The 52,752-nt window shown below is 33.5% G+C and carries 50 protein-coding genes; 25 read left to right on the top strand and 25 right to left on the bottom strand.

Annotated features, from left to right (window positions below; translation table 11 throughout):
- The 5 genes from Z054_RS31920 to Z054_RS0125205 form a co-directional block, all read left to right on the top strand.
- On the top strand, positions 1-527 hold a 527-nt coding region (locus Z054_RS31920; RefSeq protein ID WP_035093551.1), incomplete at its 5' end, for a hypothetical protein.
- Between the two features lie 82 nt (positions 528-609).
- Positions 610-1,263, top strand: a complete 654-nt coding sequence (locus Z054_RS0125190) for a hypothetical protein (protein WP_241461456.1) — start codon at positions 610-612, stop codon at positions 1,261-1,263.
- Between the two features lie 21 nt (positions 1,264-1,284).
- Positions 1,285-4,917, top strand: coding sequence for a beta strand repeat-containing protein (locus Z054_RS0125195; RefSeq protein ID WP_035093553.1), 3,633 nt, complete (start codon positions 1,285-1,287; stop codon positions 4,915-4,917).
- 523 nt (positions 4,918-5,440) lie between these two features.
- Positions 5,441-6,586, top strand: coding sequence for a gliding motility-associated C-terminal domain-containing protein (locus tag Z054_RS0125200; protein ID WP_024772777.1), 1,146 nt, complete (start codon positions 5,441-5,443; stop codon positions 6,584-6,586).
- Between the two features lie 180 nt (positions 6,587-6,766).
- Entirely contained in the window at positions 6,767-8,212 is a 1,446-nt protein-coding gene (locus Z054_RS0125205; RefSeq protein WP_024772778.1) for a hypothetical protein, read from the top strand.
- 6 nt (positions 8,213-8,218) lie between these two features.
- Here the strand turns inward: Z054_RS0125205 and Z054_RS0125210 are convergent, their stop codons facing one another.
- On the bottom strand, positions 8,219-8,644 hold the full coding sequence (locus tag Z054_RS0125210) for a GNAT family N-acetyltransferase (RefSeq protein ID WP_024772779.1): 426 nt from the start codon (positions 8,642-8,644) through the stop codon (positions 8,219-8,221).
- A 154-nt stretch (positions 8,645-8,798) separates the two neighbouring features.
- Here Z054_RS0125210 and Z054_RS0125215 point away from each other — a divergent pair, with 154 nt between their 5' ends.
- The 4 genes from Z054_RS0125215 to Z054_RS0125230 all read left to right on the top strand — a co-directional run bounded on the left by Z054_RS0125215 (position 8,799) and on the right by Z054_RS0125230 (position 11,718).
- On the top strand, positions 8,799-9,347 hold the full coding sequence (locus Z054_RS0125215; RefSeq protein ID WP_024772780.1) for a ClpP family protease: 549 nt from the start codon (positions 8,799-8,801) through the stop codon (positions 9,345-9,347).
- Positions 9,331-10,113: a M15 family metallopeptidase gene (locus Z054_RS0125220; RefSeq protein ID WP_316929951.1), complete on the top strand. Its 783-nt coding sequence runs from the start codon at positions 9,331-9,333 to the stop codon at positions 10,111-10,113. The genes Z054_RS0125215 and Z054_RS0125220 overlap by 17 nt, the downstream gene beginning before the upstream one ends.
- A gap of 199 nt (positions 10,114-10,312) precedes the next feature.
- Positions 10,313-10,786, top strand: coding sequence for a CAP domain-containing protein (locus Z054_RS0125225; protein WP_024772782.1), 474 nt, complete (start codon positions 10,313-10,315; stop codon positions 10,784-10,786).
- A gap of 161 nt (positions 10,787-10,947) precedes the next feature.
- Positions 10,948-11,718, top strand: a complete 771-nt coding sequence (locus Z054_RS0125230) for a M48 family metalloprotease (protein WP_024772783.1) — start codon at positions 10,948-10,950, stop codon at positions 11,716-11,718.
- Positions 11,719-11,761: 43 nt separating this feature from the next.
- Here the strand turns inward: Z054_RS0125230 and Z054_RS0125235 are convergent, their stop codons facing one another.
- Positions 11,762-12,142, bottom strand: coding sequence for an ankyrin repeat domain-containing protein (locus Z054_RS0125235; RefSeq protein WP_024772784.1), 381 nt, complete (start codon positions 12,140-12,142; stop codon positions 11,762-11,764).
- A gap of 213 nt (positions 12,143-12,355) precedes the next feature.
- Entirely contained in the window at positions 12,356-12,739 is a 384-nt protein-coding gene (locus tag Z054_RS0125240; RefSeq protein ID WP_024772785.1) for an ankyrin repeat domain-containing protein, read from the bottom strand.
- Positions 12,740-13,051: 312 nt separating this feature from the next.
- Here Z054_RS0125240 and gpmI point away from each other — a divergent pair, with 312 nt between their 5' ends.
- The 3 genes from gpmI to Z054_RS0125255 all read left to right on the top strand — a co-directional run bounded on the left by gpmI (position 13,052) and on the right by Z054_RS0125255 (position 16,490).
- Positions 13,052-14,569 carry a 2,3-bisphosphoglycerate-independent phosphoglycerate mutase gene (gene gpmI / locus Z054_RS0125245; protein ID WP_024772786.1) on the top strand — a complete coding sequence of 506 codons (1,518 nt, stop codon included), beginning with the start codon at positions 13,052-13,054 and terminating at the stop codon, positions 14,567-14,569.
- Between the two features lie 234 nt (positions 14,570-14,803).
- Complete coding sequence (locus tag Z054_RS0125250) at positions 14,804-15,370, top strand: RNA polymerase sigma factor (protein ID WP_024772787.1); 567 nt, start codon at positions 14,804-14,806, stop codon at positions 15,368-15,370.
- A gap of 25 nt (positions 15,371-15,395) precedes the next feature.
- Complete coding sequence (locus tag Z054_RS0125255) at positions 15,396-16,490, top strand: FecR family protein (protein ID WP_024772788.1); 1,095 nt, start codon at positions 15,396-15,398, stop codon at positions 16,488-16,490.
- Positions 16,491-16,837: 347 nt separating this feature from the next.
- Here the strand turns inward: Z054_RS0125255 and Z054_RS0125260 are convergent, their stop codons facing one another.
- Positions 16,838-17,689, bottom strand: a complete 852-nt coding sequence (locus tag Z054_RS0125260) for a hypothetical protein (RefSeq protein WP_152538675.1) — start codon at positions 17,687-17,689, stop codon at positions 16,838-16,840.
- A gap of 304 nt (positions 17,690-17,993) precedes the next feature.
- Here Z054_RS0125260 and Z054_RS0125270 point away from each other — a divergent pair, with 304 nt between their 5' ends.
- The 3 genes from Z054_RS0125270 (at position 17,994) to Z054_RS0125280 (ending at position 20,204) form a co-directional block, all read left to right on the top strand.
- Positions 17,994-18,455: a RidA family protein gene (locus tag Z054_RS0125270; RefSeq protein WP_024772790.1), complete on the top strand. Its 462-nt coding sequence runs from the start codon at positions 17,994-17,996 to the stop codon at positions 18,453-18,455.
- Between the two features lie 115 nt (positions 18,456-18,570).
- Positions 18,571-19,389: a type I methionyl aminopeptidase gene (gene map / locus Z054_RS0125275; RefSeq protein ID WP_024772791.1), complete on the top strand. Its 819-nt coding sequence runs from the start codon at positions 18,571-18,573 to the stop codon at positions 19,387-19,389.
- A gap of 47 nt (positions 19,390-19,436) precedes the next feature.
- Positions 19,437-20,204, top strand: a complete 768-nt coding sequence (locus Z054_RS0125280) for a class I SAM-dependent methyltransferase (protein ID WP_024772792.1) — start codon at positions 19,437-19,439, stop codon at positions 20,202-20,204.
- 3 nt (positions 20,205-20,207) lie between these two features.
- On the opposite strand, the gene Z054_RS0125285 is transcribed toward Z054_RS0125280, so the two are convergent.
- Positions 20,208-21,203 (bottom strand): FAD:protein FMN transferase, encoded by a 996-nt coding sequence (locus Z054_RS0125285; RefSeq protein ID WP_024772793.1) that lies wholly within the window; start codon positions 21,201-21,203, stop codon positions 20,208-20,210.
- Between the two features lie 4 nt (positions 21,204-21,207).
- A complete protein-coding gene (locus Z054_RS0125290; RefSeq protein ID WP_024772794.1) occupies positions 21,208-21,585 on the bottom strand; it encodes a hypothetical protein in 378 nt (125 codons plus the stop codon).
- A 230-nt stretch (positions 21,586-21,815) separates the two neighbouring features.
- On the opposite strand from Z054_RS0125290, the gene Z054_RS0125295 reads away from it, so the two are divergent.
- From Z054_RS0125295 to Z054_RS0125305, 3 genes are all read left to right on the top strand, one after another.
- Positions 21,816-22,310, top strand: a complete 495-nt coding sequence (locus tag Z054_RS0125295) for a hypothetical protein (protein WP_024772795.1) — start codon at positions 21,816-21,818, stop codon at positions 22,308-22,310.
- A 1-nt stretch (position 22,311) separates the two neighbouring features.
- Complete coding sequence (locus Z054_RS0125300) at positions 22,312-24,039, top strand: tetratricopeptide repeat-containing sensor histidine kinase (RefSeq protein ID WP_084050594.1); 1,728 nt, start codon at positions 22,312-22,314, stop codon at positions 24,037-24,039.
- A 70-nt stretch (positions 24,040-24,109) separates the two neighbouring features.
- A complete protein-coding gene (locus Z054_RS0125305; protein WP_024772797.1) occupies positions 24,110-24,853 on the top strand; it encodes a LytR/AlgR family response regulator transcription factor in 744 nt (247 codons plus the stop codon).
- A 556-nt stretch (positions 24,854-25,409) separates the two neighbouring features.
- On the opposite strand, the gene Z054_RS0125320 is transcribed toward Z054_RS0125305, so the two are convergent.
- From Z054_RS0125320 to Z054_RS0125365, 10 genes are all read right to left on the bottom strand, one after another.
- A complete protein-coding gene (locus Z054_RS0125320; RefSeq protein ID WP_024772799.1) occupies positions 25,410-26,255 on the bottom strand; it encodes a DUF2135 domain-containing protein in 846 nt (281 codons plus the stop codon).
- A 146-nt stretch (positions 26,256-26,401) separates the two neighbouring features.
- On the bottom strand, positions 26,402-28,849 hold the full coding sequence (locus Z054_RS29275) for a VIT and vWA domain-containing protein (protein WP_024772800.1): 2,448 nt from the start codon (positions 28,847-28,849) through the stop codon (positions 26,402-26,404).
- 111 nt (positions 28,850-28,960) lie between these two features.
- Positions 28,961-29,839, bottom strand: a complete 879-nt coding sequence (locus Z054_RS0125330) for a DUF4846 domain-containing protein (protein ID WP_024772801.1) — start codon at positions 29,837-29,839, stop codon at positions 28,961-28,963.
- Positions 29,840-29,855: 16 nt separating this feature from the next.
- The gene (locus Z054_RS0125335; RefSeq protein WP_024772802.1) at positions 29,856-30,566 is read right to left on the bottom strand and encodes an NADase-type glycan-binding domain-containing protein; all 711 of its coding nucleotides are present in this window, start codon (positions 30,564-30,566) and stop codon (positions 29,856-29,858) included.
- Positions 30,567-30,694: 128 nt separating this feature from the next.
- Entirely contained in the window at positions 30,695-32,002 is a 1,308-nt protein-coding gene (gene nqrF, locus Z054_RS0125340; protein ID WP_024772803.1) for an NADH:ubiquinone reductase (Na(+)-transporting) subunit F, read from the bottom strand.
- 1 nt (position 32,003) lies between these two features.
- Positions 32,004-32,717 carry an NADH:ubiquinone reductase (Na(+)-transporting) subunit E gene (nqrE, locus tag Z054_RS0125345; RefSeq protein WP_024772804.1) on the bottom strand — a complete coding sequence of 238 codons (714 nt, stop codon included), beginning with the start codon at positions 32,715-32,717 and terminating at the stop codon, positions 32,004-32,006.
- A gap of 11 nt (positions 32,718-32,728) precedes the next feature.
- Positions 32,729-33,421, bottom strand: coding sequence for an NADH:ubiquinone reductase (Na(+)-transporting) subunit D (locus Z054_RS0125350; protein WP_051473916.1), 693 nt, complete (start codon positions 33,419-33,421; stop codon positions 32,729-32,731).
- Between the two features lie 3 nt (positions 33,422-33,424).
- Positions 33,425-34,180, bottom strand: a complete 756-nt coding sequence (locus tag Z054_RS0125355; protein WP_024772806.1) for a Na(+)-translocating NADH-quinone reductase subunit C — start codon at positions 34,178-34,180, stop codon at positions 33,425-33,427.
- 2 nt (positions 34,181-34,182) lie between these two features.
- Positions 34,183-35,409 carry an NADH:ubiquinone reductase (Na(+)-transporting) subunit B gene (locus tag Z054_RS0125360; protein ID WP_024772807.1) on the bottom strand — a complete coding sequence of 409 codons (1,227 nt, stop codon included), beginning with the start codon at positions 35,407-35,409 and terminating at the stop codon, positions 34,183-34,185.
- Positions 35,410-35,413: 4 nt separating this feature from the next.
- The gene (locus Z054_RS0125365) at positions 35,414-36,769 is read right to left on the bottom strand and encodes a Na(+)-translocating NADH-quinone reductase subunit A (protein ID WP_024772808.1); all 1,356 of its coding nucleotides are present in this window, start codon (positions 36,767-36,769) and stop codon (positions 35,414-35,416) included.
- Between the two features lie 187 nt (positions 36,770-36,956).
- Here Z054_RS0125365 and Z054_RS0125370 point away from each other — a divergent pair, with 187 nt between their 5' ends.
- The 4 genes from Z054_RS0125370 (at position 36,957) to apaG (ending at position 44,201) form a co-directional block, all read left to right on the top strand.
- Complete coding sequence (locus Z054_RS0125370) at positions 36,957-38,228, top strand: type IX secretion system plug protein (RefSeq protein WP_241461457.1); 1,272 nt, start codon at positions 36,957-36,959, stop codon at positions 38,226-38,228.
- Between the two features lie 353 nt (positions 38,229-38,581).
- Positions 38,582-42,469, top strand: a complete 3,888-nt coding sequence (locus Z054_RS30610) for a PQQ-dependent sugar dehydrogenase (RefSeq protein ID WP_024772810.1) — start codon at positions 38,582-38,584, stop codon at positions 42,467-42,469.
- Between the two features lie 189 nt (positions 42,470-42,658).
- On the top strand, positions 42,659-43,813 hold the full coding sequence (locus tag Z054_RS0125385; protein WP_024772811.1) for a DUF3667 domain-containing protein: 1,155 nt from the start codon (positions 42,659-42,661) through the stop codon (positions 43,811-43,813).
- A 1-nt stretch (position 43,814) separates the two neighbouring features.
- Complete coding sequence (gene apaG / locus Z054_RS0125390; protein WP_024772812.1) at positions 43,815-44,201, top strand: Co2+/Mg2+ efflux protein ApaG; 387 nt, start codon at positions 43,815-43,817, stop codon at positions 44,199-44,201.
- On the opposite strand, the gene Z054_RS0125395 is transcribed toward apaG, so the two are convergent.
- Together Z054_RS0125395 and Z054_RS0125400 are read right to left on the bottom strand one after the other, a co-directional pair.
- Positions 44,194-45,186 carry a DUF6695 family protein gene (locus tag Z054_RS0125395; RefSeq protein WP_024772813.1) on the bottom strand — a complete coding sequence of 331 codons (993 nt, stop codon included), beginning with the start codon at positions 45,184-45,186 and terminating at the stop codon, positions 44,194-44,196. The two genes, apaG and Z054_RS0125395, sit on opposite strands and share 8 nt — an antisense overlap.
- A gap of 25 nt (positions 45,187-45,211) precedes the next feature.
- Positions 45,212-45,928 (bottom strand): NRDE family protein, encoded by a 717-nt coding sequence (locus Z054_RS0125400; RefSeq protein WP_024772814.1) that lies wholly within the window; start codon positions 45,926-45,928, stop codon positions 45,212-45,214.
- 312 nt (positions 45,929-46,240) lie between these two features.
- Here Z054_RS0125400 and pruA point away from each other — a divergent pair, with 312 nt between their 5' ends.
- The 3 genes from pruA (at position 46,241) to Z054_RS0125415 (ending at position 49,613) form a co-directional block, all read left to right on the top strand.
- Positions 46,241-47,869: an L-glutamate gamma-semialdehyde dehydrogenase gene (gene pruA, locus Z054_RS0125405; protein WP_024772815.1), complete on the top strand. Its 1,629-nt coding sequence runs from the start codon at positions 46,241-46,243 to the stop codon at positions 47,867-47,869.
- A gap of 104 nt (positions 47,870-47,973) precedes the next feature.
- The gene (locus Z054_RS0125410; protein WP_024772816.1) at positions 47,974-49,083 is read left to right on the top strand and encodes an FAD-dependent monooxygenase; all 1,110 of its coding nucleotides are present in this window, start codon (positions 47,974-47,976) and stop codon (positions 49,081-49,083) included.
- Positions 49,084-49,145: 62 nt separating this feature from the next.
- Complete coding sequence (locus Z054_RS0125415) at positions 49,146-49,613, top strand: GNAT family N-acetyltransferase (protein WP_035093560.1); 468 nt, start codon at positions 49,146-49,148, stop codon at positions 49,611-49,613.
- A 129-nt stretch (positions 49,614-49,742) separates the two neighbouring features.
- Here the strand turns inward: Z054_RS0125415 and Z054_RS31925 are convergent, their stop codons facing one another.
- The 7 genes from Z054_RS31925 to Z054_RS31930 all read right to left on the bottom strand — a co-directional run.
- Positions 49,743-49,889: a hypothetical protein gene (locus Z054_RS31925; protein ID WP_161635341.1), complete on the bottom strand. Its 147-nt coding sequence runs from the start codon at positions 49,887-49,889 to the stop codon at positions 49,743-49,745.
- A 65-nt stretch (positions 49,890-49,954) separates the two neighbouring features.
- Entirely contained in the window at positions 49,955-50,368 is a 414-nt protein-coding gene (locus tag Z054_RS0125425; protein ID WP_024772819.1) for a DUF7878 domain-containing protein, read from the bottom strand.
- Positions 50,369-50,379: 11 nt separating this feature from the next.
- Complete coding sequence (locus tag Z054_RS0125430; protein ID WP_024772820.1) at positions 50,380-50,751, bottom strand: hypothetical protein; 372 nt, start codon at positions 50,749-50,751, stop codon at positions 50,380-50,382.
- 125 nt (positions 50,752-50,876) lie between these two features.
- Positions 50,877-51,146 (bottom strand): CPCC family cysteine-rich protein, encoded by a 270-nt coding sequence (locus tag Z054_RS0125435; RefSeq protein WP_024772821.1) that lies wholly within the window; start codon positions 51,144-51,146, stop codon positions 50,877-50,879.
- Entirely contained in the window at positions 51,136-51,495 is a 360-nt protein-coding gene (locus tag Z054_RS29285) for a hypothetical protein (protein WP_024772822.1), read from the bottom strand. Before Z054_RS29285 ends, Z054_RS0125435 begins: the two co-directional genes overlap by 11 nt.
- Before the next feature lie 236 nt (positions 51,496-51,731).
- Positions 51,732-52,265, bottom strand: a complete 534-nt coding sequence (locus tag Z054_RS0125445) for a hypothetical protein (protein ID WP_024772823.1) — start codon at positions 52,263-52,265, stop codon at positions 51,732-51,734.
- Positions 52,266-52,267: 2 nt separating this feature from the next.
- A partial coding sequence (locus tag Z054_RS31930) for a hypothetical protein (RefSeq protein WP_035093563.1) occupies positions 52,268-52,752 on the bottom strand: 485 nt, incomplete at its 5' end.

The raw sequence follows: 52,752 nt of genomic DNA on the forward strand, positions 1-52,752 counted from the left end.
CAGGTGCTACTGGAGCAACTGGTGCACAAGGGCCTACTGGAGCACAAGGTGATCCTGCAACAGATGATCAAACACTTTCTACCGATGGAACCCCAGGTAATATCTCTATAAGCGGTGGAAATACAATTAATCTAAGTGTAGTAAGTACAGATGCTAATAATGAAATCACAGCAGGAACTGATGGTGGCGCATTCTTTATCAGCCCAGTAAAAGCGATGGGGAAAGTCGCAGGTAATGGTACCGCTGCTAAAATATTGAATGCAACTGTTTCTAGGATAAATGAAGGTGATTATCAAATAACATTTACAAGTCCAATGCCAGATGATGACTATATCATTCAATTAGCAATTGTGGATTGTGGAGGTGATTGCCCAGGTAATACCGGAGCAAACTATGATGATCCTGGTATCACATATTATAGTCAAACTACAGCTGGATTTAGAGTTAATATTGGAGACAGCGATAATGGAACTAATCAAAAAGATGATATAGATTTAGAATTCATGTTTACTGTACTTGATTTTTAACTTAATTACTTTACTCATCTTTTAAGGAACTAGATTAGATATCTAAAAAATTAAGGTAAGGAAAAGCGTAATACTATTAAAAATGAAAAAAACACTACCCCTCATATCTTTATCATTTATCCTATCTGTTGGCATGTATGCTCAGATTGGCACAGGTGACGCAAATGCATTAATGGGATTACCTGCCGCTACTGATTTAGCTGAAATAAATGCTATTATTGGTCCTACAATTGGTTCTATAGTTTTTAATTTAGATGATCAGGAAATTTATCGATTTACTAGCACAGGGTGGCAAAGAAGTACCGATGATCAATTAGATTCTGAAGTAAACCTAGCAACTCCTATTGATGTTGATGAAAGTGGTGAAACTACTCCAACTCTTGAAACTAATGTACAACAAGTAATACAAGCTATTGCCCCCATTACATCAGGAGCTGCAAGAGTATTTTACCCACCATCAATTGAAGTTCCTGTAGCAACGAATGGTACATTTACATTAAATCTTTATACCCAATATACTGCTCAGTTTTCTTCTCCTACTGCAACTAGTCCTTCAGCACCAGATATACCTGTATATGCTGCAAACGAATTACATTACTATGTAACTTTTGCTGACCCAACAGTTTTTAACACTGGTACTATGAGTATAGATGCAAATGGAGTTTTAACTTATACTGTTATTGGTCAGCCGGCAGATTATAATTCATTGATCAATGTAGTATTTGTTGTTAAATAAATCAACATAATCAAAGCCTTAATGAAAAAACATCTACATATCAGATTACTTATCATACTTTGTATGTTAGTATTTGGTAATTTTATTTCTTACTCTCAAGCACTGATAGAAATTGAAGTTAATTGGGTAGCATGGTCATCTGAAAACAGAGTTACTTTTAGAGACCCTTCAAATACTACAATAGCTCCTACAATCTGTAATCCTGGTGATTGTTTTACAGGTTTTTCAAATACCGCTTATAACAATATTGGTACTCCGCAAGCTTATGCCAGTGTTCCATATGGAACTGGGTATACATTACTATTAGAAGATACTTTTGGTGATGGTTGGAATGGATTTGGTAGTTATGTACGAGTCTATCAAGATGGAGTTTTAATTCTAGAGTCGTTTCCAAATTTTTTCACAAATACAACGCTTACATTTAATGTCGTTCAACCACCAGCAGAACTAAGTATTACTGATATTTTTGTTAATGAAAATGCAGGAACAGCAACTTTTCAAGTTACGCAAATCGGGGCAACTACTGGTCCTTTTTCTGTAGATTATACTACCACTGATAATACTGCAATTGCAGGGTTGGATTATACCACTACTTCATCTACCCTTAATTTCTCTGGTACTACAGGAGAAATTATTAATGTGGTTGTTCCTATTATAGATAATTCTTACGCTGAAGTTAACGAAACTTTTAATTTGATACTCTCTAACCCCAGTGACCCAACTGTTATTTTAGATAATGCCATAGCAACTATCATTGACGATCCTGGTGATACTCCCATACAGGCAAATGTACCACTAACACTTTTTGATGAGTTTAATGGGTATTATGATTATGCCGTTACCGGAGATTCGTTTAGAAACAGTACTGTTAATGAATGTAGTATTATTGGTGCTACCACCGGAACAACATTAACTACTACTATACCGGTTGGTGCTACAATTGAAAAAGCATATCTTTTCTGGGCACATTCTTCGGCTTCGCCAGATGAATCGGTAACTTTTGAAGGACAAACTGTGAATGCAGATATTATTAGAAGTTCCACTTTTGGAGGTGCAAGTCTATATGGAATGACTAGTGATGTCACCACATTAATACAAGGTATACCTAATCTTTCTACAAATACATTTGATTTTTCTAATCTTACTATTGATAATGGTGAACCTTATTGTTCTAGTACAGTTGTGCTAGGAGGTTGGAGTTTAATGATATTTTATACTGCTCCTGCCCTACCCGCCGTAAGTATTAATCTATATAATGGTTTTGATGGTCAGCAAAATAATAGTAACAGTTATAATCTAACTGGTTTTTTTGCCATAGGAGCGTCGGGTTCTAAAACTACTATACTTTCCTGGGAAGGTGATCAGGGATTAGCAAATAATGAATCTCTTACTGTAACTACAGGTTCAGGAACATTTAATCTGTCTGGGGATGGAGGGCAAACAGGAGGAAACCCATTTAACTCTACAGTATATGACAACACTGTTGGCCCGGTTGTTAATAGAACTACTCTAGGTCTAGATTTAGATACCTATGATATTTCTGCTTTTATAGGTCCTGGTGAATCTACTGTAACTACAAATGTAGGTGTGGGTCAGGATTTTGTGATCTCTAATGCAGTATTACTTAAAGTCCCAAGTAATCTTATTATAGGTACTGTTTTTGAAGATGTAAATTATGGTGGTGGAAACGGTAGGAATCAGGCAACTTCATCAGGAGTGCCAATAGTGGGAGCTACTGTAGAGCTCTATGATAACACTGGAACATTTATTGAATCTACCACTACTGATACCAATGGACAATATTCTATTGGAGGTATGCAAAATGGCACGTATAGTGTGAGAGTGGTTAACAGTACTGTTAGATCTACCAGAGGTGGTGGAGCTGCTTGTACTACATGTTATCCTATCCAAACATACAGAAGAAATTATGCAGCAACTGTCTTTACAGATGTTACTACAGAAATAGGAGGCGCCTTGCCATCACAACAGGATGTGGCTGCAAGTACTTTTACTGGTGCCCAAAGTATATCTTCAATAACCATACTAAGTGAAGGAGTTGTTGGTATGGATTTTGGTTTTAACTTTAATACAATAGTAAATACTAATGAAAGTGGTCAAGGGTCATTGGAACAGTTTATTGTAAATTCTAATAATTTGGATGAAACAGGATTAGACATTGAAGCTAATAGTATATTTAATCCAGCTTCTGGAGAAGATACTTCAGTTTTTATGATTCCTCCTACTGGTGACTCTTTAGGTCGGACTGCTGATGCAAATTTTGCTAATGGGTATTTCGATATTACCATTAGCAATGGCAGTAACCTTACAACCATTACAGATACCAATACAAATATAGACGGTAGAACGCAAACGGCATATTCTAATACCAATACCGGTACTATTGGAAGTGGAGGAAGTACCGTAGGAGTATCAGGAAATACATTACCTAATTATGATCTTCCTGAAATTCAAGTACACAGAAACAATGGAGATGTGCTTCGTGTACAAGGAAATAATACAGTTATAAGAGGTCTTTCAATTTATGCGGGAAGTAATTCTGGAATTATATTAGAATCAGGCTCTTCTATAATAGATGGAAATCTTATTGGAGTAAATGCAGACGGTCTATCGTCTGGAAACATTGATTATGGAATTGAAATAACAGGAGGAATTTCAACTATCTCCAATAACTATATTGCTTCAAATACAGATACAGGACTTTTTGTTAACGGAGGAACTTCAACCACAATACAATACAATGATATTGAAGCTAATGGTACTAATGGATGTGCTGATGGTATTGCTCTGGTAAGTGGTTCTGGAGTTACAATTCAATATAACTTGATCAATAATACCGCTGCAATTGGAATAGAAGGATGGAATTACCCTGGTGGTGTACTAATAAATGAAAATACAATCACTAACTCAGGTCAAAATGGAGGAATATGCTCGGGATCTACAGAAAACAGTGGTGTACGCTTGTATGGAAATAACTCTTCAATTACATCAAATATTATTGCAAATAATGGAGGTGCGGGTATAGTAATTACAGGAGGTAATACTTCTGGAAATTTAATTTCTCAAAACTCTATATACAATAATGGTACGTCTAGCCCTGCTTTGGGTATTGACATAGATCAAGCAACTACTGGTAACCCTGTAGGTGATGGTATAACCATAAATGACACTAATGATAGTGATACCGGACCTAATGGGAGTCTTAATTTCCCTACATTTGAATCTATCGTAATTACAGGAAATAGACTAAGAGTAAGTGGTTGGAGCAGACCAGGTGCTACATTAGAGTTTTTTGTTACTGATATTTCTCAGGGAACAGCAACTACTGGTGATAATCAATTAGGACTAACCCAAGATTATGGTGAGGGTCAAATATATTTAGGTTCTGCGATAGAAGGGAGTGGTTCGGATCAGGCTTCTGGGACTTCATCATACTCGGATCCTGATGGAAATGCAGACACTACGAATCGTTTCTCTTTTCAACTTGTATTAGCAACAACTTATCCCGCTGGAACATTAATAACAGCTACAGCAACATTATCTAATAGTACATCTGAGTTTTCTAATACCTTCCCCATAGGAGCCAAGACTGTGATAACCAATAGGAGAATTACATATAGAGTAAAACCAAATTAGTAATTTATAAAAAAATAAAATATTTAAAATTAGGTTAGGTGTATTTACCCCTGTATTTGATTTACTTTAATACTTAATCCTAATGATTGTTAAACACATATTTATCAAATCTTTATGAACCAAACACCACTTTTACTTTTTAATGATCAAATACTGATCTTTAAAGTAATACCTTAAGTACCCCAAGAAAAAAATCAAACTTATTATCAACCATTTAAGCAAAATATCAAAGAATTATAATAAATAATACATAATTCAAATTGAATCATTGATTTTTACAATAATTCAGTAAAATTTCTATATCAATCTATTTATTTTCTTATGTTTGCTTTGTCAAAATGTTTATTTTTTACGAATATGTAACTTTTCAACAAAACCATACCTTTAATCGAACTAAAAATGCATTTCACCGATAAATAATTGCATTTTATCGTGAAAAAGTGGTGTACTTTGCTAAAAAAGAATATATTTGCCATAACATATTTACTGTTAAACCGTAAAACAGTGTTACCCCAATATAACTATGGATAGAATAATTTTTATTGTCGTATGCTTTCTGGCCCAAGTTACTATAGCTCAACAAGCTTTTCATAACTATGGGAATATTCAAATTCACGATCAAGGTGAAGTTGGTTTCCACACTGATTTAATTAATGATGGTACATTCGACCAAAATTTAGGTCTTGCAGGGTTTTATAATCCTACAGGTAGCCTTAATGTAACAGGTGATAATCGTCCCGTATTTCATAATATGGAAATTGATGTTGTAGACGATTTGCTGCTGGATGTTGCTGTTGGTGTAACAAACTTTCAGGAATTTATAACCGGACGAGTACAAACTCCCAGAGATAGACGTAATGTTTCTTTAGATTATATAAATGATGCTCCATATCTGGGTGCAAATGATGATCGATATGTAGATGGATATTCTTCTATTACCGGAGTATTAGATTTTACTTTCCCTATTGGAGATGATTTTAGATTACGCCCTATGCGTATCGACACTCAGGCAGCTGTAAATACAGCGAGAGGCGCATATTTCTTTGAAGACCCAAATACTCCTAATTTTTTCTCTACCAGTTTTAATACTGATAATTTTAGTAATGTATTATTTGGTGTGAGTTCTTTTGAATTTTGGGACCTTGATGGAGATGTAGAAACTAGAGTAACTCTTACCTGGGATGACAATAGTAATATACCAACTCTTGTTGATGAGTTAGAAGATCTTAGAGTTGTAGGATGGGATAGAAATTTACAACAATGGGTAAGTTTAGGAAACTTTGTCGCTTCTGGGGATTTAAATAGTGGAGAAATCACTTCAGAACTAATGATTCCTGATAATTACGTTATTCTTACATTTGGTTCTTCAGATATCATATTAGACGGTGATCTGGAAATATTTACAGCAGTTTCTCCGAATGGTGATGGAGTTAATGATACTTTTATCATTCAGGGTATTGAGCAATTTTCAAACAACGAACTAACAATTTTTAATAGATGGGGAGTTGAAGTATACCGTAAAAAAGGATATGACAATTCATGGGGAGGTTACTCTGAAGGTAGAGCTACAATTGCTAAAGATGAACAATTACCAGTTGGTACATATTATTATATATTAAAAATTGAAGGTCAAAAAGATCGTTCAGGGTATCTGTATATTAATGTGTAAGATTACATTTCGCCCAAAAACTATAATTTTGACTCACTAATACAGTATTATTTCCATCAAATAAAAAAGTCATATTCCAAAAAAATATAAATTCACGATACTTATAAAATAATAAATAGTTAACTTCAGATTACGCAAAGTCATTTTTTAGGGACATTACTAATTTTAAATTAGTATTAAATGAAGAAAACATTACTTATTATCCTGCTAATTCTACCTGGAATTATTTTTTCTCAGATCGATGAGTTTTCTGTTATGGGACTTCCGACCGCTACTACAAATGTAGAGATGAATGGCGTAACTGCTGCCGCTACAGGATCAATTCTATACAATCTGGAAGAAAGTAAAATATTTGTTTTTGATGGCACAAATTGGGTAGCTACTACTAATGATAATTGGTTGATAGATGGCAATACAGGCTTGCCCACCACATCCTTTTTAGGTCACATCGATGATGTGAAAATGGAAATTCGATCCAACAACTTACCATTATTACAATTTGGAAGAAGACAAACCTTAGGACTAACACAAGCCTTTCCTGATTACACAGATAATGATCAACCCATGGTACATATTAATGGAGACGGTACTACATCTGCGCTTCAGTTTGCGGCTGCAGGTGCGTCTTTTTATAAACCAATGTTCTTTACAACAACAAATGGAAGTTTTCGCCTAAAAGGAAGTACTGGAGGAACAGATCTGTTTGAAATCGGTTCTGCCGGGCCTGCAAATGATGGGAAATTAGAATTTATCATTGGTGATGATGGTAATGAATCTATTGTATTTAAACGATACGATTATAGACGTGGTCAGTTTCATCGAGAGTTTTTTAGAGTACAAGGAAGTAACAATACTGCTGATGCCGCCACTAGATTTGGTATTAACCTAAACCCACAAGAAGTTGCTGTAGACACTGGCTATGATGATCCGTCCACCGGATTTAATGTTGCAAACTCTACTTTACAGCTCGAAGGATCCTTTTCTACTTCGATAACCAGTACTATCGGAAATCTAACATTAACCGAAAATCATCATACTATTCATATCACGGGAGCACATAACATAACGCTACCTAATGCCAATACTTGTGAGGGTAGGATTTACATTCTGAAAAATAGTACCAATGCAAACAGAACTATTAGCACGTATCGTGATCTTACCAATTCAAACCAGACTACTATCGGAAGTGAATCTGTATTATGGATAAAAAGTGATGGCACCAATTGGCAACAAATAAATAATTTTACAGGACCCAGTGCAGGAGTAATTGTAAGCACAGACACTAATAATGATATTACAGCAGGTACTGATAGCGGAGCTTTTTTCGATAGTCCTGTAAAGGCAATGGGTAAAGTAGCAGGAAATGGAACAGCCTTAAGAATACAAGGAGCTACAGTAGTGAGAAACGGTATTGGTAACTATACGGTGACACTTAGTAGTGCAAGGAGTAGTGATGACTATATTATTCAATTAACGGTAAACGATCCAAGTAATTATCAATCTTCTATTCAGGTTACTGCTCAAACGACATCAACATTTACTGTACAAATTTATGTTAGACTTAATTTCGATACCACTCTTTATATAGACGATGCAGATTGGTATTTTACAATAAATGATTTTTAAAAAAATCTATAATTTCTTCACAAAATGATGTGCCCATATTTCATATCCTTCATTAAGGTAGAATTTATGTGAAAGATAATTCACTACATAACTATTTAGTTCTGAGGCTTCACATCCCCTACTCTTTGCATATTCATAAATCCAATTAAATACTTTCTTCCCTATTCCTTTACTTCTGTTCTGCTCATCAATATATACATGATCGGGCTCACATGACCTTCCAACATAATGACGTGTCATAAACCATAACCCAAAAAAGCCAATTAATTTTTTATCTGAATACACTCCCCAGCATTCATAATTCTGTTCAAACATCTCACTAAACCTTTGCGTTAAAACAACATCAGAAAATTGATTATTCATCAATTTCTGAAGTAATGGTAAAACGATATCAAAGTCCTCCTTTAAAATTTTGTGAAATGCTAAATCCATATGATGCTTTTCTGCAAAAATAATTATACATTTATCTCAAAGATGTAAAGAATTCTTAAAAAATAAAGAATCTGCCAATTATATTGTTTTGTTGGCTATTTATAGCTTCTTTTTAAGTGTTGCAAACGAGTTTAAAAGAACAAAAAACATAAAGATGAAAGAAAAATCAGGAAAAACACAAGATCTGATCGATAAAAAATTTCTAGAGGAACGTAGTGTATTTCTTTGGGGACAGGTAGATGACAAGTCGGCTAAACATGTAATCGACAGACTTATGTATCTGGATATGGTAAGTAACAAAGAAATCAAACTATATATTAATAGTCCTGGAGGATATGTTACTTCAGGATTTGCAATGTATGATACGATTAAAAGTTTAAAAAGTCCGGTTTCTACTATTTGCACTGGATTAGCTGCTTCTATGGGGTCAATTCTTCTAAGTGTAGGCGAAAAAGGCCGAAGATTTATCCAGCCTCATGCAAAAGTGATGATTCATCAACCAAGTGGTGGTGCCAGAGGACAAGCTTCTAACATAGAAATTCAGGCAGCAGAAATTCTTAAGACCAAAGAACTAAGTGCTCAAATACTTGCTGATAACTGCGGGCAAGATGTTGAGAAAGTATTGAAGGACTTTAATCGTGATTATTGGATGGATGCTGAAGAATCATTAGAATACGGAATTATAGATGGAATTCTGGAATAATACATCCAGAAATGATATAAATTGTAATCCGATTATACCTATGGTAAGAAGAGATTTTATTGGTATTAGTGCCCTGGGGATGATCGGAGTTTCATTATCATCATTTTCTATGCTTCAGTCAGAATTCTCTAAAGATGATCTTATGGGAAAAAGCAATCCATTACTTTTTGGTGATGGATATAAGCTTCGAAAAGATGCTTATGAAGCTTTTCTTAAAATGAAGACTGAAGCACTAAAAAGTGGATTCAAAATAAAAGTTGTTTCCAGTTATAGAAACTATGCGCACCAGAATCGAATCTGGGAACGTAAATACAAAAAGTTTACAACCGAAGGGTTATCCCCTATTAAAGCAATACAAAAGATTATAGAATATTCTACCATTCCTGGTACATCAAGACATCACTGGGGTACAGATTTAGATATTGTAGATGGTAATGCTCCACAACCCAAAGGATTGCTTCTTGCCGAGAATTTTGAGGGTGATGGCCCATTTTGTAAGTTTAAAGAGTGGATAGATAAACATGCTAACTCTTTTGGTTTCTATCTTGTATATACAGATAAAGAAAATAGAAAAGGTTTTAAATATGAACCTTGGCACTATTCGTATGCTCCACTTTCTATTCCAATGTTAAAAGCATATCAGAAACTAGATATTGCCACAGAGTTAAAAAAAGCAAATTTACTTGGCAGTAACTTTTTCTCAGAAGACTTCATTAAACAATATATTACAGAGAACATATCTGATATTAACCCAGAATTATTATAGTAATATAAAATTCTTATTATTTTTATAATTCTCCAGAAAAATGTTCCTTTTAACTCAAAATCACCTTTTTACTATTTCGTCGCATCCTATGCTATGTGTAAAATTCTTCTTTTTCGGTTAAATCAAAAAAGTCAAGATCAATTCTATATACTAAAATTATACTATTTTAGTTATTTATTAAAATAAAGACCCCATACTAATGAAAACTTCTTTAATTAAATATTTTTGCGCTTTTATTCTTTTATGTACTGCCTTTTCTTGTTCTAAAGATGATGACAATACCATTACAGAAACTCCAAGTGAAATTTCGATTACAGACGAAATACTAAAATTGGTAAATGAATATCGACAAGGTAAAGGACTAGAGGCTTTGGCAAAAAATACAACTGCCGAACAACTAGCTGCGGATCATACACGATATATGATTTCTAAAGGTAATATCAACCATGATAATTTTGATGCTAAATTCAAAACTCTACGAGAAAAGGAAAATGCTACAGGAATGGCAGAAAATGTAGCTAGTTTTTATCCCGATGCCCAAAGTGTTGTAGCTGGATGGATTGACAGTGAAGGACATAGAAAAAATATTGAGGGTAACTACACCCACACTGGTATTGCTGCTATAAAAGATGAAAGTGGCAGATACTACTATACACAAATTTTTTACCGCTAAACTCTGCAAACTCAACTATGCAAGGTTAGCACTAATCTTGTTCTCTAACTAAGAACGGTACCTCTAGTGGTTGCTTACTAAAAAGTGTTTTTTGCATTTTATTAGTAAGCAACTTTTATATTCATTAACTTTAAGCTTTTCGATATCAAAATTAATTTATAATGAGACGTGGCGGCTTAAAAATTAGAATATTAATAGGTTTAGCAATTATAGCATTTGCATTTTTTAAAAAATGTAATAATAAAACACTAAATCCCTATACAGATAGAGTACAAAATATTAATATGACAAGTGATCAGGAAATAGCTATAGGATTACAAAGTGCTCCCGAAATGGCCCAACAACACGGAGGGTTATACCCTGATCAAAAATTACAAAGCTATATTGATATGATCGGAAACAAATTGGTCAATTCGAGTATGGCAAAACAAACTCCGTATAAATATGAGTTTCATTTATTAGCCGATCCAAATACTATTAATGCTTTTGCATTACCAGGAGGGCAAATATTTATAACCTATGCTTTGTTATCCAAATTAGAAAATGAAGATCAGGTTGCTGGTGTGTTAGGCCATGAAATCGGCCATGTATTAGGGCGACATTCTGCAGAAAGAATAGCAGAACACGAATTCTGGAAAACTATATCTACCGGGGCATCAGTTGGTGCAGATGCCGGAGGAATTGTAAATGGTATCGGACAAAATGTTTTATTAAAAAATGGGCGTGGTGATGAATTAGAAAGTGATAAACTAGGTATTTTATTTATGATCAATTCGGGCTACAATCCTGAAGAAATGATTGGTGTGATGAAAATTCTAAAAGCTGCTGCCGGACCTAACCGTACTCCTGAGTTTCAAAGCTCCCACCCTGACCCCGAAAATCGTATAGAAAAAATCAAAGAGGCAATACGAGAATATAGTAATGTGCAATAAAAAACCATTGCCTGTTTATATCAACAAGCAATGGCTTTAAAACTTATGACAGTTTCTCTAGAAGAGCTACTGCATCCTTGGCATTAGATAACTTTGCAAATTTCATTGCTGTATAGCCTTTACTATCTTTAGTTTTGATATTTGCTCCATTTTTCACAAGCACTTTAATAATATCTGTACGGTTATATCGCGCAGCATACATAAGTGGTGTCATCCCGTCGGATTTTTGATTAACATCGCTTCCGAGTTCAATCAGTTTTTTTACGGTTTCTAAATCTCCTTTTACAATTGCCATACAAAACGGACTTGTCTTATATGCTGTAAGATCATAATTATGACTGGCAGTAGTCACATTTGTTTCTGCAGCTATACTTACAGAGGTAATACACATAACCAATAAGGTTGCTAAAACTGTTTTTTTCATGATGAAATTGATTTTAAGTTATTTGATTGACTTATATACAGTACGACCTTAGAATCGGTATCATGTTACACCTACTTTTGCCAAATAACAGGATTTTAACTTTCTCATAACAAAATATTCTGATAAAGCTGATACATTTTTATGCAATAAACCCGCCTACCATTATAAAATGATAGACGGGTTTATACAGGTTTTAAAACTAATTCTGAGTAATTACTTTTTCTTAAGCTCTGAGATCAAAGTCATAGCTTCTTTGGCTCCTGAAATTTCTGCATATTTCATTGCAGTATAGCCTTTCGTATTTTTAAGATTGATTTTTGCACCGTTAGCAACCAAAAGTTTAATGATTTCTAATCTATTATAACGAGCTGCATACATAAGAGGTGTCATACCCTCTGAAAATTTATTTACTTCACTTCCTAGTTCAACCATTTTTTTCACCATTTCATAGTCGCCTTTAGCGATTGAAATACAAAAAGGAGAAACATTAATAATTTCTGTTTTTACAACCTTGTATGATTTAAGGTTTTTCACGGGATCGTTTGCTAAAACTAGACCAACCGTCATACACATTACTAAAATTGATAGCTTTTTCATTTTTTATTTTTATAGGTTCATTATTGATTTGTGCTATGTCAAAAATTTGACGCCGCAAATGAATTACATTATTCTTATAAAAAATAGTGTAATTTTAAGAATAACTTACTTTTAACCTTCCCTACACAAATTCGTTAATAATTTCACAAAAACGACACGTCAGATAATATTACAAAAAGGTATAAATCACATAGGAATAACATAAGCTTTTTGTATGCTTGTAAGTGAAGTTGTAACTTTGTTTCTTATTTCATTTTTTTGAGATTTAAGTTCAAAAAATAACCAACCAAAAACCTTAATTAAGAATACATTATGAACAAAAAAGTAATCCTGATGATCCTGGATGGATGGGGAACATCACCTGACCCTAAAGTATCCGCCATCGATCATGCAAACACTTCGTATATCGATAGTTTATACACTCACTACCCTAATGCTTCTTTACGTACAGATGGACTTCATGTAGGTTTACCAGATGGACAAATGGGAAATAGTGAGGTTGGTCATATGAACCTTGGGGCTGGCAGAATTGTATATCAGGATTTGGCCAAAATCAATATGGCAGTCAAAAACAACACTTTAAAAGACGAATCTGTTCTTCTAGATGCTTTTCGTTATGCCAAAGAAAAAAACAAAAATGTTCATTTACTTGGTCTGGTAAGCGACGGTGGGGTTCACTCTCATATCAATCATATTAAAGGATTACTTGATGCAGCTCATTCTTACGAATTAAAAAATGTTTTCCTTCATGCATTTACCGATGGTCGTGATGTAGATCCTAAATCTGGCAAAACTCACATTAAAAACATCCAGGATTACATGTCCAAAACCACAGGCAAATTAGCTTCTATCATAGGGAGGTACTATGCCATGGATAGAGACAAAAGATGGGAACGTGTTAAATTAGCATATGACCTATTGGTTAATGGAGTTGGAGAAACCAGCACTGATGCCTTAAATAGCATTCAAAATAGTTATGATAATGACATTACAGATGAATTTATCAAACCAATTATACTTCAAGAAAATGGAGCTTCGGTAGCCACAATAAATAATGACGATGTTGTGATTTTCTTTAATTTCAGAACAGACCGAGGCAGAGAGTTAACCGAAATGCTTTCTCAAAAAGATATGCACGAGTATAATACACATAAGCTTTCTTTACATTATGTTACAATGACAAATTATGATGAAAACTTTAAAGGCATTAATGTTATTTATAATAAAGATAATATTACCGAAACTCTTGGCGAAATCATTTCTAAAGCTGGTAAAACTCAAATTCGAATTGCAGAAACAGAAAAATATCCACACGTCACCTTCTTTTTTTCTGGAGGACAAGAACAACCTTTTGATGGAGAATCCAGAATATTAAGAAATTCTCCAAAGGTAGCAACTTATGATCTTAAACCCGAAATGAGTGCTTATGAGTTAAGAGATGCCCTTGTACCAGAACTACAAAAAGGGGATGTTGATTTTGTATGTTTAAACTTTGCAAATGGTGATATGGTAGGACATACAGGAGTGATGGAAGCTGCTATTAAAGCTTGTGAAGCCGTGGACCAATGTGTAAAAGATGTAGTAATCGCCGGACTAGAAAACCAATATTCTATTATTATGATTGCAGATCATGGTAATTGCGAAACTATGATCAATCCAGATGGCACACCACATACAGCTCATACGACTAATCCTGTTCCTTTTATTTTAATAGATAATGATCAGATAAAAGTAAAAGATGGAGTTTTGGGAGATATTGCTCCTACAATTCTTGAGCTTATGGGGATAGAAAAACCTAAAGCTATGACACAAGATTCATTACTAAAATAACTATAATTAAGATACTTTCTATATTATCTTAAAGCTATTCTTAATAAGAATATAGTAAACAAAAAACACTCTTTATCATAGTTGTATAAAGAGTGTTTTTATTTTTCAAAATTCTTTTGTTACCTTAACCTAGATTATACTCCTTTATGTAAGTAAAAAAAAGTATAATTAATACGCAGCGAAACCCGATATTCTTGGTTATACATTATATGAGTTAAGCACTAACCCTTATTCATGAATATAAAAGAACAAGACAGACTAGTAAAAGCCTGCAAAAAGGGTAATCGGGATGCCATGGAAAAAATATACAACATTTTTGCACCGCGAATGATAGCGGTGGGTCTTCGCTATTGTACAAATCAATCTGATGCAGAAGACATTGTACAAGATGCTTTTATTAAAGTATTTAAAGCCATTCAAAAATATCGTCATAAAGGAACATTGGGGAGTTGGATTGAAAGAATTGTTGTGAATTGTGCCATTGATCATTGGCATAAAATGAAAAAAACGATTCATGTCGATCATGAAGATTTCATTAATAAAAATGAGATACAGGAACTAGAAGAGCCCGAAAAAGAGTATCTATCTAAAGAAATATCAATAGAGAAACTAAGAATCTTGATTAGTGATTTACCAGAACAGTATCGCTATGTTCTGAATCTTTATGCCATAGAAGGATATTCTCATAAAGAAATAGGAGAAATGCTTAACATTAAAGAGAGCACATCAAGATCTAACTATACCAGAGCAAGAAAGAAGCTATTAGAGAGTATGAGAAATAATGGAGTTGTAAAGTTTTAACGTTTAAAACCTAAATGAGTAACAAATGAAAGATGACAAAGACCTTTTAAAACCGCTTTTACGAGCAAAGTTTAAAAGTGATTCGGTTATACCATCGAAGGACAGGTTTGATGACATATACAATGCAGTACAGAAGCAAAAGGTTAAACGCAATTATATACCTTGGCATGAAATTACTGTAATTGCGATATTGCTTTGCGCTGTATTCATCTTGTATTATGTAATGAATGATACGACTTCAGAAAAAACAGACATCACTCCGTCACATAAAGAAAATATTAACTCTATCGAACCAAAAAATGAGCAAACTACAATCCAAACAGAAGAGCAACCAAAAATTATTGAAGTCAAGCCTATAGAATCCAATACAGATTCTAAATCTGTAAAAACAGCCAAAACAGAAACTTTTTCTATCGACTCTACTATTTTAGAACCAGACGAAGAAAGTAAAGAAAAAGGTTTTATTGGAGTATCCTATATCGCTTCAGAAAAATATGCTTCAACAAAAAACACTAAGTATATTAAACTTCCTGATTCGAGTATGATGGTAATGAGGAAAAATAGTAAAGTTAACTTTAATACTTCGATACAAAGTTATCGAAGAGTTGATCTTGTTGGCACTATATTCTTTTCAATACAGAAAAATGAATCAAAACCATTCGTTATACACGGAAAATATTGTAATGTTCAAGTTAGTGGTAATTCTTTTGCAATATCTACAGAAAAAGATGCTGATTATATCACACTTATTAAAGGTTCTGCAGAAATAATTAATCGTAAAACTGGTAAAAAACAAAAAGTAGTTTCGGGACAAAGTTTTAGTATCAATAATCAGGAAATTATTCTCCTTAAAAGAGCTCCTAATCAATTTGCCTGGAAAACTGGTGTTCTACATTATAAAAATGTTAGTGTGAGTCAAATTATCCATGATTTAGGAGAAAACTTTGATGCCAAAATTAGACTAAAACGAAGTCCTTTACTTGATTGCAAATACACTGGATCTTTTAGCAATGCAACTACCGAAGAAGTCCTTGGTGAATTGGCTAAGAAGTTGAATATAAAAATAGAAAAGGAAGGCGAGATTTTTATAATTATTGGAGAAGGTAATTGCGCAGATTAAAAATACCTTCTTTGTAAACTCTAAAAAGATATTTAAACACATTTGATTCTTTTAATACTTCTTACTATAAATACAACTCGTTGTGCATTTAGAAATTAATAGTATAAAAAAGCGTCAATTCGAGTGGTTTTTCGAAATAGAATGAAGAAAAATTGTATTGAGAATAGCTTTTTTAATTCAAAATTCTATTCTCGATACACTTCTTCTTTTGGTCGAAGCACTCGAATTGACGAATTTTGAATTAAAAAACCTTAAATGCACAACGGGTTATAAATGCATTATTTATATATTAAAAAACCGATCTATAAAGTGTTTTATAGACCGGTTTTTTAATTTGATATATTGTTCTATAAATCAAAAGTTATCGTTCCCTCTATTGAAGTAAGTACAACCTCACGATCACAGGTTCCATCACCAAAATCAATATTAAAATTAACTCCAAAATTACTAGAATAATCTTGCGCTCCTTGCACAGGGTATTTAAGAAAACTTAACCCTTCAAAACATGCTGCCTTATATACTATTGGAGATCCATCAACAGATTTTGATTTTATAAAGAAAGGTTCTTTTAAATTTTCTAATGAAGAAGATTCTTTCAAGGTAATAACCTCCTGCTCTGTAAAACGGTTTTCAAAAGAAAAATTTCTATTCGTAGTATAATGATATGTTTTTCCATCGGGAGCTGTAATAACTCCATCTATTTCTACATCAAATACAGGAACATCATTGGTGCTTTGTTCTTCATTTTTTTGAGCTACTTTATACCCGTCAAAAATATACCCTCGATCATATTGTACATTTTTAAACACTGCAGAATCCTTAAATTTAGATGGTAAATCTTCGGCTACATAGTATTCTAGGCTACCTGTCCAATCATCAAATTGACATTGATCTCCTGCATCATTCAAAATCATTTTACTATAATGATCATATCCAGAAAAACCCGGGATAGGTTTTTCCTGATAAGGGATTAATAATTCAATAGAGAAACAAGTCCCTTTGCTGTTTTTGGATGATTTTTTAAGATCTAAAGAAGCTTGTTCTGAGATTTTTCCAAAATCATCCATAGCGAAGTTTACCGTTTTACTCAATTCAAATGTTTCTTTATTATTTTGTTCAGAAACATTATCATCAACATCATTTTTAGTACAACTCACTACTAGGCCAAAAATCAGGGCACAAATCAATAGTTTTTTCATGGTTTTCTTTTTTTAAGTGAATATTATCTTTGTTTTCTATTTATTAAACCTTAAAAAAATAAAAACGCTGCGTCGATACTTCATTTTTTGTTAAACTAGCGTCAAATCATTGGATCAGACATTAGATTTTGTATATATTGGCAAGGGAAACAATTTTGGATCAAAATGAGAAAAACATTTTTTTAGCTATTCCCAGTTTTCTTTTTTCATGCAGAAAGTTTGCAAAAGAAACTCTCGAAAAAGATATGTTAGCCATTGTTTCTGAGTAACCCTACAAACATTCTTACAAAGATTGAATACTTCGATGACACCAAAAGAAAAATTAAACGCACTCGGACTCCAATTACCAGAAATATCAACTCCAGGAGGATCTTACGTATCTGTAAATACAAGAGGAAATATAGTCTATATAGCTATTCAATTTCCTATTCGCAATGGAGAGTATTTATATCAAGGTAGATTGGGAGACACTATAACTACAGATCAAGGATATGAAGCAATGAAATTATGTGCTCTTAATGTTCTTGCCCAAATAGATGAGAAAATTGGCTTTGATGCTATTGAAGGGCTTAATCATATTGATGCTTATTTCCAGTCAAGTATTAGTTGGGATGATTCTCCTATTGTCGTAAATGGTGCTTCAGACTTATTTATTGAAGTACTAGAACAAAAAGGCACACACACCAGGGCAATTTTTGGAGTGGATAAACTTCCTCGAAATTTTAGTGTGGGTCTAACTACATCATTTACACTAAAAACTACTTAAAAATACGCTAATCATTATCGTAAAAAAGTGAAATCTTAAAATAGAGGGAACTGTTAGGTAGAACAAGCATTATTCTTTGTAAATTTGCCTTCTTTTACCAAGGAATTGTTTACATATGATTATTACCAAAACACGTGAAGAAATAGAATTAATGCGCGAAAGTGCACTAATCGTATCAAAGACATTAGGGATGTTAGCCCCCGAAGTTAAACCTGGGGTAACTACGCTACATTTGGATAAACTTGCAGAAGAGTTTATTAGAGATCACGGTGCAATTCCCGGTTTTTTGGGATTGTATGATTTTCCAAACACTTTATGTATGAGTCCTAATGCTCAAGTAGTTCATGGGATTCCGAATAATACTCCGTTAGAAGAAGGTGATATTATATCTATTGATTGTGGTGCTATTAAAAACGATTTCTATGGAGATCATGCGTATACATTTCCTGTAGGCGAAGTATCAGAAGAAGTAGAACGTTTACTTCGCGTTACTAAAGAGTCTTTATACGTTGGGATTGCAGAGCTTAAAGTTGGAAAACGAGTAGGTGATGTTGGGTATGCGATCCAAAAATTTACTGAAGAAGCCGGTTATGGTGTAGTTAGAGAATTAGTAGGTCATGGTTTGGGTCGAAAAATGCATGAAGATCCCGAAATGCCTAATTACGGTCGCCGTGGTAAAGGGAAAAAATTTATCGAAGGTATGGTCGTTGCCATTGAACCTATGACAAACATGGGAACACATCGCATCAAACAATTACAAGATGGATGGACTATTCTAACTGCAGATGGAAAACCAAGTGCTCATTTTGAGCATGATGTAGCTATAATTGATGGAAAACCAGAAATCCTATCAACTTTTAAATATATCTATCAGGCATTAGGTATTGAATCTAATGAAGAAGATGCCTTTAGGCAAGAAGTACTGACTGTATAATATATATTCTTTAGTGCTCAAAAGCCTTCTTTATGTAGCTTTTCAAAATGAAAAAACTATTTAAATTTATACTTAATACTATCCCCAGGCCGCTATTGATTCGATTGAGTTATATAGCACGCCCAATATTATCATTATTTTTACGAGGAAACACATATACGGATCCAATTGATGGTAAAAGTTTTTCTCGTTTTTTGCCTTATGGATATGGTAAACAAAGAGACAATGTACTTTCTCCTTCCACTTTATCATTAGAACGACATCGGTTACTCTGGTTATTTCTAACTAATGAAACCGAGTTTTTTACTACGCCCACCAAAGTATTACATTTTGCTCCTGAACAAGCATTTTATAAAAGGTTTAGAAATTTAAAACACCTTGATTATACTACTACTGATCTTAATTCCCCGTTGGCAGATGTAAAAGCAGATATCTGCAATTTACCTTTTGCTGATAGCGAATATGATGTTATCTTTTGTAATCATGTTTTAGAACACATCCCAGATGACACTACAGCTATGCAAGAAATTTTCAGGGTGTTAAAACCGGGTGGGATGGCAATTCTACAAATTCCTCAGGATCTAAATAGAGATGTAACCTTTGAAGATAACAGCATCACAGATCCACAAGAACGAGCCAGAATATTTGGTCAATACGATCATGTAAGGGTCTATGGCCGGGATTATTTCGAAAAATTAAGATCTATTGGTTTTAAGGTCGATGAAGTAGACTACACCAATATTTTATCAAAAGAATGTGTAACAAAATACTGTCTTGCCCCTGGTGAGATCCTTCCTGTTTGTTATAAGCATTAATACTTACTTTTCAGGAAAACCATTTACAGATAGTGTTTTTAATTCCTTATTCTGATCTTCATAAATAAAGTATGCTTTGAGTTCTTTATGTGTTTCTAAGAATTTTTTTGAACCTTCTAATCCCATCGACATCAATGCAGTGGCATATGCATCTGCTTCCATACAGGTATTGGCAATAATAGAAACCGCCAGAAGGTTTGATTTTAGAGGATATCCTGTTTTGGTATTCAAAATATGAATATATCGCTCTCCGTTTTCATCAATTTTATACTTTCTATATCCGCCAGAAGTGGCCATAGCCTCATTATGCAATGAAATTACTTTACTATAGGATTGCGTATCATCAAAATTAGGGTCTTCTACTCCAATTCTCCATGGTTTCTGTTTAATTACATTACTTCCTTTACCTCTAATCTCTCCTCCTATTTCAACCAGGTAATTTTTGAATCCTTTACTTTCAAAAAAATCGAAAAAAACATCTACCCCATACCCTTTTGCCAATGCATTAAAATCGATATATGTTTTAGGGTCGTCTTTTACAATTTTATTTCCTTTCAATGCTACTTTCTGCAAACCAACCGACAACAACAAGCTATCTATTTTAAGGCTATCTAAAGAGATAATTTTTCCCTCTGGCCCAAAATCCCATGCATTTACCAAAATCCCAATAGTAGGATCAAAAGCACCATTGGTTTCTTTATATATTTTCTTAGAAGTAGTAAATACTTTTACAAAATGGTCATCTATCGTTACTGTAGTATCACCAGAGTTAATTCTGGATATATCAGAATCCTTGATATAAGTAGACATTGATCTATTAATAACATTAATCAAACTGTCATATGATGTTGAAAAATCATACTCTTTATCATCTATAAACTGAACAGAAAAAGTGGTTCCAAAAGCTTTTCCATTAGTGTAGTTAAGGTGTAATTTAGCCTCCTTTTTACATGAGACAAACAATCCTATTAATATAACTATACCTATTTTTCGAATCATAATTTTAGTTCAAATGAGTTTCTATTGTTTGTAATCCTGCATATTCTAAAACATATTCTTCGTTTAAAAGCACTGGCTTATTTGGGTTTTCAGAATTTTGTAAACCAACACCGGCATAGAATACTTTTGCTTCTTGTTCTATCGCATGCTTTTTAAACGACTCCATCCAAATGACATCATAATTATGAGGATTATCTGGATACGAAACTACTTTAACAAGTACGAAATACCTTTGATTAGATGTATCAACACACACAAACTGCGGATGTTTTCCCAGAGTGCTATTAATTGCAATAAATTCGAAGCCTTTTTTTTCTAATTCTTCACCTACAATATTCATTGCAAGGTTATGTAATTCTTGTCTGGTAAGTATTCTGGTCATAGGGAGGCAAAGATATTATTTTGAAAGCATAATTCAGAATTATACTGAACTCATCTTTATTTTTTGTCTTGCATCAAAAAGTCCAACCATTTCATAAATAATAGTATAAAATATAGCCATTATTTTACGCATTCAGAGAAATTATTGTATGTTTAGTGTGATAATTTAATAAGCTTTTTCATGACTGTTAAACTATCTTTTTTAATGTGATAACCTTATAAACATACCCTATGGAAAATAAAATTACTTTGGCCGGATTAGATTTCGTAATTAATTTTTGTAACAAAATAAATACTCAACCTATTCCTTTGGCAGAAATCCCACAACAATCTTTAGCTAATATATACGCCAATCCCAAAGGAGAAAGACACTATATCGTTAATATTATTTCGTTTTTACCTCTTAAACTAGATCCTGTAAAAACCGCCAGTAGTGGTTTGTTTTTAAATGAAGAAAAAACCATATTCTTTAATTATAATGGAGTTACTGACATAAAGACCAGTATACAAACTGAAAATGACATGGTCGTTTCAAGGGATTTCAATATTGTATATGATTCTACTGATCCTATCCCCTCAGAATTTGATATGTACCATATTCAGATAGATTATAAAATTGCATCCCTAAGAACACAGAGTGTAGAAGCTATTGTAGTACATGATAAAAATCTAGATCCTGAGACCGATAGAGGTACAGTGACTACTCCAGTAACGAGTGGACAATAAAATGCATAAAACGATTATCATATGGTGTGTACTTCTTGGCTATACGTTTATGCATGGTCAATCTCAAAAAAACAGTCAGCTCAACTCATTTTACAACCATTTGGATGGTTATTGTAAAGAGAAGGTTTTGGTTATTGATTTTTGTAATGCTGTAGAGTTTTATCGTAATCACAAGTTGGATTCTTGTTACATTTATGCTGGTAAAGCATTAGAAATCACTAAACATCAAGAACAGCGGGATATCTTATATTATATCCAGGGCGTAAGTGCAATTGGCAAAAATTTGTACACCAAATCCCTCCAAAACATGGACAGTATTTCTGAAGATTTTAAATTTTCAGGGCTTAAAAATCATAAACTTGGAAGAATCTATTTGGGTTTGGAGAACTATGATCAATCTATACAGTATTATAAAAAATGGTTAAATCAAGATGAAGAGACCAAAGATGAACTTTTACTAAAAACTGCTTACCATAATCTGGGTGTTTCTTACCTGCATAAAAAAGATTATACTAAGACAAAGCATTATTTTTCTAAAGAATTAGCCTTAATCAAAGAAAAGGATACTTTTTTTGTGATTGTCACCAAAATGGAGCTTGCTAACGCCTATTATAGTCAATATAAAGATGAGGAAGCTATCGCTTTGTTTAAAGAGTGCTATCAATTGGCTAAATCATTTCATGACATCGAGCTAAAACAAAATACAGCCAAAAATATGGCGGTAGTAGAAAAAAACAGAAAACGATACCAAGAAAGTGTTGCCTATTACGTAGAATACGGAAAATGGAAAGATTCTATCTGGAACAGAGATAGAGTCTGGGAGCTTACAGAAAAAGACAAACAACTTGCTATTGCACAAAAGGAGCAAGAAATATTGTTGCAAGATGAAAAAATAAAACAACAAAAAACGCAACGTAATGGTCTAATTATAGGCAGTTCACTCCTACTATTGTTTATTGGTATTCTGGGATATTTTTATAAATTGTTAATTGGTAAAAAGAAATTGATTACAGAACAGAAAGAACAACTGGATATCGCAAACACAACCAAAGATTATCTGTTTTCTGTAGTCTCACATGATTTACGATCTCCTGTTAATGCATTGAAACGACAGCATGAAAAATTGCTGGATCACATAGCTGAAAAAGATTTCTCAGGAATCAAAAAAACTACAGATACTGCAATTACCTTAACAGAATCTACCAGTCACCTATTAAACAATGTACTGCACTGGTCGTTAGAGCAAAGTGAGCAATTATTTTTTGAACAGGAAACATACCCTTTAAAACCCATTCTTGAACATGTTATAAATGATTATGAATATTTGGCAACAACCAAAGAAATTGTACTCAAAACCTTATTAGATGCATCTATTTTGGTTACAGTTGATAAAGAATCCTTAAAAATTGTTCTTCGTAATATCCTTGATAATGCTATTAAATACACCAAAAATGAAGGGAAGATTACTATATCATCTGGTAATTACGCTGCGAACGAATGTTTTATTGAGATTAAAGATACAGGTGCAGGTATTCCACCCGAAATTTTAGCAAAAATTAACTCATTACATGACATTACCACAGATAAAATTGATCGGTCTAAAGGAGTAGGTCTTGGGTTATTATTATGTCATACACTCGTTAAAAAAAATAATGGACAATTAATTTTTGATAGCGAGCCTGGTAAAGGAACAAGGATCAAAATTGTATTACCAAAAGGAATTGATTAACTATAAAAGCCTATAATAGGTACTTAATACACCAAAACCATTATCGATATGGTTTATGAAATGTATATAGATGAAAACATTAAGATTATTAGTATTAGAAGACGAAGATGAAGAAGCTAAAGAGATTTCAGAATTTTTGAGCGATAATAATTTTGAAGTGACGAGAGCCTCAACCATACAGGATGCTGAAAGAAAAATACAGGATCATTTTTTTGATATGATCATTTTGGATATTATGATAGACGGGAAACCAGATGGTATTGTTTTAGCACAGCAGATTAATGAGCAACAACTTAACATTCCTTTTTTATTTTTGACCAGTACACAGAGTAAACATTTTTTTGATCTGGCTAAACTCACACAACCTGCTACTTATTTACTTAAACCTTATAACACATTAGAGCTTTTATTTTCTATAGAGCTAGCTATCGAAAAGCACTATAAGCAATCTAATACTCTAAGTTTTAACTCAGAAAATGCGGTATTGAGTCCTACTTATATTTTTGTAAAAAAGAATAAAAGTGTTATGAAATTAGCCATAGAATGTATTCATTATATTGAGGTAAAAGAAAAATATTGTAATCTGATAAGTGAAGAAGGTAATTTTTTGATTAAGCTATCCTTAATAAAAGTAAAAGAGTTATTATCGAATCCAAACTTTACGCAAGTGCATCGTAATTTTTTGGTCAATATTAAAAAAATTAAAGAAATTTACTTTGAAGACAATCTTATCATATTGATGGACGATGCCAAAATTCCATTTAGCGAACGTTATAAGGCCTTATTTATAAAGGATAACGATATATTAAACTAACCGAATAATATTATAGGGATATGTAATAGTAGGACGCATCAATAGCCTAAAAAGAAATCACTTGTATTTTTCTTAAATATGGCTGCTCCTGCTATAACGGTAAACCCCCATTCCACCATCAGCAGAAGCAGCATATTTTCTATAAAAACTAAATGTATGAACGTTTTAATTTTATTTAACTAAATACAAATGCTATTAATTGCAAAAAACCAATCTTCATAATTCATTTTCAAACCACTATCTCCTTCTTTGTGCTCTTTTAATTGGTTCTCTAACCTCGTTTCATTATCATTTCCACTATAAAATTAATTAGAAATACGCTATCTCATGAAAGCAATGTCATAAGCGTTAAAAACTAAAGCATAAGTGTATCTAAATTGGGTATAATACCAAAAACTGAATTTACCGTAACAAATTCGAAGCTTTTTTTCTAATTCTTCACCTACAATATTCATTGCAAGATTATATAGTTCTAGTTCATGTTTACTAAGTATTCTAGTCATAGCCTTACAGAGGCAATACTCTAAATTATTTTATCTATTAAAAAAGGATGTTCCTAAAACCTGAATTTCCCAACTTCTATTTTATCTTCTTCTTTATCAAGTCTAACAATAATTATTTTTTTAGATTCATTTTGTCTTCCATAATTTGTAAATAGGACAGCTTTTAAAATGGTAGGGCCTGAAATTTTTTGAACATCATCTGAAAAGTAATCCACCATAATCTCATACTCGCCGTCTATTGCTTTTTTTAACATAAACTCCTCTGGCTCATAACCTTCTACCATATCTTCTGAAAGTCTTCCTCCTATTTTTGTTTCTGAGTTTTTATAATAACCCTTTTCTTTCTTGGGATCAATCACCCATAAATCTATATCGGTATCGTTATGATTCCAGTCAATTACCACTCTTACGTCTACAGGCATCTCGCTAAATTCAGTTTTTTGTATTTTACTCAATCGAAGCTTTTTACCGTATTTATATACTAACCTGTTTAGCTCCGTATAAGCGATCTGTTCAATCCCAAAATACAATTCCTCTTCATCTTTGATCAAAAGGTCTCCAATATAAATTTTATATAATAAATCGAAACTTTTTTGATATTCGCCAATATACTCATACGCCAATGCAAGATCTCGATATGATTGTGGATCCTCGGGTCTTAATTTTAAGATTTTTTCATAAACTATAACTGCCAAATTATAGTGTTCAAAATATTCCAATTTATATGCTAGTGCCTTCATCAATTCATGATTACTTAATTCGGCTTCGATAAGATTGGTCAAAATTTTTATTGCAGTATTTTTTTGTTTCCTTTTGTCAAAAAAATCAGCTACATCAAGATAAAAAGAAGGACTATTTGAGTAATCATTTCTAATTTCTAAATACTTTTTATATGCCAATTTGACCGTTGGTTCTTTTTCTAAAATTTTTAAATAAGGCGTTTCTGGGTTCCATGATTTTAATTCTATTTTATCAGTTATTTTTTCATTTAGTTCTGCAATTGCCTCTCTATTAAAATCTTTACCCTTTACTGTTGTAATTACTATTATTCCATCCCCCCCTGAGAACCATAAATTGCTACAGCACTACTAGGCTTTAAGATTTGCATAGATTGTATTTCTTTCGGATTCATTTGTGCAGTTGGATTACCCTTGACCACAACTCCATCTACAATATATAACGGTTGTGAATTTGTGACTGATGAAGCTCCTCTTATAGTAACCGAAGGTGATGCCATTGAAACTCCATCTATCGCTTGACTAAATGATTCTGATTTTACAGAGGTCACCGATGCAGTAATTGATGATCTCTTCTGTGCTGCATATCCCGTAACCACAACTTCTTCTAACATAGATGTACTCTCTTCTAAATTAATATTTATTGTGTTTGAATTATTAACAGTAATAGTAGAAGAATTATAGCCTAAATATAAAATTTCTAATTCTTCTCCTATTTCGGCATTGATTGAAAAATTTCCATCAAAATCAGTTTGCGTACCAATTGTTTTTCCTTTTATAATAATATTCACCCCTGGTAACGAAACCCCTCTTCCATCAGTAATCACTCCTGATATGATATGCTTTGTCGTATCCAAGACACGTTCATTAAGGCTTTCAGGTTGATTTTCTTCTATTGTATTGACTACAATAGGATTATTATTTTCAAGCTGATTTTCATTATTTCCTTGCTCTATTGAATCCACTTGTGGTTGTTGAGATGGGGTTGCCACTTTTTTTACTGATTCTTTTTTCTTTTTTGGATAACTCGTATTATACCATTTTAATACATCCTCATAGCTCTCGATTAACTCCTCTCTTCTCTCTTTTAATTCTTCCAGTTTATCCTCTTCGTTATCTTCAAAGTTCATTAACCTTTCTTTGTATTCTTTCATTAATTCTTGAGGAGGCTCAATTCTATACTTTACATAATCTTCAATTCTATCTAATATTAGCATAGAAGTATAATCAGTGATCATACCATGTTTTTTGGCTAAAGAAATAATTTCTTTCCTATTTTTCTCTTTATTCTTATTTAATGATTTTAATTTTTTCTTTGCCCATAATTTGGGCACAATTCTTGTGTTTTGTGATTTTTTCACATCAACATCTATCCTCTTGACCACTTTGTTGGTATAACCAAAAAGCAACTGAATGGTTGTGTCTTTGCTAAATTTACCAGTGATAGAAAAATCGGAAACTACATTAGTGTTTTTTGGAGGATAAACCTCTTCCACATCCTTGTTATATTTTATACCCAAAAACTGGAAAGTTTCTTTCTTTAATGCACTTGTTCCATCTGCAACTGAATATCTCAAGAGATTTATATAGTTTCCACTTGAATTAGTTGCAATATCATTAAGAATTTCATGGTCTGCGGAAACCGATGAATTAATGGTGTAAATCGGATTTTTGAATTTACAATTTAAATCCCCCAAATTGATTAACCCATCCGAGAACAATAACATTTCATCTGAAGTTATTTTTACATCATCAAAAATATCTAGCGATGTTCCCCCATCATATTTAATATCATTTATAAACTTTTTTAATGCAGACCAATCTCCACCAACAATAGTGAATCTTTCATTTTCACCAATTCTGCTATTAAAAGAAATGACCTCTACCTCAACATCTTTAAGGTACTCTATGTAAGAGCCTATAAGTTCTAGTTCTTTATCTATTTTCTTGTATTTGGAAGAGAAAGAAGCATCCCATAACATTGTAATTTTTTTTGGCTTTTCTTTAAGTCTGAAATTTGACCCTAGTCCTTGGTATATATAAAAATAGTTCTCATTAGTTAATATTTTTTGGGTATTGATTTTATTTGGAATCTCTACCATCAAAGGAATTGATGGTTTATAATTTTTTTTCTGTAATTGAGCAATATACCCATTATCTATTTTCTTAAAAGGCAAGTAAATATTTGCTTCTTTATTTTTTACAACAGGCGCATCTATACCTCCAAAAACACTGATCGCTATAGAAAAATTATCTAATACCTCTTTAAACGCTAATGGTAATTCATACGCTCGAAAACCATTAATTGCAAATAATTCTTGTTCGTATTTAATCACCACTCTTTTGTAGTCATTTGGGAGTATAGGGTATATCCTTGCTTTGTAATTATTACCTTCAGTGTTTTCTAAAAGTCCCGGATCTATATTTTGTCTTACTGTATTTTCAAAAGCTACTCTGGCTAATTCTTTTTCTACAATAACAGCCTCTCGTAATCTCCCATTGACTTCCATCGCAAATCCAGAGACCGATTGACCATCGCCTAATGGAAAAACCAGTTCTCCTTCTAGTGTACGATTCAATTCGTTATAAAATTTCATATCATACGTAGTAATTGCAAAATTATCAACAATCTCAGTATTGATTATTAAACTAGAAAGTCTTAATTGGCTTGAATCTTTTAATTTAATAGCGGGTATTCCTTGTGAAAAAGCATCAATAAAAAAGATCAAAAATACGAGTAGAAGTATATTTTTCATGGTTAGTATATTTAATTATCTAACCTAAAAATCCGAACAAAAGGCTAATCAAAAAACATACAATGAGTAAACGGACCATTTGAATGAGTAAAGTCAATAAAAGTTATGTTTTTACTTAAATCTAATAAACTGTGCTTTATCAAAATAATAACTCGGTGTATATACAGGTTGGTTTTCGTCAAACTTATACCATGGTGAGATCGTGGTATCTTCAAAATTTTTAAGTAAGCACACATTCTGTGCTGGTGTATTTCCTTGAGCCAGAAGATACATCTTATTTCCTTTTTCGTTTACAATTTCATCTACAACAATCTCGATATGACCAGGGGAACCAGGTTTTACCAACATATCACCAATTCGTATATCTTTAACAGATATTTTTTTTAGCTCATTATGCATCGATAATGTCCCTGCATAGGTATAGATCAGATTTAAGTATCTATAGAAGTTTGTTTTGGATTTATTAGGACTTGCTGTTTTATGAAATGTTACTTTGTTGCCATTTATTTTTGGTCGATACCCTTGTGCATATTTACTCCATGAGCAATAATGACCCGAGGTAAAATTAAATCCAATTTCGTCTTTTCTGTTTCGCTCCCACAAATACTCTGATCGAATTCTCATCAATGCATCTGCACATTGTTGCAATCCATTTGATGGAACTGGGACTTCCAGAATTGCTTCGTGCCAATTCTGAGCAAAATATTCGCTGTCATCATAATTTATAATCTTGCTCCCATAAGGTTTTAGCGGATAATGACGTAAGTATCTCTGAAATGAACCTTGCGCATATTCAACCCTCTTATACCCCTCTGGAATCATAACTCGAGTTGAGATAGAATCTCCTTCCTTATTAACATGATCAGGTGTTTTAATTACACTTGTTACAGCTCCTTTTATGTGATTAGTTACTATTTTCCCTTTTGAAGTATTTCTCAATATCAAAAACAAAATGATTACTATAATTAGGGATACTATATATTTCTTCATAACATCAGGATTAGTACTAATTCTTTATTTTTTCATATTCATCAGGGGAATATACTTTGATTAGTTTATCAATTTCATAAAAACTTATTTCTGAAATACACGTGTCATTATACATTGCTCCAATGTCATCAACTTCCATAATTTCAAATTCAATAGCCACAAAATCGTTATACCCCATATGCTGAATATAGTTTTGACTGATATCAATATATTGTGGGGAAATCGACACTTTAGACAAAGAATCTTTTCTGAAACTTACATTTTTCCATTCATCAATTATATATTCTGAATCTACCTCTGCTCCTATAGTTCTGATAGTAATATTGGCAACTCTATTATTATTATACCAAGTTTCTTCAGATTTTAAATATCCCGGAACTATTCTAATTACATAAGGCAAAGCACTCTTATTTTTAAAAGTAATCCTAATTTTTTCTCCTATACCAGAACCTGAAAGACCTTCGACCCATGCTGTATGATCATTGTCATCTATAAGGTTATTTTCCGAATAATCCTGATTTTTACTTCGTAAAACACTAGAGGCCTTACAAGTATCAACCATCAATCGTTTTAATGTATATTTATTATGAAACGCTCCATCAAATTCAACGATAGTAATCAAAGAATCTCTGGATATTTTTATGTTTTGAGAAAACAAAGACTGACCAACTATACCGATCAAAAAAGAAACCAATACCGATAAAAATGAGTGTTTTAATTTATCCATAATCAATACTGTATTAAAAACCTTAGTATCCAAAAATAAAAAAAACCGGTATAATTACTTATACCGGTTTACAGTGAATTATCTAAATATTTTCCTGATTATCGGAAAATAGTAGTAAATGCTAAATTTTATCCTCCAAAATCATCGAATCTAATATGCTCATCTGGGATACCAAAATCTTCTCCCATTTTTTGAACAGCTTTGTTCATTAATGGTGGTCCACAGAAGTATAGTTCTATATCTTCTGGAGACTCATGATGATTTAGATAGTTATCGATTACACAATTATGTATAAATCCAACAAATCCATCTCCTTCGGCATCAATATCGCTTTTAACTTTCCAGTTATCTTCTTCTAATGGTTCTGATAGTGCAAGGTAAAATTTAAAGTTAGGGAAATTCTTTTCTAAGTCATAGAAGTGATCTAAGTAGAACAATTCACGTTTAGAACGACCTCCGTACCAATACGTTACTTTACGACCAGTTTCTAAGGTTCTGAATAGATGATACAAGTGAGAACGCATTGGTGCCATACCAGCTCCTCCTCCAACGTAAAGCATCTCTGAATCGGATTCATTAATAAAGAATTCTCCATAAGGGCCAGAAATAACTACTTTATCTCCTGGCTTCTGAGCAAAGATATAAGATGAAGCAACTCCTGGGTTTACATCCATCCATCCATTTTTAGATCGATCCCATGGTGGTGTAGCAATACGTACATTAAGCATTATCTCTCTTCCTTCTGCAGGATAAGAAGCCATAGAATAAGCACGCTCTACAGTTTCATTATTTTTCATCACTAGTGGCCATAAACCAAATTTATCCCATTCTGCCTGAAACTTATCTGGAGTTTCATGTTCTTCTGGGTGAGCAGTGATATCAATATCTGAATATTTAATTTCACATTGTGGAATTTCAATTTGGATATATCCTCCCGCTTTATACCCCATATCTTCAGGAATACGAACTACAAATTCTTTGATAAAGGACGCTACGTTATAATTACGTACAACCTCAGCCTCCCATTTCTTAATTCCGAATACTTCTTCCGGAACTTCGATATTCATATCTTGCTTTACCTTAACCTGGCAGGCTAAACGTGCTCCATGTTGTAACTCTTTTCGCGAAAAATGGGGCGTCTCTGTTGGTAATGCTTCTCCACCACCTTCTAATACGTGACATTCGCACTGGATACAAGTCCCACCACCACCACAAGCAGATGGTAAAAATATTTTCTGAGCTCCTAAAGTTGATAATAATGTCCCTCCTGAAGCTACTTCAATTTCTTTTTCGCCATTAATGGTGATCTTTACAGGTCCAGATGGTAGTAACTTATCTTTTGCAAATAATAAGATTCCTACTAAAACAAGAATCAGCACCAAAAACGAAATAATGGTTATTGCTATTGTTCCAGCGGTAGATGCTAAAAATATCATATTATTTAAGTATTGTAACGTTAGTATTTTCGGCTACTTCTTTTGTAGTCTCTTTTTTTTCAACCTGAACAGCTTTAGGCTCTTTTTCTTCTTCTTCGCCTCCTGTTAACATTCCTCCAAAGCTCATAAAGCCAATCGCCATTAATCCTGTAAGAATAAATGTAATTCCTAATCCTCGTAAAGGGGCTGGCACATTAGAGTATCTGATTTTTTCACGGATCGCTGCAATAGCAAGAATAGCTAAAAACCATCCTATTCCTGATCCTATACCATATACTGCCGCATGAGAAATAGTTGCAAATTCTTTTTGTTGCATAAACAAAGATCCTCCAAGAATTGCACAGTTTACCGCAATTAATGGTAAAAATATACCCAGAGAGTTATATAAGGATGGTGAAAATTTCTCAACTACTATCTCTACCAATTGTACCATAGTAGCAATAGTTGCAATAAACAATATAAAGGTTAAGAAACTTAAGTCATAATCTGCATATTCTGGTCCTAACCATACCAAAGCACCTTCTCTAAGAATATATTTATCTAACAAAAAGTTTAGTGGTACTGTAATTGCCAATACAAATATCACTGCAGCTCCCAGTCCTACAGCAGTAGATACTTTTTTGGATACAGCAAGGTATGAACACATTCCTAAGAAGAATGCGAATACCATATTATCTATAAAGATCGATTTTAAAAATAATTCTAAATATTCCATGTCTCTTTATTTTAATGATCTTCTATTAATGCTTTATTTCTACTTCTCTGGATCCAGATAATAATTCCAACAGTAATTAACGCCATAGGTGCTAATACCATAAAACCATTATTTTCATAACCTATAGCATACAATCCGGTCTTTTCGATTGGATCGCCCAATACTTTAGCACCAAATAATGTTCCTGATCCTAACAACTCTCTAAAGAAAGCCACTATAACCAATAACACTCCATAACCTGCTGCATTACCTACACCGTCTAAGAATGATTTCCATGGACCATTACCTAAAGCAAATGCTTCAAAACGTCCCATGATAATACAGTTGGTAATTATCAATCCTATAAATACAGAAAGCTCTTTACTTAATGTATAAGCAAAAGCTTTTAATACTTGATCCACCACTATTACTAAGGCTGCTACCACCACTAGCTGCACAATAATTCTAATTTTAGATGGGATAATATTTCTCATCAAAGAGATGACTACATTACCAATTCCTAAAACAAAAATTACTGAGATTGCCATTACAATCGATGGCTTTAATTGTGCCGTAATCGCTAATGCTGAGCAAATACCTAATACTTGTATCGTAATCGGGTTATTATCGGCAAGAGGATCTGTAAGTAATTTCTTGTTTTTCTTCGAAAACAAAGGCTCTTTAGGCTCTTTTACTTTTACTTTTTCTTCTGTTACTTCAGCCATCTGTTATTTTTTTAAAGTTTCGAAATAAGGTTGATACATCTTTATTCCTTTCTTTACCATTGCTGTAACGCCATCACCAGTAATTGTTGCTCCGGCCATGGCATCTACTTCATTATCACTTTTATCTACATTTTTAGGATCTGCATTTCCTTTTTTAACAGTAATTCCTTTATAGTTTCCTGAAGCATCCAATATACTTTCTCCTATAAAATCATCTCTAAAATAAGCTTCCTTAATGTTAGCACCTAATCCAGGAGTTTCTCCTTTATGATCAAAAAATGCTCCTTTTACAGTTTTAAACTCTTTATCTAAAGAAACATAACCCCAAATTGCATCCCAAAGACCGTTACCTCTCATAGGAACCACATAAAACTCTTCTCCGTCTTTCTTACCTATAAACAAAGGAAGTTTTCTTTGATAATTAGCATCTTGCTTAACTTTATCATTTTCCTTTTTCACTTCTATACTAAAAGCGTCACTTGTTTTCTCTGCAGAACTACCAGTAATGATATATTGCTCATCACCAACATATTTATCGAACAGCTCCTGTGCTTTTTCTGCAGGCACAAATTCATTAGGATCTTCTGTATCTGCAATACCCATTGCAAACAAAATATTCTGCTGTTTTTCTGTACGCTTATTAGCATCTATTCTACCTTTCAATGAAGATGCAGTAAATGCCAATAATGAACCAACCACAACTACCATTGCAATGGCAAATATGATCGTGTATGAATTTTTATCTGTATTCATCGCCATGATTAAGCCGTTTTTAGTTTTAAACGTTTCATTCTTTTCTTGATATTACCCTGAACCACGTAGTGATCAATAGTTGGAGCAAATACGTTCATTAATAGAATTGCTAGCATTACTCCTTCTGGATATGCAGGATTGAATACTCTAATTAATATAGAGATAAATCCAATCAAGAATCCATATATCCATTTTCCTTTATTCGTTTGTGATGCAGTTACCGGATCGGTTGCCATAAATACAACTCCAAAAGCAAAACCACCGATAATTAGATGATGCCAGAATTCTGTACTCATTAAACTATAGAATTTACTTCCTTCACTAATCCATCCTGCGTTTACAACTCCATTAAAAATTAATCCCATAGCTAAGGCTCCAAGAACGGCACTTGCCATAATTCTCCAACTTCCAATCTTGGTAAAGATTAAGAATAACCCTCCTAATAAAATCAATACCGCAGAAGTTTCACCTACAGAACCAGGAATAAATCCTAAAAACATATCAGCAACCGAGTATGAAATTTCTTTTCCTTGTGCTAAACTTCCCAGAACAGTTTCTCCAGATATTGCATCTAACTGCGCTCCACCAGCTATTTCGCCAGCTCTTTCTACAGCTCCATGCACCCATACTTTATCTCCAGACATCCATGTTGGATAAGCGAAGAATAAAAATGCTCTTATCGTAAGTGCTGGATTCAGGATATTCATACCTGTTCCTCCAAATACTTCTTTACCAATTACTACTCCAAAGATCACTGCAACTGCCAACATCCATAATGGAGTATCTATTGGAACAATTAATGGTACTAGCATTCCTGTAACCAAATATCCTTCTTCTACTTCATGTCCTTTTATTACTGCAAATAGAAATTCTACTCCAAGTCCAACTCCGTAAGAAATAACAACTAGTGGTAATACTTTCCATAGTCCAACAACAAGATTATCAATTGACCAGAATCCTGCACTAAAAAAACCATTAGCTACAGCTTCTATTTCTCCTGCTGCAAGATGATGTTGATATCCTGCATTAAACATTCCAAATATTAAACATGGTAATAATGCCATGATCACCGTATTCATGGTACGTTTTAAATCATCTGCTCCACGAACATGAGATCCAGAATGTGTAGTTTCATTAGGTAAATACAAAAATGTATGGATTGCATTAAATGCAGGGGCCATTTTTTTGCCTTTATACTTAAGTTTTAGTTTATGTAATTTATCTTTTAATCCCATAGCACTATCCTATTTCTTTTAACATTAAATCTAACCCTTCTCTTATGATTTGCTGATGTGGTTGTTTAGAAACACATACAAATTCGGTTAGGGCAAAATCTTCTGGAGCAACCTCGTACATACCTAACTGCTCCATTGCATCTAGATCATTTACCGCACAAGCCTTAAGCAACTGCAATGGGTAAATATCTAAAGGAAATACATTTTCATAATTTCCTGTAACTACAAAAGCTCTATGCTCACCATTTGTATTGGTGGTAAGTTCATACTTTTTATTAGGAAATAACCAGGAAAAAGTAAGTGCTCTAGAAGGTGAAATCTTATTGAAAATAGGTTTATTCCATCCAAAAAGTTCATAATCGTCTCCTTCAGGAATAACTGTTATGGTATTATGATAATATCCAAGGTAACCATCTGGTTTTACATTTTCTCCTGTAAGTACATCTCCACTAATCACTCTAATATTTCCTTCATCATGTACTCCAGAAGTATATACTACTGATGACACCTCTGCTCCAATCTTAGTTTTAAAATACTTAGGAGTTTTAACAGAAGAACCTACCAAAGCTATTGTTCTTTCTGCATTATATTTTCCAGTTAATAATAATTCCCCAATAACTACTAGGTCTTGTGGATTTACTACCCAAACTGTTTCTCCTTTATTGATAGGATCTATTTTGGCCATTTGCACACTCACATTCCCTGCAGGATGAGGTCCCGAAACGTTATGAATTGTGCTATTCTCTAGGCCAGATAGTGGTGAGTTTCCTTTTTTACCAACAGAAATATGTACTTTACCTTCAGTTAATTTGCTTAAAGCAGTAACTGCAGCTTGAAGTTCTTTTTCTTTTCCTTCTAGTATGTAATCACTATCTGCTGCCAATGGAGCAGTCGTATATCCTGAAATAAAAATAGCTTTTGGAGCTACATCAGGGTTAGCAATTACATCATACGGACGTTGTTTAATAAATGGCCAGCAACCTGATGCTAAAAGGTGGGTTTTAATATCATCCCCACTCATAGAATTCACATCCTTTACACCGAAGTCTGCATATTTCTGTTCCTTGTCTCCAAGAATCTTAAAAGCTAAAATCTTTCTTTTGGCACCACGTACAATCTCTATTACTTCTCCACTGACAGGAGAAGGAAAAAGCATTTTTTCATTAGATTTTGAATAAAAAAGTGGTTCGCCGGCTTTAACTTCTGTACCTTGTTTAGCAACAACCTTTGGCACTATACCGTGAAAATCATCAGGCCTAATTGCGTACACATTACTTCTGATGGCGTCTACAGTAACTTTTTCTGCTTCGCCAACGAGTTTAATGTCTAAGCCTTTTCTGATACGAATGTCTTTTGACATATTTGTAGTCTATGTTAATTAACTAAAAAAATCGTGCAAATTTACTAATTAAAACACGTAAGTGAAAGCTGGTTCTGTTATAAGATAATTATTTATAATGCTTCTAAATAATGATTCGCAACTAAAAAAAACACTCTTCATTCTTTAGGCACACATTTTGCTTATATTTATACCCGTAATTCTCTATATGATGTCACAAAGACCTAAACCATCACTACTGCTTCTATTACTGCTTATTATTGTTCCCAACCTTTTTTTTGGCCAATCACCTATAAGCGAAATCAATACTGCCAATCACATTAAAACAATCCAACTACTTACAGGTGCAGAATTTTCTGGAATACCTATCCTTAAACTTGGAGCTCCTTTTAGAATTACTTTTGATGATATTAATGGCGATGAATCTGATTATTATTACAGAATAAGTCATTATAACTTTGATTGGACACCTTCTTCTTTATACAAGAATGAATATCTGGATGGTTTTGACGAAATCAGAATTGTAACCTACGAAAATTCTTTCAACACATTACAGATGTATAGTCATTATAGCTTAAGTATCCCAAATGAAGATACCAGAAAACTTAAAGTAAGCGGAAACTATCTCATAGAAATATATGATGATGATGATGAAGTGGTGTTCTCTAGAAAGTTTATTGTTTACGAGCCTTTAACATCAGTAAAAGTATACACAAAGAGATCCAGAGACCTCAAACACATAGATACCAAACAATCAGTTCAATTCGAAATAAACTCACCAAATGAAATTTTAAGAAACCCTAGACAAACAGTAAAAACCTTAGTGATGCAAAATAACGATCTCAAAAATGCGATTACTAATCTGGTCCCTCAATTCACCATTGCTAATAGTCTAGTGTACAAATATGATCAGGAATCTAGTTTTTGGGGCGGAAACGAATACTTATTTTTTGACAGCAAGGACATTAGAGCCTCTACAGTAAGTACACGAAGCATAGAACTAAGAGATATCTACCACAATTATCTATATTCTAATCGAGTTAGAGCTAATCGAAGATATACGTATAACCCCGATATCAATGGTAATTTTGTTATTAGAAACCTAGATGCCGAAAATAATAATGTTGAAGCAGATTACGTATGGATGCACTTTTCACTAGAGTGCTACGAACCTCTGGAAGGGGGAGAAATTCATCTTTATGGTAATTTCAACAACTATACTCTTGATGAATCAACACTTCTTCAATACGATAAAGAAAGTGGTGGATACTTCAACAAAAGCATTTTTAAACAGGGATTTTATAATTACAAATATGTCCTCTTAAGACCAGACGGAACTATAGATCCAGGTTTTATTAGCGGTAATTTTGATGAAACTGAAAATGAATACACAGTACTACCTTATTACAGAGCTCCCGGAGCACGCTATGACAGGGTTATTGGAAAAGGAATTGGGAACTCTGCCACTATTACAAATTAGGATAATTGCATTCATTTTTTAAGTTTGTTTAGTTTCTTTTTATTCTACAACACCAATTTTAAGGGGGTTGCTCAGATTCTGAATCATTATATCCATAACACACCACCTTTTCTTCAAAAGTAAAATTTAACCTTGCATTTCTACAAGAGTTGTTTGCGCTATATCTACACTTTCTACAAAACAGCTATTAAGAACAACATATTTCAAAACAACATCTCCAGTATACTTCACTATACAAATATTTAGTTGAACATTAATTTCACGTAGTTCATTAAACACAACCTAATTAACCATACAATAAAATCAGTTTTTTTATTGTTTACATCATTACAACTCTCTTAAAACCACTCATAATGAAAACTTTATTCAAAATTCACCTATTTATTATAATCGCGATATTTACTAGCGATTATACTTATTCACAAATTACTTACAAATCTATTTTTCCTAATATCAGTTTTGAATTTCCCGTAGAAATTCAATGTATAAACAATGGATTAGACAGAATGTTTATTGTAGAACAAAAAGGAAAAATTAAGGTATTCCCAAAAAATGAAAATGTAACCTCATCGCAAGTAAACACCTTTCTTGACATTACAGATCGTGTTCAATTCTCTAACGGTCAAGAATTAGGACTTTTAGGTTTTGCTTTTCATCCTAATTATAGTAGTAACGGCTATTTTTATGTGTACTATACTAAAAACAGTCCTGTTTCTGGCATTTCTACACGAATGGTGTTATCTCGTTTTACCGTTAAAACAGACAACCCTAACCTTGCAGATCCCAATAGCGAACTCATACTCTTTCAATTTGACAAAAATCAAGATAACAGCAATCATAATGGAGGAAAAATAGGGTTTGGCCCAGATTCTTATCTTTATATCTCTTTTGGAGATGGTGGTGGAGCAAATGACCCTAAACGCAATGGACAAAACAAAAATACTGTATTCGGAAGCATTTGCCGTATCGATGTTGATCTTGACGGAAGCAACCCTGTAGAAAGCAATCCGATTTTACCAAATGGTAATTATGAAATCCCAAGTGACAACCCATTTGTAGGAACTGATGGTTTAGATGAAATTTATGCTTATGGAATTAGAAATACCTGGAAATTTTCTTTTGATAAACCTACAGGAAGAATGTGGGGAGCAGATGTAGGACAAAATGCATTTGAAGAAATTAATCTTATCAAAAATGGTAAAAATTATGGATGGAGTAGATTTGAAGGCACCTCTGTAGCCAACAGTAATGTAATTATCTCAGGCCCAGTAGAATCCCCAATATTTAACTATAACCATAACCAAGGTGATGTTTCAATTACTGGAGGCTACGTATATAGAGGTTCCAAAATTACCAGCCTAAATCCCGATATCAATTCAAAATATATTTTTAGCGACTATGTAAGTGGTAGAGTTTGGGCATTAAATTATAACCCCTCTACAGGAAATACATCCAGCGAATTATTATTTAAAACCAATGGACTATACATCTCTTCTTTTGGCGTCGATACAGAAGGAGAATTATATTTTAGCAGCTATGGAAGCAATGCCAAAATATATAAACTTACTGATGGGAATACATCTCCTCCCGGTACTGCAGTAAATGGAATCGGATCTTGGACCGCCCTAAACCAAGGAGTTAACGGAGTTGTGCAAGCAATAGCATCAGACTCTAATGGAAACATATACCATGGAGGCAATTTTAGTAAAGCAGAAAATATAAGTGCAAATAATATTGCTGTGTGGAATAAAAACACTGGTTGGTCTACTTTGGGTAGTGGAGCAAACGGCAGTATCAACACATTAAAAATTGCCTCAAACGGAAATCTATATGCAGGTGGGGTTTTTACCAAAATTGGCGGAATTAATGCTAATAATATTGCTGTATGGAATGGATCACAATGGTCTTCATTAGACTCTGGAATTGATGGAACAGTTACTACAATAGAAACAGATAGTAATAATAATGTTTTTGTTGGCGGAGTATTTAAAACTATTAATGGAATTACAGTAAGAAATATTGCTAAATGGAATGGTAGTCAATGGTCAGCTTTAGAAGATGTAACAAATAAAAAATCAGGAACTAATAACGAAATTCGATCCTTAGCAATAGGGAGTGATGGAACTTTATATGTAGGAGGTAATTTTGATGAAGCAGGAGGTAATATAGCTAAAAGAATTGCAACATGGAACGGGTCTAATTGGGGAACATTGGGAGATGGGACCAGTGGGTTTGTCGAAGCTATAACAACTACTTCAACTGCAATCTATATTGGTGGAAATTTTGCTCTTGCAGGAAATACAACTGTAAATAGAATTGCAAAATGGAACATCGCAACCAATAGTTGGTCGAAACTAGGTGATGGAGTTAACAACAATGTTCGTTCATTACTTCATGACGGAACTCATTTATACGCTGCCGGAGCTTTCACCACTGCCTCTGATAACAATAGCAATAAAATTGTCAACAATATCGCTCAATGGAGTGAAAATACTGGATGGAAAGCTTTAGGAACTAACACTAGCGTTGGGGTAGATATCATTGTCAACACCATGGCATTCTCTTCTGACACTAAAGAAATATTTGTAGGCGGTAATTTTTCTAAAGCAGGAGCTATAAATGCTAAAAACACTGCTTCATGGAGCAACTCATCAGACACGTCATGCACAGCAACAGTACCCACAGGAGTATCTTCTTCTGCAATAGGATCTGATACAGCTACTATTGGCTGGACTGCAGTAGCTGGTGCAACTTATGATCTGAGATACAGACAAACAGGAACAACAACATGGACTACTTCTGCAGAAAATGGAACTTCTAAAGTCATTTCTGGATTAACTCCTTCTACTGCTTATGAAGTACAGGTAAGAAGTAAGTGCGCCGATGGAACTACTTCTAATTATAGTAGCTCTACTAATTTTACAACTACGGGTGTACAACTCAACTACTGCGCCTCTAATGGGCAAAGTATAAGAGATGAATATATCAGTAATGTGAAATTAGGAACCATCAATAAAACATCGACCGGAGGAAGTGGTGGATATAACGATTTTACTGCTGAATCTACGAACCTATCTAAAGGAAATGCTAATACTATTACCATTACTCCTACTTGGACTGGAACTAAATATAATGAAGGATACAGTGTATGGATTGATTATAACCAAGATGGAGATTTTGCCGATACAGGAGAACAAGTATGGACTAATGCTGCTTCACAAACAACTCCAGTAAGTGGAAGCTTTACTGTACCTGCAACTGCAAAAGATGGAAACACCAGAATGAGGGTATCTATGAAATACAATGAAATACCAACTCCGTGTGAGTCTTTCTCTTATGGAGAAGTAGAAGATTACACCGTTGCGATAGGTGGATCTGGTGGCGCAGATAGCCAAGCTCCTTCTGCTCCTGCTGGATTAACAGCTTCTAATGTTGCTCAAACTACACTTACGCTATCTTGGAATGCTGCTACTGATAATGTAGGAGTTACAGGATATGATGTATATCAAGGAGCTACTAATCTTGGATCGGTAACAGCAACTACAAGAAACATTACTGGATTAACCGCTAACACAGCATACCAGTTTACTGTAAAAGCCAAAGATGCAGCAGGAAATGAATCTGCAGCAAGTAGTACTCTAAATGTAACTACTGCTGGAACGTCTTCTACTTATGATGTAAAACTACGTATTACCTTTGACAGATATCCACAAGATACCAGTTGGGAGATTAAGGATACTAGTGATAAAGTACTACATTCTGGAGGATCATACGAATCACAAGCAGGTAATTCTACTATAAACATTACTAAAACTTTAGATAAAGGCTGTTATACCTTTGTAATTAAGGATGCATATAGTGACGGGCTTTGCTGTACATACGGAAACGGATCTTATGAATTAACAAGTGTTACAAGTAATACCGTTTTAGCTTCAGGCGCTTCTTTTACTTCAGAAGAAATTAAAAATTTCTGTGTTGGTAATAACAATACTGATGTAAAAATAAATTTAGATAATTCTAGTTTCAAAATTTATCCAAACCCGGCAGAAAGTTTTATAATTATAAAAACCAATGATTCCAACAATTCTAGTTTCAAAATTGTCAACAAAATTGGTCAAATTGTAAAAACAGGAATAATATCCAGAAATAAAATAGAATTAAATGATTTACCATCTGGGTTATATTTCATTTCAGTTACATCTAATACAAAAACTCAAATTAAAAAATTCATTATAAAGTAAACAAAACACATTGATCTAATTAAAGTTGTTTAAAAATAAATAACCCCTGAATTATCAGGGGTTATTTATTTTTAAACAACTTTCTTCATCTAACTTCGTGCATAAAAAGATCATAATAATCCAGAACTTTTATGTTACAACAAAATATTATTACTTTTAGCCTCACAAGGAAACTACTATCAACTAAAAATGAAGGAAACGGGAAGATTCTTAAAAGAGTATCGCGGCAGCGAATGTCTTAATTGCAATGTACCATTAGACGTTATCGATCGATATTGTCATAATTGCGGACAAATTAACACCAATAAAAGATTATCTCTTAAGGATTTTTTTAATGAGTTTTTTGCCAGTATCTTTTCTTATGATTCTCGTTTAAGGCATACTATTGTTGCATTACTTTTTAAGCCTGGAAAAATCTCTAAAGAATACACTCAAGGTAAAAGAGTAAAATACGCTAACCCATTTCGGTTTTACCTTAGTGTCTCTATCATCTTTTTTATCATTAACGGTTTATTCATTGATTTTGATGGTTTTAGATCAGAAATTGAAGGCAAAGTCAATGTCGGAAAAGATGCTATTACCGAGATCAAAGAAAGCATCAAAATGGATGATTCGTTAACACAGAAAATTAGTGATCAAATATTAGCGACTAACGGTATTTCTAAATCAGATAAAGAAAAAATTAGTGAAGAAATCCTAAAAGTAGAGGGGCTTCCTTTATTAAATGACAACCAAACCGAACCAAAAGAAACCACCTATTATTCACAAAAACAGATTGATAGTATTGGTTTTTTCAAAAGAGGCTTTAAACTATGGCCCATGTATGAAGATTATTATGATAAAACAAAAGAAAAATCCACTTATAAAGCGCTATCAGAACTAAAACATGAAAGAAATCAATTTAACAAATACATCTACCATAGAGTACTAAAAACCAAATCAATAGAGGAAAACTATGGGCAAGAATTCTTTGAATTTATATTTAATAAATTACCCTTCATTATATTCTTCTTTCTTCCCTTTTTTGCTTTAAGCATTTGGCTCATATATATTAGAAGACCTTTTAACTATATGGAGCATCTGGTATTCATATTTCACACTCAAACCATGTTTTTTATAATCATAGGTTTTTCAATTTTGATTGCAAAGATCACCAACATTAATGCTCTTTTTGGGATTGCAATGCTTGTTTTTCTATTTTACCTATATAAAGCTATGCGGAAATTTTATAACCAAGGAAGAGTCAAAACAATTGTTAAATTTCTGCTTGTGAACGTATTATTTTTTATCTTAGCAGGCATAGGTTCTATATTAACTATAATAGGATCGGTGTTTATATTTTGATATGGTACAGCAAATTACCAGAGGAATAAAAATTTCGGTGGATACGACTTTTGAAGGTACGTTCTATAAGAACTATAAGATTCACTTTGCCTTTGGTTATCGAATTACTATAGAAAATCAAAGTAAAGACTCTGTACAACTTACTTCTCGTTTTTGGGAAATCAAAGATGCTTTAAATAATACTGAAATTGTAGAAGGTGAAGGTGTAATTGGCAAGAAGCCGGTTTTAAAACCTGGCGAATCTCACACTTATAATAGCGGCTGTTTACTTAGTTCTCCTTTTGGTGCTATGAAAGGGCACTACAATATGGTTAATTTTACATCTACCAGAAAGTTTCAAGTCATGATTCCGGGTTTTAAGCTAAGTGCCCCTTTTGCACTTAACTAACAATCCTCTTCACTAATTCAAATCTGATTTTATTTCCGTTTTGCTCTACATGACAGTACTTACAATTAGAATCATATACAAAACTATATTTCTTTAAGATATCAAAACCATCCTCTACCAAAGTAAAAAGTCCTTTAAAATCTTCTTTACCATATTCTGTATACCTTCTAATTTCGAATATATCACTCTCTAAAGATTTGTCTAATGTAAAATATGCGCTACTACCGGTACCTGAAAGGAAATGAGCATTTTTCAAAAACCCTTTTGAATTTACAATATGATTATGCTTAGTCTCGGGGATGTTTTTGTCAAAATAATTAGTCAGGTTTTCTTTAAAAACAGATCCTGGATATACATTCAACTTTCCTTGCTCTACTTGATAAATTGGATTCCCAGCAGCTCCTTTTTCTACATTCCCCAAAGGACTTGGTGTAAACATTTTATTACGTAACAGCGGCTTTCTGATTTTAGCATTATCTGTACTTGCCAAAATCGTATCGGTAACGATTCGGGAGCAATTACTTCCTTCTTTTCCAAAAGCTTTATATGGCAAACTTCCTTTTTCCTGAACAGACAACACATAGCTGCTTGCTTCTTTATAATGAATATAGTCACACACAGAAGCTACTAACCGTCCGTCACCATGTGTTTTGTCTGGATTTGCTTCTAACCAAAGCAAAAACTCTTCTACATTACTCAACTTCGAATCAGGTGTTATAGTAGCTTTGAATGGTATTTCTAGCTCTACATCGGTAACCGCACTTCTTACCCTACCATACCCTGGCGGAGTAATATATCTACCAAAATCATAATACTCTGCTCTACCTGTTTCATTTTCAATAAGAACAAAAGCTGCATGACCTGCTTTGATATAACTATGCTTACCCATACCCAAAGCTAAAAGCACTTTAGTCGAAGGCTCATCAGAGTGTTTTACAAACGTATCAGGATAAGCAAGTGAAATTATTTTACCTGTATAATTCAATTTTACATAAATTTAGATAGTTTTCTTAAGCTGTTATAGCTTCAAAAACAACAGTACTTACTTCTTTATTTTGCAGGTTTTCGTATCGCATAGAAAGCTCTTCTTCATTCTTTACAATTTGAGTAATGCTTCTGGTTTTCAAGAACCCTCTATCTATTTGCAGATCAATATCCTTATCGCCTACTCCGGCGTTTTTATGAAAATCCAAAAGTGACATTGAGGTTAATACATTCTGGTTTTCATAAGCAGCAAACCACTTTTTACGTGTTGCTTTCATATCTTTAGTATACAAAGTAGAAGACGACCATATATGGGTTTCTTTTTCTAATCTCCTAAGATGTTTTTGTTGCCCATCCCAAACCATTTCAAAAAGTAAAAGATCAGATTGCCAATTTACAGCTACAATCGTAAAAGGCTCTACCCCTTTACAATTATATGCCAGAATTGCTTTTTCTAAATCATCGGCTTCTAATAGATCTTTTACGACCACTCCTCTACTCTGTCTATACGACGCCGACCTTTCATGAATTTCGAACCCACCATTAAGCAAGCATATCATAGTATTTTTATCACTAACACCAATCCAGGTACCTCCAGCCACAGCATCCTTAGGAAACAGCATTCTGGTTTTATTTACCTGATAAAATTCAGGAAGTAGTGTTTTTCGATTTACAGCCTCATCACGATTAGAGGTTAGTATAAAATTATTTTCTTGAGTTGGGATTAACGTAACTGTACACATAAATTTTGGGTCGGCTAAATATCCCACAACTTACAAAAAAAATTACATACTCTATATCTTTACAATATCAAATGGAGAAGCAGTTTTTTGTTTAACACCACATAATTATTATAAAACAACCTGTAGTCAAAAAAGATAAGTATAACTACAAAAACATGAGTGAGAAAATATGATTTCAAACATTTTACAGATTTTTTTGGTATAAAAGGTTAAAATAGATTTTAGCCTATATAATTTTCTATCTTTGCTACCTTATAATGACAAATTCATTAGACAAATACATCTTACTAATTTAAATTAACACATTACATCATGGGAAAAGGTTTTTTTCAAGTTCCTACTGCATTAAATGAGCCAATAAAGTCCTACGCTCCCGGAACACCGGAAAGAGAAGAAGTTCTGGCAACTTATGCAGCAATGTACAACACTACTGTAGACGTACCTTTATATATTAATGGTGAAGAGATAAGAACAGGAGATACTTCTACAATGGCGCCTCCACACGATCATCAACATATCTTAGGAACGTATCACAAGGCAGAAAAACAACACATTCAAAAAGCAATTGATACTGCACTTGAAGCTCGCAAAAAATGGGCTGATTTAGCATGGGAACAACGTGCTGCCGTATTTTTAAGAGCTGCAGAACTTATTGCCGGACCATACCGTGCAAAAATCAACGCAGCTACTATGCTTGCGCAGTCTAAAAATATATTTCAGGCAGAAATTGATGCAGCATGTGAGTTTATCGATTTTTTACGTTTTAACGTAGAATATATGACTCAAATCTATGAGGATCAACCAGATTCTACTTCTGGAGCCTGGAACAGATTAGAGTATCGCCCATTAGAAGGTTTTGTATATGCAATTACTCCTTTTAATTTTACAGCAATTGCAGGAAACCTACCCGCCAGTGCTGCACTGATGGGAAATACTGTAGTATGGAAACCAAGTGACAGTCAGATCTATTCTGCAAAAGTTATCGTAGATATATTTAAAGAAGCAGGTGTACCTGATGGTGTAATCAATGTAGTATATGGAGATCCTGTTATGATTACAGATACTGTTTTAGCAAGTCCTGATTTTGCAGGAATACATTTTACAGGAAGTACACATGTATTTAAAGATATTTGGGCAAAAATCGGTACCAATATTCATAACTACAAAACATATCCAAGAATTGTAGGAGAAACTGGTGGTAAAGATTTTATCATGGCACACCCTAGTGCAAATGCGAAACAAGTTGCTACTGGTATTTCTCGTGGAGCGTTTGAGTTTCAGGGACAAAAATGTAGCGCAGCATCCAGAGCTTATATACCAAAGAGTCTATGGGCAGATGTAGAAAAATACCTGAAAGAAGATGTCAAGTCTTTCAAAATGGGATCGCCAGAAGATATGAGTAACTTCATTACTGCAGTGATACATGAAGGGTCTTTCGACAAATTAACTAAATATATTGATCAGGTAAAAAATGATGCAGATGCAGAAATTATAGCTGGTGGTGGGTACGATAAATCCAAAGGATATTTTATTGAGCCAACTGTAATAGTAGCTAAAGATCCAAAATACACTACAATGTGTACAGAATTATTTGGTCCTGTTATTACAATATATGTTTATGAAGACAATAAATGGGGTGAAACATTAGAACTGGTTGATGGAACCAGTGAATACGCATTAACTGGAGCTATATTCTCTACAGATCGTTATGCTGCTGCAGAAGCAACTAAAGCATTAGAAAACTGTGCGGGTAATTTCTACATTAATGATAAATGTACTGGAGCTGTTGTAGGGCAACAGCCATTTGGTGGAGCCAGAGCTTCTGGTACTAATGATAAAGCAGGTTCATACCTTAACTTATTACGTTGGGTATCACCACGCATGATCAAGGAAACATTTGTTTCTCCAGCAGATTACAGATATCCTTTTTTGGGAGAATAATCTCAACAAATTACATATAAAAAAAGTGCCAAATGGCACTTTTTTTTGTTTGGGCATACCACTTAAAACATTTAAATTTACTCCAAATCACACACCAACTTAATATGAAGAAAATATTAATTACCGGAGGAGGTATTGCTGGTCTTGCAACCGCAAGGATGCTTCAAAACCAAGGGTATCAGATCAAGTTAATTGAAAAACAATCCGAATGGCAAATATCTGGAACTGGATTATATTTACCTTCTAATGGAGTTGTTGCGTTGGATAAAATAGGATTGGGAACTATTGCAAGAGAGAAAGGGTTTATTATAGATTATCGCAATATAAAGAGTGCCAAAGCAGAAACGATACTTGATTTAGATCTTGAAAAAATATGGGGAAGAGAAAAACCATGCCTGAGTATAAAAAGAAAAGTACTTCATGACATTCTTATTAATGGAATAAATAATATTGACATTGTTTTCAATACCACTATTAAGAATCTAAAAACAAATCCACAATCTATTGGAATAGAACTATCAGATGGCTCTAAAGAAGAATATGACTTGGTTATAGGAGCAGATGGATTGTATTCTAGGGCCAGAAATTTAGTTTTGGGAGATATCCCTCTAAGAAAAGTAACTGCACAGGTGTGTCGGTTTATGATTAAAAAACCAAAAGACATTAATTCATGGACCTTATTTATAAGCTCGGCAGGGCAATTTCTAATCATCCCTACCGATAAGGATTTTGCATATTGTTATGTAAATAGAAAAACAAAAGGTTTTAAAACGTATGACAAAAAACAGTATATGGAACCTTTTAAAAAATTTGCCTCTCCAGTTCCCGAAATTCTTAACACATGGAATCCCGATGAAGCCTACTGGAATGATTTAGAAGAGCTTCCTCAATTACCGGTTATGGGCAGTAGCAGAGTCGTTCTTATAGGAGATGCAGCCCACGGAATGCCTCCATTTATGGCGCAAGGTGGTGCTCTTGCTCTAGAAGATGCTGTTGTATTATCTGGTTTACTTAAAAACGAAGATTGGAGCACCATGGCCTCTACGTTTTCAAAAAACAGGATTAATCGTATAGATTGGACCAGAGCTCGTAATCAAAAGCGCGAAAAACTCTCTAAATTACCTTATTGGATTGCCAAGCTAGGATTAAAAAAAGTAGGAGAAAAAAACTGGACCGAAGATTACAAACCTCTTACCAAAACCCCTAATTGGTAGATTTAAATAATACATGTATCTTTTTCCTCTAAACAAAAAACAACAACATATCACAACCTAGTATGATTATAAGAACAGCTATAATAGAAGATCTACCTATTCTTTTGGATTTTGAACAAAAAATCATTGAGGCAGAGCGCCCAATGGATCCTACATTGATACAGGATAAAAAAATAAGCTATTATAGTGTTAAGGATTATGTCTTATCTGATCACACAGAGGTTGTTGTTGCTGAGATTGAAGGAGAAATTGTTGGAAGCGGCTACGGACAAATACGTGACCGAAAAAACTTCTTCAAACAAAAACAATTGGGCTATATCGGTTTTATGTATGTAAAAGATCAACATAGAGGAAAAGGTGTTAGCCAGAAAATCATAAAATACATATGTGATTGGTTTGCAAGTAAAAATCTAGAAGAAATACGTCTTACGGTTTATGATCAAAATCCAAGAGCTATACGAGCTTATGAAAAAGTTGGTTTCAAAAAGCACCTTATTGAGATGAGAGTAAACCTAAATGATTTAGATTAAAATATCTCTCTGCAAGCTCTAATTCTGTTTTCTAAAGGATTTATGATGAAGTAAGATTTATAAAAAACAAACAGCTACAATAAACATGTTACTGTAGCTGCTTTATTTTAGTAAAATAAGAGAGATGTTTTATCCACCCATCTTTTTGTTATAGTATTGTTCTATACTAAAGTTGCCCAATTCTAGATCATTGAAAAAAGCTTCCTTATTATCGAAAAGTTTTTCTACTTCATATGGGTCATGTATCATTCCAAAAACAGCGCCCTTTTCGTTCATTGAAAGATAATTGCCATCTTCCAAATCTTTGATAAGCATAATTACTCCCCAGCGGCTATTCCAATTTACTCCATAAGTTCTTTTAATTTCACATTACCCTTTTGATTTAACTCAATATCTAACCTATTTAAGAAATCCTCAACTGCTTCTAGTAATTCATCCTTGTCCATAGCTTTCTCTTCATCAAATTCTTGCCATACAGATTCAATTAAAAAACCTTCTTTTCCATTATATTTGAATAAAAGTATTGGAGATTCATCACTATCCATCGTTTCATAATGAAAATCAGTAAACTGATCAATTCTTATTCTCTCAACCCATCTTCTTAATAATACGCCAAGTTCAGCAATTAATAAATCAGTGGAATCAAAAAAAAGCTTTCCTTTCAGGAAGATTCTTAAAGTTCCTTCTAAATAAGCAACAAAATACTGCTTTTTATTTTCTTCAGGTATTGAAGTAATTTCAAATTCTATTTTCATTATGATATAAATTATTTGATTGGGAAAGCATTTATTACTTTGCTATCAAATCCAACTATTACCCTAACAGAAGTTTGTCCTTTAGTACCGATTACTCTTCCTAAATTAGTATGTACCCTAAATGTGTTTAACAAATTAGGGTTGGATAAAAACTGTGCGTTGGGTGAGCGTAAAGCTTCTTGAACAATTTCTCTCGCTGTTCCAATATCAATTGTATTGAATTTTGCAAATTTACCTGAACCGATGTTCAGGTGTTCATTTTTAACAAATATTGAACCTAAATCATCAGCTGCTGTAAACGATGCCTTCGATGCTCTTGCCAAAGCATTACTCGTCCTAGCAACATTTCCAGCTCTACCAGCCACTCCTGCACCTGGTATCAAAGATAAAGATTCCTATTTGTAAATTTGCAGACTCTCCTCCTAAAACATAGAAAACATTGTTAACATCCCCGGTTGATGCAGCTTACTAAAAAAAAGCCCTCACATCTCTGCAAGGGCTTTTGATATTAGTCTTTCAATTCTTCTTCTAATGGTTGTCTAACCTGTTCCTCAAATTGTAAATCTATCACTCCAAGCTCTTTGAAGTTTCTTCGAGCTTGATTAAGGCTCATCTCATTTGCTCCACCTTCATAATCCGGATCATGTAATTGGATTCCATCATCTTCCCAGAAACACACTGGACAGGTTTGAAATGTGTTATCTGGCTTTTCATTTAGGGTATAATATTTACAGCAAGGGCATTGATAATTACCATGTCTATTTTGTTTAGTTTCCATATTTCTGTACTTGTTTTAGATAGTAATTCAAACCTTGTTTTGGTCTGAAGAAAGTTTGAATGGTACCATTAGGGTGAGTGGTTAAAAATTCTCCTGTTTTGTTATTGAATTTAAAACCATACCCTTGTCTAGAGGTAAATCCACTGATACTACCGCCGACCGGACTATCCGCCAATTTAATCGCTCGATTGTAGAATGCATTTTTAGAAATAGCCCCCCATTGAGACCATTCTCCAGAGTGCTTTGCGAATTTTGCAGCAAAGTTAGGAAATCTTCCCTGTGTTAAGAGCTTTGTACTCCCCTTAACAACACTTCCTGTCCTACCGGCCACTCCTGCACCTGGTATCAAAGATAAAGATTCCTATTTGTAGATTCTCCTCCTAAAGCATAAAACAAACAGCTACAATAAACATGTTACCATAGCTGCTTTATTTTAGTAAAATAAGAGAGATGTTTTATCCACCTATCTTTTGTTATAGGAAGGCACCACCAATATTGCCACTCTTTTTATTAAGGACCCCAAAATCAATCTAATGTAAAAAGCCTCTGCAAAATGCAGAGGCTTTCATATTTTTATTAGTCTAATTATTCAGAAAGGTTTATAACCTCTATAGTTCCCATGCGCTCAAAATTTAAAAGGTTATCATTTCTGTTAAATTGAGAAGTTTCAACCGTATTCCCATCTGATATTGGAGTTGAAAGAATATAATCGTTATCAAACACAACTTTTACTCCGAAGGGCTCAGGTTTGTTTTTTAATCCAACAAATTCAATAGATTGTATTTTAGAAGCAATTATATTGCTGAATTCTTGAACTTCTGTTACTTCATAATACTCCATCTCTAAATCACTTTCACATTCTGACTTCATCCAAGCATCCATCCTGGATGTAAAAGATGACCAAGAATATACCTTTGTAGGTATTCCTTCAAAACGGAGGTAAGGAGTCCACATATCCTCTTTATCGGTAGTGATAACACATAAACGATCTGGATTTTGACGAAAAACAAATCCAAAAGATATATCAATATCTAATTCTTTTTCTTCGCCTAATGGAGGCCAAACAACAAGAAATAACTTCTTTATCTCCTTATTTCTTAATTCTTTAAATGTCTTCATAATTAATGTAGTGGTTTTGCGAGTTGATACCAGTTGTTCGATGTTTTATTAATAACCGAAATGAAAGTCCCATCAGCTTTGGTGACCAACATCTTACCATTACTAATATACATAATTGCATTTGAATGCTGATGCCATTGCCCCACACGTGTCAGAGCTGGGTTTGCATTATTTAAAAGTTGATTTGCAGCTCCTCTTAATTGCGGTAACATCTTTTGGACTTGCTGTGCAGAAACATTACCAAACCCTAAAACATTCCTATGCTTAATCAAGTGGCCTGCCGAGTTCTTACCCCAACCTAATATTTGGCTACTCATCCTAGCAACATTTCCTGTCCTACCAGCCACTCCTGCACCTGGTATCAAAGATAAAGATTCCATTTGTAAATTTGCAGACTCTCCTCCTAAAGCATAGAAAACATTGTTAACATCCCCTGTGCTAGCAGCTTGTTGTAACCTGCTATTAGTACGTGCTGCTCTAAAATGTG

The sequence above is a fragment of the Aquimarina macrocephali JAMB N27 genome, from assembly GCF_000520995.1.
Classification (GTDB): domain Bacteria; phylum Bacteroidota; class Bacteroidia; order Flavobacteriales; family Flavobacteriaceae; genus Aquimarina; species Aquimarina macrocephali.

Excerpts from the sequence above, each read along its gene's own strand:
- Z054_RS0125190 (WP_241461456.1), top strand. The coding sequence starts at position 610 with ATGAAAAAAACACTACCCCTCATATCTTTATCATTTATCCTATCTGTT.
- Z054_RS0125195 (WP_035093553.1), top strand. The coding sequence starts at position 1,285 with ATGAAAAAACATCTACATATCAGATTACTTATCATACTTTGTATGTTA.
- Z054_RS0125200 (WP_024772777.1), top strand. The coding sequence starts at position 5,441 with ATGGATAGAATAATTTTTATTGTCGTATGCTTTCTGGCCCAAGTTACT.
- Z054_RS0125205 (WP_024772778.1), top strand. The coding sequence starts at position 6,767 with ATGAAGAAAACATTACTTATTATCCTGCTAATTCTACCTGGAATTATT.
- Z054_RS0125210 (WP_024772779.1), bottom strand. The coding sequence starts at position 8,644 with ATGGATTTAGCATTTCACAAAATTTTAAAGGAGGACTTTGATATCGTT.
- Z054_RS0125215 (WP_024772780.1), top strand. The coding sequence starts at position 8,799 with ATGAAAGAAAAATCAGGAAAAACACAAGATCTGATCGATAAAAAATTT.
- Z054_RS0125220 (WP_316929951.1), top strand. The coding sequence starts at position 9,331 with ATGGAATTCTGGAATAATACATCCAGAAATGATATAAATTGTAATCCG.
- Z054_RS0125225 (WP_024772782.1), top strand. The coding sequence starts at position 10,313 with ATGAAAACTTCTTTAATTAAATATTTTTGCGCTTTTATTCTTTTATGT.
- Z054_RS0125230 (WP_024772783.1), top strand. The coding sequence starts at position 10,948 with ATGAGACGTGGCGGCTTAAAAATTAGAATATTAATAGGTTTAGCAATT.
- Z054_RS0125235 (WP_024772784.1), bottom strand. The coding sequence starts at position 12,142 with ATGAAAAAAACAGTTTTAGCAACCTTATTGGTTATGTGTATTACCTCT.
- Z054_RS0125240 (WP_024772785.1), bottom strand. The coding sequence starts at position 12,739 with ATGAAAAAGCTATCAATTTTAGTAATGTGTATGACGGTTGGTCTAGTT.
- gpmI (WP_024772786.1), top strand. The coding sequence starts at position 13,052 with ATGAACAAAAAAGTAATCCTGATGATCCTGGATGGATGGGGAACATCA.
- Z054_RS0125250 (WP_024772787.1), top strand. The coding sequence starts at position 14,804 with ATGAATATAAAAGAACAAGACAGACTAGTAAAAGCCTGCAAAAAGGGT.
- Z054_RS0125255 (WP_024772788.1), top strand. The coding sequence starts at position 15,396 with ATGAAAGATGACAAAGACCTTTTAAAACCGCTTTTACGAGCAAAGTTT.
- Z054_RS0125260 (WP_152538675.1), bottom strand. The coding sequence starts at position 17,689 with ATGAAAAAACTATTGATTTGTGCCCTGATTTTTGGCCTAGTAGTGAGT.
- Z054_RS0125270 (WP_024772790.1), top strand. The coding sequence starts at position 17,994 with ATGACACCAAAAGAAAAATTAAACGCACTCGGACTCCAATTACCAGAA.
- map (WP_024772791.1), top strand. The coding sequence starts at position 18,571 with ATGATTATTACCAAAACACGTGAAGAAATAGAATTAATGCGCGAAAGT.
- Z054_RS0125280 (WP_024772792.1), top strand. The coding sequence starts at position 19,437 with ATGAAAAAACTATTTAAATTTATACTTAATACTATCCCCAGGCCGCTA.
- Z054_RS0125285 (WP_024772793.1), bottom strand. The coding sequence starts at position 21,203 with ATGATTCGAAAAATAGGTATAGTTATATTAATAGGATTGTTTGTCTCA.
- Z054_RS0125290 (WP_024772794.1), bottom strand. The coding sequence starts at position 21,585 with ATGACCAGAATACTTACCAGACAAGAATTACATAACCTTGCAATGAAT.
- Z054_RS0125295 (WP_024772795.1), top strand. The coding sequence starts at position 21,816 with ATGGAAAATAAAATTACTTTGGCCGGATTAGATTTCGTAATTAATTTT.
- Z054_RS0125300 (WP_084050594.1), top strand. The coding sequence starts at position 22,312 with ATGCATAAAACGATTATCATATGGTGTGTACTTCTTGGCTATACGTTT.
- Z054_RS0125305 (WP_024772797.1), top strand. The coding sequence starts at position 24,110 with ATGAAAACATTAAGATTATTAGTATTAGAAGACGAAGATGAAGAAGCT.
- Z054_RS29275 (WP_024772800.1), bottom strand. The coding sequence starts at position 28,849 with ATGAAAAATATACTTCTACTCGTATTTTTGATCTTTTTTATTGATGCT.
- Z054_RS0125330 (WP_024772801.1), bottom strand. The coding sequence starts at position 29,839 with ATGAAGAAATATATAGTATCCCTAATTATAGTAATCATTTTGTTTTTG.
- Z054_RS0125335 (WP_024772802.1), bottom strand. The coding sequence starts at position 30,566 with ATGGATAAATTAAAACACTCATTTTTATCGGTATTGGTTTCTTTTTTG.
- nqrF (WP_024772803.1), bottom strand. The coding sequence starts at position 32,002 with ATGATATTTTTAGCATCTACCGCTGGAACAATAGCAATAACCATTATT.
- nqrE (WP_024772804.1), bottom strand. The coding sequence starts at position 32,717 with ATGGAATATTTAGAATTATTTTTAAAATCGATCTTTATAGATAATATG.
- Z054_RS0125350 (WP_051473916.1), bottom strand. The coding sequence starts at position 33,421 with ATGGCTGAAGTAACAGAAGAAAAAGTAAAAGTAAAAGAGCCTAAAGAG.
- Z054_RS0125355 (WP_024772806.1), bottom strand. The coding sequence starts at position 34,180 with ATGGCGATGAATACAGATAAAAATTCATACACGATCATATTTGCCATT.
- Z054_RS0125360 (WP_024772807.1), bottom strand. The coding sequence starts at position 35,409 with ATGGGATTAAAAGATAAATTACATAAACTAAAACTTAAGTATAAAGGC.
- Z054_RS0125365 (WP_024772808.1), bottom strand. The coding sequence starts at position 36,769 with ATGTCAAAAGACATTCGTATCAGAAAAGGCTTAGACATTAAACTCGTT.
- Z054_RS0125370 (WP_241461457.1), top strand. The coding sequence starts at position 36,957 with ATGATGTCACAAAGACCTAAACCATCACTACTGCTTCTATTACTGCTT.
- Z054_RS30610 (WP_024772810.1), top strand. The coding sequence starts at position 38,582 with ATGAAAACTTTATTCAAAATTCACCTATTTATTATAATCGCGATATTT.
- Z054_RS0125385 (WP_024772811.1), top strand. The coding sequence starts at position 42,659 with ATGAAGGAAACGGGAAGATTCTTAAAAGAGTATCGCGGCAGCGAATGT.
- apaG (WP_024772812.1), top strand. The coding sequence starts at position 43,815 with ATGGTACAGCAAATTACCAGAGGAATAAAAATTTCGGTGGATACGACT.
- Z054_RS0125400 (WP_024772814.1), bottom strand. The coding sequence starts at position 45,928 with ATGTGTACAGTTACGTTAATCCCAACTCAAGAAAATAATTTTATACTA.
- pruA (WP_024772815.1), top strand. The coding sequence starts at position 46,241 with ATGGGAAAAGGTTTTTTTCAAGTTCCTACTGCATTAAATGAGCCAATA.
- Z054_RS0125410 (WP_024772816.1), top strand. The coding sequence starts at position 47,974 with ATGAAGAAAATATTAATTACCGGAGGAGGTATTGCTGGTCTTGCAACC.
- Z054_RS0125415 (WP_035093560.1), top strand. The coding sequence starts at position 49,146 with ATGATTATAAGAACAGCTATAATAGAAGATCTACCTATTCTTTTGGAT.
- Z054_RS31925 (WP_161635341.1), bottom strand. The coding sequence starts at position 49,889 with ATGAACGAAAAGGGCGCTGTTTTTGGAATGATACATGACCCATATGAA.
- Z054_RS0125425 (WP_024772819.1), bottom strand. The coding sequence starts at position 50,368 with ATGAAAATAGAATTTGAAATTACTTCAATACCTGAAGAAAATAAAAAG.
- Z054_RS0125435 (WP_024772821.1), bottom strand. The coding sequence starts at position 51,146 with ATGGAAACTAAACAAAATAGACATGGTAATTATCAATGCCCTTGCTGT.
- Z054_RS0125445 (WP_024772823.1), bottom strand. The coding sequence starts at position 52,265 with ATGAAGACATTTAAAGAATTAAGAAATAAGGAGATAAAGAAGTTATTT.